Source organism: Sphingobacterium paucimobilis HER1398 (assembly GCF_000416985.1).
GTDB classification, from domain to species: domain Bacteria; phylum Bacteroidota; class Bacteroidia; order Sphingobacteriales; family Sphingobacteriaceae; genus Sphingobacterium; species Sphingobacterium paucimobilis.
Genome location: NZ_ATDL01000008.1, coordinates 1 through 48,710, shown reverse-complemented (window position 1 = coordinate 48,710; position 48,710 = coordinate 1). Strand labels below are relative to the sequence as shown.

Below are 48,710 nucleotides of genomic sequence, written 5' to 3'. Positions count from 1 at the left end.
GTTACGAATGGCAGCGGCTGTTCTACCGTTGTTACGAAAGATGTTACTGTAAACGCATTACCGGTGGTTTCAGCGATCACCGGATCAAACTCAGTCTGTATCGGCAGTACAGTTGCTTTGAGCTCAACGCCAACAGGCGGGGTTTGGAGCAGCAGCAATACATCTGTTGCTACTGTCTCTACAAGCGGTGTTGTTACCGGAGTTTCTGCAGGTACGGTTACGATCAGCTATAGCGTTACGAATGGCAGCGGCTGTTCTACCGTTGTTACGAAAGATGTTACGGTTATTCCACTTCCTTCAACTCCTAATACTACAAATACATCAACCTATGTTGGTGCGCCAGGTATTGCTTATGACGCAACAGCTAATCCTGGACACACCTTGGTTTGGTATTCTGATGAAGAGGGTACAAGCATCATTCCTAAGCCATCTGTTTCTACAGCTGCGCAAGGCACATTTATAGCCTATGTTGCACAACAAAATGATGTTACGGGATGTATTAGTGAGATTGTTTCTGTCCTTGTCACGGTAAAACCAGTTCGGGTCGAGGTGACAAAAACAGTTGATCAAGACAATATTAATGCTCCGAAAGTATTGAAATATGAAATTAAGGTTAAGAACACCGGGGAATTTAATTTGTCTAATGTACAAGTACTAGACGAGTTAGAACAGTCAGGCGTAAATAACAACATTCCTCTTGTTATTGGTTCGGCTGTACAGACAGGTGGAATACCGAATAATAATATTCTAGAAATTGGTGAAACATGGACATATAAGTTCGAATATACGGTAAGTCAATCTCAAATAGATAATGGTAACACTTTGATAAATCATGTGTCAGTTATTTCAACAGAGATGCCAGAACCGACTGTTGATATCGCAACAACAACTATAACAAGAAATGCTGGAATAAGTATCACTAAGAAACATAATCTGGGAACTAGCAATGACTGTTTTGGCTTGAAGGTTAATGACAAGATCACTTATACCTTCACAGTTAAGAATACAGGTAATGTTTCATTGAATAGTCTGAACGTAACTAGTACACTGTCGCCTAGACTGGGTAATATTACGTCAACGGGACAGGGAGCGTTGTTGCCAGGAGCTACACGTGAGTTTACAGCAGAGTATATCATCGACCAAGTTGATATCAATAGAGGTTTTATAAGCGGTTCTGCCAAAGTCGTTGCTAACACTCCAGCTGGACAGATTACAGGAGCTGTGGGAGGTAAAGTTGAAATTCCTTCCGATGAAGTGAAAGTTGCTATCTGTCAAACTGGTAAGGTGTCTATTGAGAAGACGGTAGACAAACAAGAAGTATCTAGAGTCGGAGAAGAGCTGACTTATACCATAAAAGTAACGAATACAGGTAATATTGATCTAGAAGATGTTACCGTTGAAGATGCTATGTTGGGACTTAATGAGGTTATCGACTTGATGGTTGGAGAGGTGAAGACGTACACTTTGAAGTATGTCGTGACTTATAATGATCTTCTGAAGAAATCATTGGACAACATCGCATCGGCTACGTTGAAAACTAACGAAAAAGTCACTGATGAAACCTCCACTAGCGTTAAATTTGATCCTGAGATAAGCATTGTGAAGAGCGCAGATAAGAGTGAGATTACTTTCTTGGGTGAATTGATCGAATACACCATTGAAGTAACCAATACGGGTACTGTCGATTTGGTTAGTGTCGTTGTTACCGATCCGATGTTCCCAAGTTTTACCGGTTCCGTAGGTAATCTAGCGATTGGCGAAACTCGGAAGATTGATCTTACCTATGAGTCTGTCTTGGCAGATATTATCCGAGGAGAGATCACCAACACAGCACGTGTAGAGGGTACAGTAGGTGGCGTGACGAGATTGCGATCATTCAATCCTACAACAGGTGTGATAGAAAAGCTCTCTAACGAGGTCTTGGTCAAAGTGGTGTTTAATAATGTGCTTGAAGTAACTAAGGATGCTGATAAAACGGAAGTCAACAAGGAAGGTGAAGTGATCACTTATACCATTAAGGTCGCTAACAAAGGAAACTATGACCTTACCGATGTGGTGGTGAAAGATCCATTGACTGGTATGATGGAGACAATTGGCAATATGGCTATCGGAGCAGAAAAGACGTTCAAAACGACTTATAAAGTAAGACGCTCTGATTTCGATAACGGTAGTATAGTGAATGAGGTAATTGCGACAGGTAAAGACTTGGCCGGTGGACATTTAGAGGGACGTGCAGAAAGAATAGTGGGAATAGCGAGAATGCCTTTCTTCATCCCTAACGTATTTACACCAAATGATGACGGTACGAATGATACGTTTGAAATTGAAGGAATCGAAGCCTTCGACCGGACGGAAGTAATCATCTTGAACCGTTGGGGTAACGAGGTCTACAGAAATAATAATTATCGAAATGAGTGGACCGGCCAAGGACTTAACGAAGGGACGTACTTCTATATCGTGAAGACCATAAAGGGCACGAAAGAAGATTTGTATAAAGGTCATGTACTAATCAAAACACGCTAAAGCATAAGGTCATGAACAAGAATAATATCAAGAAAAGACTAGTATTGTTACTGATGGGCGTAACCTGTTTTGTAACAGCACAAGCACAGCAGAATATACAATTTACGCAGTATATATTCAACTCATTGAGTGTAAATCCGGCCTATGCGGGGTATAAAGAAGAGTGGTTTGCACAGGTCGGACTCAGAAGTCAATGGACGGGCTGGGATGGCGCTCCAAAAACCGGTAGTATTTCTATTGATGGGGTCTTAGATCCTGTCAATAGAAGACACGGTGTCGGTCTACAGATTACGGCGGATGGACTCGGGGCGCAGTCTGCAACCTCTATATATGCCAACTATGCATTACGTTTACAACTTGATCCTGAGGATACCAAACGACTCAGTCTAGGGGTTGCTGCTGGAGTCACCCAATATGGGTTGGATGGTGCCAAGCTCGATCCAGTCACTAAAAAGGATCAGGTACTTCCAGACGGAAAGCTTTCGACTTGGGTGCCAGATGTGAGACTGGGTGCTTATTACACAACTCCCAAAATATATGCAGGAGTAGCGGTACATGATCTTTTCTCTAATGCTGTGGATAATGATCAATTTGTATTCAATCAGAATTCCCTGGAAAGTCTTTATAAAAATGTCAGTCTCTATGTAATTGCAGGAGGATTGATTTCTTTAGAGGAAGGGCTGCATTTAAGACCAAGCCTTTTGGTAAAGGATGATTTCAAAGGTCCAACGGCCCTTGATGTCAATGCTATGTTTATTTTCAATAATAAATTCTGGATAGGGGGAGGATACCGCACACGTGCTAAGATCTTTGACAGGAAGTACTATGATAATTCGCCCGCGAAGCTTAGTTCACTCAACTCTGTACAAGGGGTTGCACAATTCTATGTAACACCCAAATTCAGAATAGGCTATTCCTACGATATTATGTTGAACAGAATGCAGGGATTGCAGAGTGGCACACATGAAGTGACATTGGGTATCACATTCGATCGCCCGCTGAGACAGATATTAAGTCCAAGGTTCTTTTAAAACTTACTAGAATGAAATGTCGACGATTGAAAAGAATCTAGACATTCCATGTTGCCTTTAAAAGATAAATTAAATAGATATGAAATATAACCGTATATTCTTAAGCCACTATTTCGTATTGGGATTAATGTTCCTTACGACTACGGTTTGCGCACAAGAACAGTTAAGTCTACAAGCAAAAGCAGATTTACTTTTTGAGAAATATGAGTACTATAATGCAGCCCTGTTATATAGTAAACTAAGTGATTCCAAAAAAGTTAAGACAAGAAATCTTGAGCGCCTCGCAGAGAGTTATGCACAGATTAACAACTATGACCTCGCCGAAAACTGGTATGCACGTGTTGCACAGCGATCAGATTATAATAAGAAATCTCTCCTGCAGTACGCTAATGTTCTCAAGCAAAACGGGAAGTATGCAGAGGCAAAAACGATGTACCAAAGATATATAGCAGAGCAAGGGGACGATGACTTTGTAAGTATTGCCCTACAAGGAGCAGACTCTGCTGCACGATGGATAGCTAATCCGCACAAAGTGGATATTCTTCCCTTTAGTGATGTTAATACCCCGCTTTCTGAATTTGGGATGATAGCGACAGCGAATAAACTTTATTATGCAGGCGAGACAACCGATATCACTGTTGGTAAGTCCGGAATGACTGGACAGTCGTTTCTTCGACTGTTTTCAAGAGATAAGAATGGGACGGGGAAAGGTACTATGGTTACAGATGGGGGGATCAATCAAGCGAAATATCACGTAGGACCAGTCGCGAGCAACAAAACCGGCGATAAACTATATGTAACCCGTACTAACCCAGACAAAGAGGTACAGAAGTATCGTAAAGAGGGGCAGAAATGGTCACGCTCTACCTTGGAGTTAATGGTGTATGAAAAGCAGGGTAACGAATGGAAAGAAACGGCTTTCCCCTTCAATAATGTAAAAGAATACTCGCTCGGACATGCCGCATGGAGTGAGGAACAAAATAGACTGTATTTTGCTTCCGATATGCCTGGTGGTTTAGGAGGTGTCGATATTTGGTTTTGTGACCTGCAGAAAGACGGTACTTGGGGAAATCCTGTAAATGCCGGAGCAGAAATCAATACCAAATATGATGAAATGTTTCCCATGATATTTGGGGACAAGTTTTATTTTTCCAGTAATGGCAGACCCGGTATGGGGGGCTTGGATATATTTGAAGCCAATGTAAAGCAGGGGAAAATTGCACAAGTGAAAAACATGGGATTCCCGATCAATAGCGCGTCAGATGACTTTGCTTATTTTGTGCAGGAAGATGATACGATGCTACAGAAAGGATTTCTTTCTTCCAATAGAAGTGGAGCTGGAGGTGACGATATTTATTTTTATGCGGCCAAGAAACCTGTATTTAAGATCGTTATTCAAGGGAAAACATTCAATAAAAAGTCTCGTGAACTACTGGCGGAAACAAATGTTACTTTGTTCGGTGATAAGAGAAATATGTTAGCAAAAAGCCAAAGTGATGGGAAGGCTGAATTTGCATTTGATGTAGACAAGAATACAGCATATCAGATTCTGGGAGAACGATCGGGATATTATGCCGATTCTGTAATGGTGTTCACGAAGGTGCCGACAAGAGATACCGTATACCAAGTAGCCTTATATTTGGAACCGATAATGGAAGTCGGTCACAAATTCGTTCTCGAAAACATATATTATGATTTTGATAAGTATAACATTCGAAAAGATGCGGCCGTCATCTTAGACCAGCTGGTTAGAACGATGCGTGATAACCCAACGTTGCGTATCGAACTGTCTAGCCATACAGATAGCAGAGGCACACATCGATATAATGATGTATTGTCCCAGCGAAGAGCAGAAAGCGCAGTGGACTATATCGTCTCTAGAGGTATAGAACGGGATCGACTTGTAGCAAAAGGTTACGGCGAACGCAGGTTAGTCAATCGCTGTGCAGATGGTGTCAAATGTTCTGCTGCAGAACATCAGGCAAATAGAAGAACGGAAGTCGAAGTCTTGTCTTATTAGAGACTGATAATAGCCCAATGTCTACCCATTTTTGGGTATATTCAGCAAAAGTAGCTGCTTTTGTAGTTGTATCGCTACAAATTGATAGCTACTTTTGCTGATGTCATTTTCCTTTGATTTCTTTGTCTTGTAAATCTATTACCAGACTAAAAGTGAAACTGTTATATTCTCTTTGGATTCATGCTTTTCTGCTCGTGGTTTTCTGTACAGAAGCACAAGGAGAGGTAAATCCTTATGAAGAATTACGAACCTTAAAAAGTGAGTTCGTAGCATTTAAAGCGTTCTCCATTTTACGTACTGATTTACAACTGCAAGAAGCGGATTCAGTCCTTAAGAATATCGAGTTTATACATAAACTTGCCAAAGAAAAAAAAGACGAGAACCTCATCTGCGTCTATTACGAAATGTTAGGACATTACTTCTCCCTTCGGTATGATAGAGTGAATAATCTCGCGACGATGAATCATGAGAAAGCCATCCAGTTTGCACAGGAGAACTCATTGAACGAGCAACTTTTTCGACAAAATTTTAGCTTTGGGAATTATTACTATACTTATTTTAAGTATGCAGATGCTTATCGTTACTTTAGACTGTCACTATCTGTCTTAGAAAAACTTGACGAAAACAAAGTAGCCAATATTTGGCAGTATTTTATTACATTGTCACGTTATTTCTATGATATCAAAGAGTATGATACAGCGTCGCATTTACTTGAAAAGACACTTGCATACAATAATAAGCTAGCTCCAAGAGAATTATTTGATGTTATTAATACCTTAGGATTGATTGCGCTCCACACCGGAAAGACTGACGAATCACTTGGGTATTTTAAAAAGGTACTCGAAAAATCAAATGCTGTAATGGACTCCGCATGGATGGGGATAGCTTACGGAAATATGGGCAATGTATACGCACAGCGGCATGACCTGAGTAAAGCATTGGAATATTTTAAACTTGATTATACTTATAACAGTCAGCCTTCTGGTGACTTGATATCAGGGTTGATCGCTTTGAAGAGAATGGCGGAAATACAGTTCCAGCAAGGTGATTTTGAACAGTCATTGGCAAATATTGATATCTATCTCACTAAGATGGAGAAGAAGCCTGTACGATATGAAAGCCTAGTCGAAGCCTACGATTTAAAAGCCAGATTATTGGATACCTTGTCTATAGAGGATGGACAGTTAGTAACTCTGAAAGAAGCGACTAAGTATAATAGACTGTTGTCTGCATTGCACAGTAGTTCTTCTATCGAAATGGCAAAACTCGAAGATGAAAAGGCTAATTATAATCAATTCTATCAAGAATCTAGACAGTATAAAAGGTTAAGTATCTTACTCGTTATTACGCTGGGAGTTGCTGTTTCAGTGTTCTTCCTTCTTTTGTATAAAAAGAGTAAGCGTAGAATAGAAAGGTTAGAAGTTGTGAAAACGGAAGAGGAAGAAGAAGAATACTGCCCGTTGGTGATACTGAGTGATAAACGCTTTCATAGTGAGGATACAAATAGAAAGGTACAGATAAGTCTGGAACTTAGACAATTGTTGTCCGGTAATCTGATGAATAATCGCAATTGGGAAAAATTTAAGGTTGCTTATCTAAATAGTTTCCCCTGTTTCTTCAGTGATATGATGGACAAATATCCAGAGTTGACAGATTCGGATTTACGCCTATTGGCTTTGATTAACCTCAATTTGTCTAATAAAGAGGTCGCTGACAAGCTATCCGTATCTTTGGATGGAGTTAAAAAGGCAAAGCAGCGTCTTAAGAAGAAACTAAATGAACATATTGTCTATAACTAGACAATAGCTTTGTCTGTCCGCTATATTTGTCTAATTTCGTGTTGAAGTGACTATTTATTCAATATGACGGAAATTAACTTACACGGCACACTATCAGGACATCAAAATCCTATCTATACATTAGAGGTTGACGCAGAAAAACATATCTTGTATTCTGCTGGGAATGACAAGGGAATAGTGGAGTGGGACTTGACTCAGCTCAAGTTTAACCGAATACTTTGTGCGGTTCCTGCTTCTGTATACTGTCTTAAAGTTATACCAGGGACGGACTGGATCGCTGCTGGAATGCGTAATGGAGAGATTTTTATTATTCAACGTACAGATCCCAAATTAATAGCTAAGTTAAATGTAGAAAATGGAGCTGTTTTCAGCATTCAACTGTTAGCAGCAAAAAATGAAATTATTGCCATTGGTGAAGAAGGCAAGGCTTATGTTTGGAGTCTGGATACATTCAGTTTGCTCTATACTTTTAACGTATCCAAGGAAACGGTTCGAACGATGGCAATCTCCGCAGACGAAAAAGAAATAGCTTTTGGGGATAAGAATGGTATGGTGTATGTCCATGATGCCAATGATTTTAATCGGATGACAGCGTTGAAAATCCATGATATGGCAATCTCAAGTATGTTTCTGGCTGCAGATTATTTGTATACGGGAGGGCGAGATGCTCGTATGTACAAATTGTCTTTTCCTGCATTACAAAAAGAAGCCGAGGTAACCCCACATTTCTTTACCGTGTACGGGATATCGGCTCTGTCGCAAAACTTGGTCACTGTTAGCAGAGATAAAACCATTAAAATATGGGATAGGGATTTTCGTCTGTTAAAAAATATCTCTAGAGACAAAGGAATCGATTCGCATCAACTCTCTATCAACAGTCTTGCTTATGACAATGAAATCAAACTGCTTTGTACGGCAGGGGATGATAAGCTGATAAAAGTTTGGTCCATCGTCTAAAAGCTTTTTCAATCCTAATCTTGTTAGGATTGAAAAAGCATATCGATAATCTCTGTAAGATATTTTTTATCGATAAGGTCAAAGGCGTTCAACAGATCACTATCCACATCTAATACAGCGACGACCTCATCATTTTTTAGTATGGGAAGAACGATTTCAGATTTAGATAATGAGCTGCAAGCGATATGTCCGGGAAAATCTTCCACATCAGGGACAATCAGTGTTTGCTTTTGTGCCCAAGCGGCTCCGCATACACCTTTGTTAAATGCTATTCGTGTACAAGCGACAGGGCCTTGAAATGGCCCCAATACGAGTTGTTCTTCTTTAACTATGTAAAAACCCACCCAAAAAAAATTGAACTGCTCCTTTAAAGCCGCAGCTACGTTGGCTAGGTTAGCAATCTCATCCGATTCCCCTGTTAGTAGTCCCTTGATCTGAGGGATCAGGCTCCTGTATTTTTCTTCTTTATTCCCGTTGTTTATCGTAAGATCTTCTGCCATTTTTTTTATTGAAACTGAATACGTATGTTGACTCCAAAATAAGTATACGATGTCGCATAATTTTGCGAAGTATAAGGTTTTACTGCATTTGAATTATAGAATAGACGAATGTTATAGAACTGATTAACGGTATAATCCAAAGAAGGATTTATCGTTAGACTCTTATTACCACCCGATATCTCTGCTTGATTGATATCAGAACGATACACTGTTGTTTTTCTATCATTCAATGCAAAGTCCACTCTGAAGTTCATGTCATTTACCCATTTGCGATCTTCAAATATACCGAATGGGAGACGGACATTGTTTTTACGGTATCCCATCCCCACTATAAACGACTGATCGGTCATCATAGCCAATTGACTGTTTTGTAGACTCATGTTCATATCGCGCATCTTACGGTATTCGGAATTCACCGATAAGGCGTTGGCAAAGCGCATATCTACACCAATGAGCGGTACAAACCTATCAATAACGGATATTTGTCCATACTGATTCTTCGGTAAGAAATTTTGATTCACATCGCGACCAAATGGCATGCCATCTGCTTCCTCATATCGTGCAGTGGAAGTATAGCCTCCAATAATATATTGAGACTGGTAAGCATGGTTGATATTGATCGAGCTAATCAAATCTTGAATGCCCAATACATTTGCTAAAGCATTGTAGGAAATTCGCCAGTTCGGAAGAGGGAATGTCGGTTTTATTCCCTGTTTTGCTGCATTTGCGTCTTTGCCAAGGTACGTTGCCAAAAAAGCATTGACTACGACATCTTGTTGTGTCTTGTCGTAACCGTCTGCATAGAAGTCCGGTGATTGCCCAACAGAGTTGATATTCTTTTCACCGAGACGCTGTGATATAGCTTGTCGGTGTTCCTCAAATTTTTGAAATAAGGCATCGCTGTTTTTGAAAGAAGTACGTATAGCAATTTGAGAAATAGTATAGTTACCCGTAACGTAAGGAGATACACTTTCCAACTGACCAGTAGCAGCGTTAAACTGGATTGCCGCTGTTTGGTTGTAGTTATCGATGCGTGACATGGTCAAATCTACCCGTAGACCTTTTATAGGCTCTAAATTTGCTACAATAGAGATGTTCTCCGCGAAGGTCTTCGTATACATATTGGTCTGTAATGTGTCGGATGACAACCAGCCGTTGCGAGCAGCTTTATCCAGGATGTCTCCTTGTCCACCAAAGAGGAATCCCCAACCTGGCGCATTCGTATTAAAATCATACCCCAACATACTCGTCGAAGGAAGATAGCCTGGAAGATAGGTTCCTTCAGTTTTTGTATAGGCACCGTTTACATTCCGGATGGAAGTTAACAATTGAACCAAAAATGGCACGGTACCCGTACTGTTTCTTCCAGAGTTCTGGCGGATAAATCTAAATTTACTATAGAGTGCATTTAGGTTCAGCGTCGGGTTAATCTGTATTGTTCTATTGTTTTGAATACTATTACCAAGGTTGATGTTCTCATTTTGTAAACTCAATAGAGGTTCGCTCTGCCAGTTAAATTGTGTACCATATCGAGCAGTGGCATTCACCCATTCCAAATAAGGAATCTTATTAATAGGAAGTGTATACGTTAGATTCATCATGTGATTATAATCTGTTGTTCTTCCCATTTTCCAGAAGTTAGACCATAATGTATCACGTTTTGCACCGTCGATCCGTCCATTTGGCTCATCAATGATGGAATAATTGGTCGCATTGAAGTCCAGGCGTAATGCTTTAGTCAAATCCCAACTGATACCATATATTCGGTTCATGTTAAAGTTCTTGTTGTAATATGTCGGCAGTACGTTATTAGAAGAATTGTCCCGCAGCGTATTTTCATTATAAATACGATTGACCTCCAATCTAAAGTTTAGCAAGGATGGCATGAGGTTAAAATTCATGTCACGGATCAAGGTCAGATTTTTGGACTTGATGTTTTTGAAAGGCTCAAGGAATGTTGTTGTGGGGCTACTAAAGGTGTAGTCTAATGCACCACGATAGTTACGTTGTAAAGCTGAAGCCGTGTTGAAATCCCTATGGTAATATTCGCTAAAGGCATAAGAAACTCCAAAGTTTTCAATATCCCATGGACGGACACGTCTTTCGTTGTCGGTCCGGATCTTACGCACGTTTGTAAAACTGAAACCTTTACGGGTAGTATAGTCTTGTACCAAGCGCAACAAGGAATCTCTTTGGTAATTGGAAAGTGTCGCTAAGGCACTGTTCAATTCGATATCTGGACTCAAGGGATTGAATTCTGGAGTCGCAGTTTGGTTCGAATAGTTGAAATAAAATGGAATGATCACACCATGTCTAGGATGGAAGAATTTTCCCAGCTCGGCATTGGTCGTAACATCAAAAAAGAAATTGTCAGAGCGGTTGCGCTCTCCAACGCGTTGCGATATGGAGCCGAACCCAATGGTCGATTTGGTCCCCGTTACAGCTACATTGGCAAAATCGGCTAGCTTCAAATTAAGACGTGCAGTAGCCGCCCATCCGCCTTTGTCATCAAAGTCGGTTAGACGAAGCTCGTTAAACCAGAATTCTCCGGCAAGGTCTCTACCATCATCCATAGGAGTACTCGTAGACGAACCACGTAAAGGGTTGCGTACACCGATCATATAGAAGCGTACTTTGGATATATCGGGAGTACCGATGATCAAGATTCTGTTCTTGCCGTCAGAATGCTCATAAGGTACATCTAGTGGCCATGGCTGTCCGTTGAGTTTGGCATTATCACGGGCCAATTTAGCATCTTGGAACAACTTGATTTGAATGTTCATCCTGTTTTCTTCTGGCCAGATGATGTCGGGAGAGCTCGTGCCAGGATGAGTGATACGCAAAGGCATATCATACTCATAATAGTTGTATTTATCGTCTGTACCAACTCGGATAAAGGCTCTGAAGTCACCATCATTGAGGTTTTCACCCTCTGCATGGATAAACATCTCAAGACGACCGTAAGGTCTAAAGTCATGAGAAGCGGTTTTGAAAGTAGCCCGACCATAACCATCTCGTAGCTGTTTAACATCGAGGCTCATAGATTGCTCGTTGAGCTGTATGTCTAGGTTATTGTTTGAGATATCAATCTGTCTGTTTATACCAGGTGGGACGACATACGGAATCGGTTCACGTTTTCCGTTTTCTTCGATACTGACATTGGCCACGTTGAATATCGAATTGTCTGACGCAACGACCCCCATACTATGGTCTGCAATAACTTTATTGGCAACATTTTCGGCATTATACTTCCTCCAGTCACCACGTACGAATTGCATACGTCCAAAACGCACTACAGAAGTATCCGTGAAATTGGTCATAAACAGGCGTACAAAGCGAATTGATTTGAAGTCTTGGATATTCCCCTCTCTGCTTTCAAACTCATTTAGAGGGATACGTAATTTATACCATTTTACTTCCAGGTCTTTGCTAAGTACGCGTACTGTTGAAGTCTGCTCGTCGACGATAAAGTTTTTTCCGACTACCATGTCCTGCGGACGTATCGAAAGTTTATATTGGTAGTATTCGTCGGTTTCGTTCATTGTGTTGTCCCGATTGATATCCTCACCGTCAGGCAACAGGGTGCTGGCAGAAGTCTCGACTCCAAAATCGGCCATGGACTGGTTATTGGTACGGGTATTCCCCTGAGTACCGTTGTAATGTTGATAGCGTTCTAAGATACCGACACTTTGGTCAAAATGATTACCTCTAAAATAGATATAGTCATCGGAAGATGGATCTTCCTGTAATTTGCTGAATGCCTGTGGATCAAGTACACCTCGCATCTGATTCAAAAAATTGGCATGAAAAGAGCGTTCTTCGTCATTTGTCAATCCGTCTAAGCCCACATCTTGGTGTAATCGGCTCGCATCAGAGTTTTCAAATGCTTGTACTACGGGTTGGTTACGGACCACATTGCCCCACACGGTCTGATCTACCAGTGTTTTGTCACCAGTAGGTGATAATCCGTTTTCTAAAGACTTTCTTCCGTCTTTAAGGATATCTTCCGAAATATTACCTAAGTTGATATAGATATCTCCACCAGCTTTGTTCGGGTTGGTGAGCGTGGGATCCATCATCCACATTTCCAAAAACTCGATGTTCTGTGCTTCAAAATCCGTCTGATCGATTTTGCGGAACATCCCCCCCCAACGTGTCTTTGGATTTAAGAGACTGCCATCTGAACCGATATTTGTAGTCGTGTAGTTGAACTGGCCACGGACCATAGGATAGTAAGCCAAATCGAGCGTAGGCAGGAATGCGTCTGTACCGGTCTTTATTTCTTTGTAAGGGAATACCTCTTTTTCTGTCACTTTCCGCGTCCGATGGTCTAATAAGAAGCGTTCGTTTATACGTGGATTTAAGCTTGAAGACTGATAAAATATAGGGTCGATATTATAAAAAGCAAGTTGTGCTCTGTTATACCCATAAGCCAAATCATTGTTCAGGTTTGATTCCGGAAACATGCGTGGAGTCCCCGAAATCTGCCAACCGAGTTGTCCTTTGATATCGATATAAGAGAAATTGTTTTCAAAGTTATCGATGTAGGTTGTTCCCGTATTGCCATTAGCCGTATTTAATCCCTTGGGATGTCCAGGTTTCAGATGGGCAAATTCGCCATAAAAACTGATATGTGATTCTTCTTTTGTGCTTAAGAAAGGCAATTTGTCAACCATTCGGGTCAACCAGCGTGAAGGAGCATTATACGTGACATCAGCGCCAAACATGGTATTGGAAATAGGTTCCTCCCCAATAAAGACTTTCTCAGAGATTGGTTTTTCGGTGAGGTTCATGATGGTGGCTCCCACCATTAAATTTTTATTGACCGTATAATCGAGGCGTCCCCCCATCAGCGTCTTTTGTTGTAAGCCGAATAAGGTTTCATCTTCTACCGATACCGTTATAGGTTGTCCTGATAAAACTAAAGCTTGATTTAGAATACGTAACGTGCCTATCTGATAATCGACCATATAATCTGTTCCCTCTGCAAGAATTGCCCCTCCAGACATTACGCGAAGCTGTCCCGGTTGGAGATTCATAACACTCAGTTGATACTCCGTACCTGAACCTGATTGATATCTTCCTTTTAGTCTGTATCTGTTTTTGTTCGGAAACTTCTGTTCGGCATCAGCTTTGGTGTGCGTGTATAGCTCGGGGTAGGTATACTTTTCGATAAGATCAGTTTCACCAGCCGTAAAACGCGAAGCCAGATCTTTACCAAAAGGTTCGACAACAGGAAAAATAAGTTTGCCTCGTACGGGTTCAATGGTGATATCTGGTAAGAAGTCAAACAATCCATCCGAACCTGCTGCTAGATTTTGTGTGACACGGTCTAAGTCGGTCAACTGTAACCAAGTTTTTTCTGCAGTTTGACTTCCTTCGTACATGGAGGGGCGTTCTGCTCCTGTCTCCGTCTCTGTACGGTATATCTGTAAGAATAGATTGTTTTCTGATATGTTTGATGCTTGTAGGGAATAGATGTTTTTCATCATTAAATCCCATGTCGGAAGATTTGTTTTTAAAATCTCATTTTTCAACAGTTTGGTGTACAGCATTTTTGGAGCAGACGGTGCTACCGGTATATCGGTGCTAAATTCGCCGACTTGATATTCTTTACCATTAGCGAGATAGCGGTAAGCTACTGCTAATACCTGATCCTGTCCTAAAGGATAGACCAAGGAAATGTATCCGAGACGCCTATTGATGGTATAATCTCTTCCCTCTGTCAATTTACGGGCATAGGTGAGCTTGGCGTAGTTATCATTCGCTCCACTGCCGGAGAAGAAGCTCTGTACAACATTGCCTGTCGACTCGCGTCCCGGTTCGCCCAGCTGGGTTAATAAGTCGTTGGACATATCGGGGCTTGGCGATCCTGGAATTCCAGTGGATGGCAGCTTAGATGGGGAGACACGGTTAATGATATTATTATAAGGGTTATATTCTCCCAAGTCCATTAGAGCCATGACGTCACGGGAGTCCTCATACGAGTTAGAACGGTTATTGACCCATACCTCTATTTGAGTAATATTCACTGGAGTAGTGATGATAGGAGCCATAGCCAGAGATTGGGCATAAGTGTCTCTAAAGTATTGCCCTAGGAAATAGTGTTGGTTTGCCTCATAGTTACTGAGTTCCAATACCATCTCGCTTTCGCGACTGCCGTTGGATAGCGTAATTTCTTTCTTGCTCGAACGCTGTTGAGAGAGTAAACCTGTAACTGCTAACTTGCCGAATTGTAATTGTGTCTTGACCCCAAACAAGGATTCTGCACCTTGAATCAGCGTAGAATTCAAAGACATGTTGACGTTACCAATTTCTAGACGGCGTATGATATCGTCGTCACCTGCAACATAATCGAAACGAATTTGGTTTTCAAAACCGAATTGTGCTCGAGAGTTGAAATTTGCATTGACCTTTACGCGTTCACCGATATTACCGACAAGATTCAGATTCATGTTTTGGTCGAAATCCATACCCCACTGTTTACGCTGTCTTTCGTTAAACATGGGGTTGTCGTTCGTGTTGTACTGGGCCATGATCCCAATATCTACACTACCTCTTGGATTGATGTCGATGGTATTTCCGCCAAATATTTTTTCAAAGGTCGGACTGTTGATCTCGATAACCGGAAATAATCTGCGTCTGCGCTCTTCGGCCATTTCCTTGCCAGCGAGTTCTTCCCAATAGTTTTTCTTCAGTCTCTTGAACTCATAGTCCTTAAACTCGTCAATACTGAGATACAGGGGCGGGCGATACATTTTTGTTCCCAGTTTCTCCCGAATGATATACTGTTTTGTCTTTGGATCAAAAACGACTTCCCGTTCAATGTTCTCCGGGATATCCAATGCGATAGGTCGATACGACTTGGGAAGCTTTATAAAAGGATTATCTTGAAGCTGATATTTTAATTTTGTGGAATCATCCACTGAAATATTAGTAACTGGTGTTACGACTTGGGCATAGCCAATATTTATCAGTACACAAACAAGTATCAATAACGCAAATAATGACCTATGCTTTTTCAAAGGAGTTTGGCTAAAATAAAATTAATAATTGCTATTATTCAAGCAAATATCAATGTTTTAATTAATAATAACAAAATCTCCCAAAGATATTGCTGCAAGTAAAATGTTAAAACATCATTAATGTAGCTTGTTTACTACTTGTTATAATTTTTTAAGAGCTGATTTGATAAGTTCTTCGACGGTTTGTGCTTCGCCCGTCTGTACAAGTGAAGCAAGTGTTTTCTCGACTTGATTTTTTTGGAAACCAAGCATTACTAGAGCTGATAGGGCTTCATCTGGAACAGATAGAGTTGTCGGAGGAAGAGGAAGTAAAGCATGATCTCCTTGTTTTTTGAGTTTATCTTGCAATTCGAGGATAACACGTTGAGCAGTCTTTGGACCTATCCCTTTTATTTTTTGAATAACCGCTACCTGTCCATTGATAATAGCGGATTGTATCTCTTCTGGCGTAATGGAGGAAAGCATCATACGACCTGTATTAGGGCCTATTCCGGATACTGAAATCAAATGATTGAACAGATGACGCTCCCCTTCAGTAGCAAAGCCGAATAGGGTATGGGCATCTTCACGGACCTGAAAGGAAATAAAGAGTTTGCAATTCTCTTGATCTTTGATCAATGAATAGGTTGTTAATGAAATATGGACATAGTATCCAATGCCCCCCACCTCAAGTATAACATGGGTGGGGGCTTTGAATACGAGTTTACCACTGAAATAATCGTACATGGTTATTTTTAAAGTTATGAAGTTATAGAGGTGATGTAAGTTATCTTCTATAAAGAGTATAACCTTACCACGACCGGAACTTCAATTTATTTTGAGCTTTCATGTGCCTGTGCATCGACAACCGCAATAGTCACCATGTTCACAATCTCGCGAACGGAACTGTCCAGTTGCAATACATGTACTGGCTTGTTCATACCCAGTAGGATCGGTCCCACAGCTTCGGCATTTCCAACCTCTTGTAATAGTTTGTAAGCAATATTGCCCGATGCTAAGCTTGGGAATATAAGTGTATTAGCACTTTCGCCTTTTAGCGTACTGAAAGGGAAATTGCTATCCAACATCTCTTTGTTCAGTGCAAAGTTGGCCTGTAATTCGCCATCGACAATGATCTCAGGGTGATTTTTGTGCAACAATTTAACCGCTTCACGAACTTTCGTCGGTGTCGAACCGTCGCTGGAACCAAAGTTGGAATAAGAAAGCATCGCTATTCTCGGTTTGACATTGAAACGACGTACCGCTTTTTCAATTAATACAGTGATGTCTGCAAGTTCTTCGGCAGAAGGATCTGTATTTACCGTAGTGTCACCCAAGAATAGAGGTCCTTTAGAGGTCAACATCATATACATCCCCACAATACGGCTTCCTTCTTTGGCTCCTATTACGTGTAATGCCGGTTTAATGGTAGACGCATAGTTGCGCGTCAAGCCGGAAATAAGGGTGTCCGCTTCTCCAAACTCTACCATGCTGGCCGCAAAATAGTTGCGATTGGACATTAATTTAATCGCATCCATCTTTGAAACGCCTCTACGTTGTCTCTTTCTGTAAAGATGTTCCGCGTATTTTTCGAACCGTTCCGTTTTTTCTTCGGCCTTGGGGTCGATGATCACCACATTATCAAGGTCAAAAGCGTATTCTTCTATCATATCGGTAATACGCTCTTTGTTCCCTAATAAGATAGGAATAGCTATACCTTCTTCTTTTACAATCTGTGCCGCCCGTAAGGTTTTAACATTGTCGGCTTCAGCAAATACCACTCTTTTTGGTTTGTTTTTTGCAATAGAAGTCACTTTACGCATGATGCCGTCATCTTTTCCAAGACGCTTGTGTAAAGCATCCTTATAGGCCTCCCAATCGGTGATTGTTTGACGGGCCACACCTGATGCTATGGCCGCTTTGGCTACAGCAATAGATACTTCTGTAATCAAACGAGGATCTGTAGGCTTAGGGATCACATAGTCAGGGCCAAAACGTAGGTTGTTCGTGTTATATGCTTGATTAACTTCTTCAGGTACATTTTGTTTTGCGAGATCAGCGATAGCACGTACAGCTGCAATTTTCATTTCTTCGTTTATAGCGGTAGCTCGTACATCCAGTGCACCTCTGAAGATGTAAGGGAATCCTAATACATTGTTGACCTGATTCGGGTAATCCGAACGGCCCGTACCCATGATGATATCGGAGCGAGTCGCGACAGCGAGATCATATGCGATTTCTGGATTTGGGTTGGCCATGGCCAGTACAATTGGGTTATCAGCCATAGATTTTAACATCTCTGCTGTAAGAACATCAGCTGCAGACAGCCCGATGAATACATCAGCGCCTTGCACTGCATCTGCCAGTGTATGTATGTCTCGATCTGTAGCCCATTCCGCTTTGGAACCATCCAATTGCTCTCGGTCGCTACGGATTACGCCTTTACTGTCCAGCATGACGATGTTTTCCTTTTTTGCACCTACAGCAACATACATGCTTGTACACGAGATAGCTGCAGCTCCAGCGCCGTTTACGACAATCTTAACCGAGGCAATATCTTTGCCTTGAAGTTCACAAGCGTTGATCAGCGCAGCCCCGGAAATAATAGCGGTACCATGTTGGTCATCGTGCATGACTGGAATATTCATTTCGGCTTTTAGACGGCGTTCGATTTCAAAACATTCCGGAGCCTTTATATCCTCCAGATTGATTCCCCCGAAAGTAGGCTCTAAAGCCTTAACGATATTGACAAACTCATCGACATTCTTGGTGTCGAGTTCGATGTCAAAAACATCAATATCAGCAAATATTTTAAAAAGAAGACCTTTTCCTTCCATAACAGGCTTACCTGCTTGCGCACCGATATCGCCTAGGCCTAATACGGCAGTACCGTTACTGATTACAGCAACCAGGTTGCCTTTTGCAGTGTATTTATAAGCATCTTCAGGATTCTCAGCGATAGCTAGGCAGGGCTCTGCTACGCCAGGTGAATATGCTAATGATAAATCGCGTTGTGAATTGTAAGGTTTTGTAGGGACGATTGCAATTTTACCGGGGCGGCCAAGGGCGTGATAGTCCAAAGCCTCTTTTTTTCTATTGATATTACTCATTTTAGTATGCGTGTCAAATTTAAGCTCTCAAAGGTATTATTCTGTTTTTACAATATACAATAATAAAGGTATTATTTCAGGATGTCTAGGACGGTAAACATACTTTGACGCATTTTTGACGCACTGCCTGTATAGTTATATACGATGATGGTGAAGGTGTAGTCTTTGCCATCTTTTGCCTTGTGGTATCCTGTATATCCCAATGTGCCGCCTATAGTGCCGCTCTTCATCGTCATCCCGTTATAGATAGGCAAGCTTTTTAGGAAAGCGTCGTACCATGGCCGTTTGATCGCATACTGCATAATTTTATTCATAGCGTTGGTCGTTACATTGTTCTGAGGAGACAGACCCGAACCATCAATAGTGCTCAATTCGCTGTTGGCGAGTTGTAACTTTTGTTGCCAAAACTTCTGCAGGTAGTTGGCGCCGTCAGAGGTGGATGTTTTACCACCGCTCAGATAAGCGATGCTTCTCAAAATGGCTTCACCGTAGAGATTGATGCTTTTTTGATTAAACCAATATACGATATCCGTTAAGTTGGGGGATACGTGTATATCGAGTTCGGCCGTTTTGCTGGGGAAGATCGAGTCCTGTTCTACCAGTCTCTGTCCTGTAGTAGGCGGTAGACTTAGAATAATGCCAGAAGCATTGATCGCTTTGGATAGATCATAGGCTAATGCGAATGCGGGATCAGGGAGAGAAAGCTCGATCGTTTTCTTTAGATCTTGGGCATAAGTTCCGCGAAGATATATCTTATCAGAATAAGGTGCCGAATAGGCGTAGACGTTGTCTCCTGTACCCGACCTGCCAATTTTAACCGTATTGACTAATTGTAGGTAGGAGAGGTCCGAGGTCGTCGATGTTATTGCCGCTGCACTATTAAGGCTTCCGGTCTGAAAGTTGATGCCAGCCTTATTCTCCTGCCAGTTCAAGGCCGATATACCAGCGCCATAGTAATTGCCCATATCATTCCAAGTCCAGCCTCCAGGTACATCATGTCCGCTATAAAGACGATCATCTCCGATGACACGCCCATCTATTGCAGTAATGCCTGCAGCCTGGATAGCATGTACCCATTTGTTCAATAGAACCTGCCCCTTCGTTTGTTCATAACGATCGCTGCCAAGTGTGGGGTCACCCGAGCCTTGGACCACAATGTCGCCATGTAATACTCCTGTACTGTCTATGATTCCCGTATAATAAAGCTTGGTCTTGTAGCTGTAGTTTGCGCCCAGTAGATCAAGCCCAGTGATCGATGTGATGACTTTAAGAGTTGAAGCAGTAGGAAGACCTATCTGACTGTTTTTTTCGAAAATAATATCGCCCGTACTCTTGTCCAGGACATGTAGGCTCGCCATTCCATTTTTTATGCTGGGTTGTGCTAGAAAAGATTGAAATCCCTTGTCTAGGTTTTGTTGTATGGATTGAGCCAGGGATGTCGAGATAGCGAGTAGCGAAAAACAGAATAACGCAACATATTGTTTGGTGTTCATTATCATAATAATAGCATTTTGACAAACCTAAATAAAATGTGCTGTATATGCAATATGCTGTGACAGCGCAGCTATTCGCTTCCAGCTCTTGTTGATTACGAAATCAAGTTGCCTAGCCGAACAAGTTGTCGTGATTGCTATTCATTTATCCGCTTTTAGTCCAGTGTCTTTGGGGCTTTTTACAGTTCATCTTGTGCAAGGTCCTCCCAATGATTAGGGGTGTGTTGTGTTGAGGCAAAGACCTTGCAAAAACGCATTGCGTCACAATAATAATAAAAAGAAATGCTGGTCTGTAGTTTCGTAAAGGGATAGAAATCGTTAACTTGCAGAAGATATTTAGTTATAAAAATATGTCACATTTAGAAAGATTAACCAAGGTTCGTGGTTTAATGAAGGAACAGGGAATTGATGCTTATATTATTCCTTCTTCGGACCCTCATATTAGCGAGTACCTACCCGAACGTTATAAGTGTATTGAGTGGACTTCCGGTTTCAGTGGATCAGCTGGCACACTGGTGATAACGCATGATTTTGCGGGATTGTGGACGGATGCTCGTTATTTTGTACAAGCAGCCGAACAGCTCGCTGGAACGGGTTTTGAGTTGGTCAAACTCAAGGTGCAGGCTGCCTCTGAGTACGTGGAGTGGTTGGACCAACGCTTAGGAGAAGGTGCAAAAGTCGCCTTCGATGGTAATCTTGCGTCCTTGCTTGTCGCACAAACAGTCAAGAATAGTTTGGAACCTAGAGGTATTGTGGTGGATGGACATGTGGACTTGCTGGGGGCGATATGGGAAGGTAGACCTGCTTTGCCACAAGTGAAAGCTTATTTGCTGGAAGATAGTACAACAGGCCAAAGTACAAGCTCCAAGATAGCCGAAGTTAGGAAGGCGTTGGAAAAATATCGTGTGGAAGGACATTTTATATCATCATTAGATGATTTAGCTTGGTTGCTGAATGTTAGGGGGCAAGATGTGCCGTGTAATCCGGTTGTATTGGGCTTTGTGTATGTTACGCAGAAGGAAGCCATCCTTTTTGTTGAATCTTCAAAACTGGACAAAGAATCGATTGTAGAATTAGAGCATCAAGGAGTACATGTACTTGACTATGCGGATGCCTTTGATTTTGTGAAAGAGATATCAATCAGCAGTATTCTTATCGATCCAAAGCGGACTTGTTTTGCGATATATGACAGTATTCCAGCAGGAGTAAAGATTGTCGAGCGTATTAACCCGTCAACGAGTTTGAAGACCATTAAAAATAAGACCGAAATAGCTCATGTGCGCAATACCATGATCAATGATGGGGTAGCTATGACTAGGTTTTTTAAGTGGTTGGAAGAAACGTTGGGGAAAGAAGAGTTATCGGAAATTTCAATTGCGGAGAAATTACAGGGCTTCAGAGCCGAACAACCGGGGTTCGTTGATATCAGTTTTAATACCATTGCCGGTTATTTAGATCATGGAGCATTACCGCATTATCATGCTACAGAAAAAAGCAATTATACATTAAAGCCTTCCGGGTTATTGTTGGTGGATTCGGGCGGACAGTATAAAACAGGAACTACCGATATTACGCGTGTAGTATCCCTGGGAAATATCACCCAAGAGGAAAAAGAAGACTACACCATCGTATTGAAGGGTACTATTGAAGGAAGTCAGGCTATATATCCACAAAATACACGTGGCTATCAGATTGATGCGATCACAAGGCGTCCGATATGGGAGACACTACGTAATTATGGGCATGGTACAGGCCATGGGGTAGGCTTCTTTTTGAATGTGCACGAAGGACCTCAGGTCATCAATCCGACAAATGTCGATATACCACTGGAAGAAGGAATGATTACCTCTATCGAACCTGGACTATATCGGGAAGGTAAGCACGGTATCCGTATTGAGAACCTTGTGTTGTCGACAAATTTTAAGAGCTCTCAATTTGGAGATTTTATGAATTTCGAGACCTTGACCATTTGTTATATTGCGACGGATCTGGTAGAGAAGAACCTATTGCAGCAAAGCCATATCGATTGGCTTAATAGTTACAACCAATGGGTATATGAAAAAGTATCTCCGCTATTGACAGCGGATGAAGCCAGATGGCTAAAAGAGAAAACCAAGGCAATTTAGTGTCTCATAAAAAGGTCATCCATCAAACGGATGGCCTTTTTATAAATAATCTAATATTTAAACATAGAATAGATGGATTCACGAAGAAGGTTTTTGCAGAAAATAAGTTTAGGTTCACTTGCTCTTGGTTTGATCCCCAAGTGGTCAAAGGGAATGCCGTTGCAGAAAGTGAACAAGCCTGTTGTTCTGTCGACATGGGACTTCGGTTTAAAAGCCAATGTTGCTGCTTGGGAGGTTCTGGTTTCCGGAGGGCGAGCATTGGATGCCGTCGAGCAGGGAGTACGGCTGACAGAAGCTGATCCTACCGAGCGTAGTGTGGGGTATGGAGGACGTCCCGATAGGGATGGGAAGGTGACACTGGATGCCTGTATCATGGATGAATATGCAGGAATAGGTTCTGTAGCAGCGCTGGAACATATTAAACACCCCATATCTGTCGCTAGGGCAGTGATGGAGAAAACTCCTCATGTTATGTTGGTCGGGGATGGAGCCTTACAGTTTGCGAAAGAGCAAGGCTTTCCAGAAGAAAATTTGCTGATAACCGAATCGGAGAAGGAATGGAAGGAATGGCTGAAAACGGCTAAATATGAACCCGTAGTCAATATTGAGAATCATGACACTATAGGTATGATTGCTTTGGATAGTAACGGTAACCTTTCTGGTGCGTGTACGACAAGTGGTATGGCTTTCAAGATGCATGGTCGTGTAGGAGATTCTCCTATCATAGGATCTGGCCTTTACGTTGATAATGAAATCGGTGCAGCTACGGCTACCGGACATGGTGAAGAGGTGATCCGGACTGTCGGAAGCCATTTAGTGGTCGAACTGATGCGTCAAGGACATGCTCCTCAAGCAGCTTGTGAAGAAGCTGTAAAGCGGATTGTTAAGTTTACCCATAATAGAAAGAAGACGCTGGATAATATACAGGTCGGTTTTATCGCCCTGAATAAAAGGGGAGAATATGGCGCCTATTGTATCCACGGCGGATTTAATTATGCTAAGTATGATTTTAAAGGCAATGAACTCATTGTCTCCAACTCTTATCTAAAAACGGATGGCTAAAATAGAAATTGCAAGTTTCAATCGTAGAGCGGCATTGATTGCAGAAGAAAACGGGGCAGACCGTATCGAATTTTGTGCAGGTATGGAGGTCGGTGGCACTACTCCAGATACAGACGATGTTATTGCGCTTCGGAAAGAACTTGATATTGATCTGAATGTTATGATACGTCCACGAGGTGGCGATTTTGTCTACAGTGCGGAGGAGTTTGAGCAAATGAAAAGAGCGCTGATTCGCCTGAAGGAGCAGCACGTTGATGGTTTTGTTTTTGGTATATTGAATAGGGACAACACGATAAATATGGATCAGAATAAAGAACTGATTGCATTGGCCTCTCCGTTACCTTGTACATTTCATCGTGCTTTTGATGATGTTACAGATATCGATGCTGCTCTGGAGGATGTTATTTCTTGTGGTTTTACTACGATCCTGACCTCCGGATGCGAACCTGATGTGATGATGGGATTGACCAATCTCAAGCATCTGGTGCATAGGGCTGAAGGACGTATTGTCATCATGCCAGGAGGAGGTCTCCGATCGACCAATGTAGACCGGGTTTTACGTGAAACGGCTGCTGTTTATTTCCATTCTTCAGCAATCACGGATGGCGGAAATACAGCCGTCGCTCAAGAAGTGAAAGAGCTTAAAGAGAAGGTGTCTTAATACCTTCTCTTTTAATTTTTATTGTTAATCCATATCCGATTAAACCAAAACGCATCCATTCCTTCATTGGTGAGTTCAATAGTATAGGTCCCTTTTTGTGCGAAGGAAATTTGGCCTATCCGCCGATCGGTAAACTCGGGGTTGTAATTGTTCTCATTCGGTTCGGAAACCATCATCGAGTTTGGTTCCAATTGTCCTTCAATTGCCGTTTTATCAACAGTAATACGGATTTTTTTACTTGTTTTGAATGGATTGTAAGCTGATATATCAACATTGTATAAGCCTGGTTCAGCAATGTATACAGCCCATCTGATCTTCTCTGTCCCGTCAAGTTTGATGCGGTTGGGTTGTTTGCCGTCATATTTTTCAACTATTAATCCATTCTCTAGCGGATTGGTTGCTGTCAGGGCGAATCCTCCAAAAGTCGATTCCGAAACAATATCACTATCTATAGTCAGCGGTTCGTTGTATTTTAATATGATATTGGAAACATGATGATCTTGCTCTTCCCCTTTTAGGTCGATATGCAATAAGGGTCCATCAGATGTAAAAAGAAGTTTTCTTTTTGTCGTGCCGCGAACCAAGTAAACCTCTTCAGGAGCTCCCTTGATACCCGATATACGTAGCGTATGATCCAAGGGCCAATTGAAGACCTGGGCATATACAAAAGTAGAGTTACCCTGTTGCTTGGTTGTAAGGTATCCCCAGTCGTGCTGCCCTGCCCGGAGCGGGATGCCTGTGGCACCGTATATACTATTGCCGTGTGCTTCCAGCCAATCTCCAATCTCGTGGAGGCGTTGTATACTTTCGTAAGGTACTGTGCCATCTGCTCTAGGACCTATATTGAGTGTGAGGCCTCCATTTAGACTGACATTGGATATCAAGGAATGAAATAATTGAGAGGTTGATTTCCATTCATTCTCCTGTCCATTATAGCCCCATGAGTGGGCAATTGTCGCGGGCGTCTCCCAAGGGTGATCTATATAGGTGCTGCCAAATTGATTGTCACCAAATGTTTCAAAATCGACATTGCTTTCGTCCGTGGGTAGTCCCAGTCTCGAATTGATAAGACAATTGGGCTGTAAGCGGCGGATGAGCTCGACAACTTGTAGCAACTGTTCTTTTTTAATGATAGATTTTTGATATGGAATCCACATGTCAAACCACATCAGTGCGATATCGCCATAGTCGGTCAAGAGTTCTGTAAGTTGAGGGATAACCTTTTCTTGCCAATACTGGTCAAATTGAGTGTCGCTGACATGACCTTGCAGTTCTTGGTTATGATCCCAGGCATAGGGATGTTCCCAGTCGATCCAATGCGAATAGTAAAACCCCAGTTTCATACCGTGTTTACGGCAGGCATCTGCCAATTCTTTTATCACGTCCCTGTTAAAGCCCGCCAGATGAGGAAGAGAATAATCTCCTGTTTTTGTGTCCCATATAGCTACACCATCATGGTGCTTGCTGGTCATGATAATATATTTCATGCCAGCCTCCTTTGCCAGAATAACCCATTCTTCGGGTTTTATTTTGTTCCAATCAAAGCGTTTGGCCAATTCGCCATATTCTTCCTTCGAGATACGGTTGCGGTATCTTATCCATTCTGCGTAGTTGTTGAGGTAGCGTAGTTTTTCTCCTTTCCAAAGTCCTTCAGCAGCGCTGTATAATCCCCAATGGATAAACATCCCGTACCTTGCCTCTTGAAACCATTGGGCTTTTGCAGAAGAAGACTGAGCGGATACTTGTAGGTAGGCTACTGTGGACAGACAAATCAGTATGAAGGACTTCAATAAATTGGAACGGATCATAATGCTGTGGTTTTGTGCTCTTACAAGATACTAAAAATGAATTTTTATCAAGAAATATAGGTTGATATAGAATATAAAATCCCCGTTGCAGTGAGCAACGGGGATAGGGTGTTAGTGGAATTAGTTTTGTTTGGCCCACCAAAGCGGGGTAAGAACTTTGTCGCTACCATTTAATAGTGTTACCGCTTCCTGATACCCTGTTGGGTCGGAGTCCCTCAACGAAGAGGGAAATGGTAACCGTTGAGGAAAGAACTTAATGTTGCTGGTCAGATAGTTGCCTGAATTAAGATCTGGTAGATTCGGCAATGCATTTTCAATAGCTGGGTTTTCGAAGAAAGGCAAGCCCAACCGTCTCTGATCATTCCAGGATTCTAAAGGCAACCACGGTAAGTTGGCAATAAATTTCTGAGTAATAATCTTGGTCAAGATATCATTGCGTACAGATCCATTTTTATAAAGCGAGTTGACTGGGTATTTGATACTGACCGTTCCTGTGGTTTCAGTATATCCATCAATGAACTTCATTGTGTGTTCATTACCAGGTTCGGTCGTATGAGAGAAACTTACAGAGGTACCAACTCTATTATAATCTGTTGAACTTAGATAATCAGAGGCAAATTGACTTACTCCCCAATAATCAAAGTTTGCTTTGATGCCATCTTCATAAGCAGTTTGTGTAGAAGTTCCTGTGGTCCATCCTTTTAAGGAGGCTTCCGCTAAAAGGAAGTAGGTTTCCCAGTTTGCAAAGAAAATTCGACTGTCCGCACTTTTTCTGAATTGGTTGGCTAGTGCAGGTACTTTACCCACTAGTGTACTGCGTAGCCTATTGTTGGTGCCCTTGGCTCCCCAGTCGCCTAAAGCAAAAGCGTTCCAAGTAAATTTAGTATGTACAGGGATCTTGCTGCTTCCCGTTACTAACGTATCTACCGTTTTTTTTGAGTCATCTCCGTTTAAAAAGAAATTCGGGTTATTGATATCTCCTGGGATAAAGAAGGCTTTCAACGCTCGAGGATCAATTTTATTGGGCAACCCATCTAACCAATATCCGGCAGAAGGATCGTTGGTTTTGTCGCTGAAATGATTCGCATATCTCTTTCCGATATAATCTTCGGCTTTAATGGAAGATTTTAGAGAATCTGCAACCTGTCTGTCTGTTTTTATTCCGCCTAGTCCTAAATAGAGATTATTCAAGGTAGATGAAAGAGCTTGATAGTTCCAGGAACGACTAGTGACGCCAGCCAATGGATCCCAGCCTTCTCTTTCGGCGACGGTGAAATTATCCTCTGAATTGATAATGTATTGATTTGTAGCTACTGCTTCTTCAAACTCCGTTTTTGCCTTTTGAGCGTCTACTTCGGATAGTCGCATAGCTAGTCGCATACGCATAGAGTTCGCATATTTTATCCATTTCTCATGATTGAATTTATAAGCCCGATCAAATTTAGCGATGTCTTCTGGGATTTTAACGCTAGGGTCAATTTTAGAGATCGCGTCTTTTAATTCTTCAAACAGATAGTAGTAAACATCTTTTACTGAACGGTATTTTGGATTTTCCCCAAGAGCGTATTCAATTGGCATGGGACCAAAATTGTCAGCCACCTCGCTGATCAAGTATGCTCTCCATATACGAGAGATATGTATTAAATTGCTTGTGTATTCGTTGGCCGATCCAGCATTGATTTGATTGGTTGCAATTTCGATGCCTTTTGTAGCATTTTTAATCCACTCCGCAGAATACCTGTAATAGTCTTTAGACCAATCGTCATTAGCTGTTCCTGTTGCAAGACCGTTGGTCATATGTTGCCTTCCAGCAGTTTTCCAGTCCAATACAAATACCCGTTCTCCTATGTGTGGGTCTTGTTGAGCTCCTGTAAGTGAATTGTTGAAGAAAAACTCAATTTTCACCTGGTTTTCATTGCCTTTAAGTGGGTTGACATTCATGTCATCAAACTTAGAACATGAACTCACAACTCCTCCTATGAGTAATGCAAGACTTATTTTTGATATGATAGTTTTCATTGTTTTCTTTTTTGATTAAAATCCTAAGGTTAAATTGAGGAAGAATGACCGAGAGGTTGGTGTCGAAAAATTCTCGAACCCAGTTGCGTTTGAATTGATCGCAAAGACTGATTCAGGATCTATACCATTGGCATAGCTCTTAATCATCCAAACATTGTTGGCCGTAACGCTTACTTTAGCCCGTTGTACGATACTATTGCCTAAAATAGTTTTTGGAAAGTTATAGCTCAGTGTTACATTTCTCAAACGAACGTTGGTAGCATCGTATATGTTTTGCTCTGTAATACCATAGTTGCCAGTGGTAGAGGTTACCTGTGTCCAATACAATTGTTGGGTGGTTTGTTGTGTATTCTTTACATAAGTCCCGTTGGAGTTAACTACTCCTTCAACAACGAAAGGTGCACGTTCACCACCTGGTGCTGTAATAGCTGCGTTACCATTGGCTTGAAGGTTTAGGTTTGTGCCGGAAAAAAATTCGCCGCCAAACCTTCCATCAATAAGGAAGCTAAGACCAAAGTTCTTATAAGCAAAGCTGTTATTCCAACCTACCAGTGCTTTGGGAGCTTGGTTACCTAGTTTGTGCAGGCCGTCAGCTGCTTGAGGAACGCCGTTCCCGTTTAAAATTAATTGGCCATTAAATTCACTGTCCGAATCCTGAACTCTTAGAAATTTAGTGCCGTAAATATCGCCATAGAGATCGCCTTCAAGAGCTCTTATGGAAACATTGTCGTATGATCCCAGTGGGTACATGTCTACACCATCTATAAGACGAATAATCTTGTTTTTGTTTGTCGAAAAGTTCACACTTGAATTCCACGTCAATTTATCTGTGTTCGTTAATATTCTGCCATCTAGTACGACTTCGAATCCAGAGTTTTGAATATTACCAGCATTGATTTTTTCGTATTCGTAACCACTGTATGGGTTCATCGGTAAATCAATCAGTTGATTTGTAGCATTTGTTTTGTACCAGGCGAAATCTAAACCTAATCTGCTGTCAAATAGTCGGGTGTCAAAACCAAACTCAACAGTTTTGATCAGTTCATTAAGTACATCTGGATTATATTTGGTGGTACCGATTCCAGCAGTTGTATTGCCGTTAGGATCTTTTCCAACGTTATATACATTATATAACTGGAAGGCAGGGAGGTCATTTCCAACTTCGGCGTATGATCCGCGAAGTTTAGCAAAAGATAGCCAATTAGGCAGTGTTCCACCTGTTTTGGTAATCATATCAGAGACGACCCATGATGCACTAACCGATGGATAGAAGAAAGATCTATTGTCTAAACCTAGGGCTGACGACCAATCATTCCTTCCTGTAATATTTAGGAAGAAGTAATTATCATAATTGATTTCAGCAGTGGCGTATAATGAGTTTATTTGTTTGCGTAGTAAGCTTTGTTCAATTGTGGGGAAAGATTTGCTATTGTTGATGTAGAATAAATTAGGCACCTGAAGCTCCCCAGTATTGGCATCAATACCGGTAGATTTAGTTTTCATGATTTGTCCAAAAACAGATGCTGAACCACCCCATTTTCCAAATAGATTATCTTTGTGTGCGTTTAGTGCCAAGGTGAAGTTGTTTTCAAAAAAGGTGTTTTTCCCCAGAACATAACTTCCTCCCGTAATTAGCGGGCTCCCTCCATACGTTTTGGTGTCATAGTTGGTGGTGTATTGGTCACGACCAAATCTAGCTTCAGTATCTAACCAATCATTGAATTTGTATTTAATGTTCCCATTCATGACAAAGCGGTCACGAATATCATTATTCAAACGATATTTTTCCAACCAATAAGGGTTCATGGTTTTGTTTTCCGATGTCCCATACCAAGCCATGTCACCAACTGAATTTAACGGATTCTTGAAATCTAATATATTCATTGAACGTGGCATGGTGAATAGGGTACTGTATACGTTGGAATTGTTGTCCCCCGAAATCGGTCTGTTCTTTGCATTGACGTTCATGTATTGTACTTTGACATCCGTTGTCCAGCGCTTGTCAGGTCCGAATGAAGAGGTGACTTTAGTCATTAAGTTTAACCGTTCTAAAGACGATCCTGGAATTTTACTTTGATCATTTAGATAGGTTGCTGATGAATAGATGCTAGTCTCGCCAAGTTGTTGTTGGAATGCTAAGTTTTGTGTGTGATTAACACCAGTATTGAAGTAGGAACCGATATTATCATATGCCTTCCCTGAAATGTTGTCTCCCCAACTATTGGTCATTGTAGGGTTGTAAACGCCATCTTTTCCTTGTCCAAAATTATTCTGAAGCTCTGGAGTCATGAATATGGTTTCTAAACCAAGTGTGGATGAGTACGTGATACCAGCGCCAGCTTGTGCTTTCCCGGATTTTGTGGTGATGACTATAGCTCCATTGCCCGCTCTAGACCCATAGAGTGCGGAAGCTGCTCCGCCCTTAAGTACAGACATGCTTTCGATGTCATCAGGGTTTATGTCTCCTAATCCACCTCCCATGTCTGTGGCTGGGTTCCATATGTCATTGTTTTTCTCACCATTACCTTTGATTCCTCCAAGGAAGTTGTTCATTGGTACGCCATCTACAATTATTAGAGGTTGGTTATCTCCTGTAAGGGAGTTGTTGCCTCGGAGTGTGATTTTGGTAGAAGAAGCTGGTCCTGCTGATCCTTTTATGATTTGAAGGCCGGAAACTTTTCCAACTAAAGCATTGGCGATGTTCGTTTCTTTTGCATCTACTAACTGGTCGCCTTTGACCTCTTGGAAGGAGTAGCCCAAGGTTTTCTTCTCTCTCTTAATACCCATTGCTGTGACAACAACTTCATCTAGCGCACCTTCTTGATTGATTAAGGTTACATTAATCGTTTTAGCTGTAGAGGTGATAATTTCTTGTGCGGTGTAGCCAATCATGGAGAAGCGTAAGGTCTGGCCCACTTCTGCTTGAATAGAATAAGCTCCATTAGCATCGGTTTGTGTCGCTTTATTACTGCCCTTGACGGATACGCTCGCGCCTTTTATTGGGCCGGATGCATCTGATACTATTCCCGTAACAGATTGCTGTGCAAATACCACCGATATGCATAGAAGCATAAGGATAGATAGGCTGCAACATTTAAGATAAAACTTGCTCATAAAATTTAGTTTTAGTTCGTTTCTGTTTGTTTTTTGTGTAGTACTTTCCAATTGGAGGAGGATACAGCTATAGAAGCGGTTCCTATTATTTGTGCATTGTGTAGGGTCGATATTTCTATATTCGTGTCTTTGGATAAGCGCTGTATGCTGAATTCGAGCATAGAGGCCTGTATTTGTGGCAGTAATATCTGTCCAATTTCAGATCCTTTTCCACTGATAATCACTTTTTCTGGATTAATGATATGGATTAATGTAGCGATGCCTTTTCCGAGCATATAGCCGATTTTGGCAAAGGACTCAATAGCTACCTGATCGCCATTTAGTGCGGCACTTATCAGTTGATCTATGCTGAGTCTTCCTTCCTGGCCATAGTTTGCCGTGAGCTGAGAAATTTGTCCATTTTCAATTTGTTCTTTGGCATATCCCAAGGCAGCAAGGAGCGAAGCTTCTACTTCAAGACAGCCCCGTTTGCCACATGAACATAATTTGTTCTGACTGGACAAGGGGATATGACTAAATTCCCCGGCGTATCCGCTGTGTCCTTTAAATAGTTTCCCTTCTAATATCATACCCAAACCAACGCCCCAATTTAGATTTATGACGAGGGCATTGTTGCATTTTTTTGCTTTTCCGAATTGGTGTTCAGCAATAGCAATCGCCGTCGAATCATTTTCTATATAAGTGGGGATCTGTATATGCGCCTCAATAGCAATTTTGATATTGTATAGCGGGTCTGTAGCGGAGTAGGAGGAGTTGATACCTTTCTCCGAATCCACAAAACCAGGCATGCTGATGCCTACTGCTAAAATGTTTTTCTTGTTTTGATCTCCTAGAAAAGAATCAACTGATGTGAGAATCCTTTCTAAAGCATCTTCGCTATCGTGCAGGTTAATGGGCTCTTGCTTGAGTTCTTTAATCATTTGATTGGAAAGATCCATTAACGATATACGAGTGTTGTACTGGTCGATAGCAATAGCTAAGATCGTAGGAAGAGCCTTTATGTTTAAGGAATAATGTATTGCTCTACGGCCTCCCGTCGATGGTGCAAATCCTTCCGAATTGATCAAATCATCCTCGAGAAGCTCCTGTACGCTTCGGGTAATGTTAGGAACACTTTTTCCGATAGCATGGCTCAACTCGGCAATAGATTGAGGAGTTTGATAATACAAAGCGGTTAATATTGCCTGATTGAGCGTTTTCAATTTATAAAAGCTTTTTCAATGTAAATAACTGGATTTAATCTATTGATAAAGATATGTTAAAATTATTTTAACATCAAAACACTTTTTAATTATTTTAATAAGTTTCTGGTTGTTGATGTGGATTTTGTTCTACTGAGTGGAAATAGCTTTGAAATTAGACGTAAGATTTTTTAAATGTTTTATTTTAGAAGGAGCTTATTTTTGTGTTTGTAACAAAAATGTGTTCTTGGGAAGTGAAACAGAAGAGCAGACTTGTGTGTCTGTTTTTGCGGATTTGTGATGAAAAATAGTAACTTCGTGCAGTACGCTATAATTATGAAGCAACGATATTATTCTTTAGATGTGTTCAGAGGAGCTACGGTAGCACTGATGATCATGGTAAATAACCCGGGGACATGGTCCTCCATGTTTGCACCACTTAAGCATGCGCCATGGCACGGGTGTACCCCGACGGATTTGGTATTCCCATTTTTTCTATTTGCGGTTGGTAATGCGATGTCATTTGTTATTCCGCGAATGCAGGATGCGGGAAGCGCTGTGTTCTGGAAGAAGGTGATCAAGCGCACGATCTTGATTTTTTTGATCGGATTGGGGCTGAATTGGTTTCCTTTTGTGCAGTGGGGAGATGCAGGGCTGCAGTTTAGGGAGTGGGTGAGTAGTGTTGACCCCAATAAGGGCGTCCGTATATTTGGTGTATTGCAGCGTATCGCTGTGGCCTACTTCTTCGCTTCGGTGTTGGCGTATTATTTCAAGCCGCGCACATTGATTTATATCAGTGCTTTTATTTTGCTGGGCTACTGGGGGCTTTGTGCTTTTTTAGGTACAGGCGATCCTTATTCCTTAGAAGGATGGTTTGGTACAGTATATGATAAACAGATCCTAGGCGTGGCACATATGTATAAAGGCGAAGGCGTGCCATTTGACCCGGAAGGGTTATTGAGTACCATACCTGTTATTGTACAGGTGGTCTTTGGTTATCTGGCAGGTACGTTTATCAAGAATCAAGGACAGGTCGATTGGCTCTGGACCAAGGTTCCGCAAAGTAAGGAACCTCATTTTAAGTTGCTTTCAGGACTGTTTGTAACAGGTTTTATTTTGGTTGTCTTAGGATGGACATGGTCATTGGGCTTCCCTATCAACAAGAAGATATGGAGTAGCTCCTACGTATTATATACAACAGGTTTAGGTATCATGACTATTGGGGGGATGATCTGGTATATCGAAGTGCAGGGAGTAAAGAATAAGTTTACTCAGTTCTTTGATGTTTTTGGAAAGAATCCGTTGTTTATTTTCGTATTGAGTGGTCTGCTGCCTAAAGCAACAGCTTTGATCCGTATTCCGAATGGGGTGGGGCAGAATGGCGAAGCCTTGTTCACAACACCTTTTGCATGGTTCTATAAAAATGTATGTGCGCAGATTCCAGGACCTACCGAATTGGGATCATTTGTCTACTCGCTTTGTTTTTTAGTGATTATGTGGATGATTTGCTATTGGCTTGATCAGAAAAAAATATATGTGAAAGTTTAGTTTTTAATTTTTACCTTTGCAGGCAATTAATAAATTTTATAACGCTTTAATATTATTCAAGAGATGTATTTAAGTAAAGAGTACAAAGCTGGTATCTTCGCAGAATTTGCTGGAGCAGCAGCAAACACAGGTTCTGCAGAAGGACAAATAGCTTTATTCACAAAGAGAATTGCTCACTTAACGGAGCACTTGAAAAAAAACAGAAAAGATTTTAACACACAGCGTTCCCTGCAAATGTTAGTAGGTAAGCGTCGTGCTTTATTAGCTTATTTGTACAAAAAAGATATCAACCGTTACCGTGCGATCATTAAAGGTCTAGGTTTACGTGATATTATCAAGTAAGCTTATACAGTGAAAAGCTTAAGAGCCACTCCTTACTAGGGGTGGCTTTTTTGTTTTCGCTTCATTATCAGCTGTGAAAGTTTTTGTTTGGTTGGATTATTACTCTAAATTTTATTTACCTTTGTGGTGATTTTTAAAGGTCAAAAAACAAGGTGCATCATATTAATAAAGAGGAAAATGCACCGATAAAGAAAACAAAATGAGTTATAATGAAAAGAAAGTAACGATTGAGATGGGCGGTGGCCTACCTCCAATCGAGTTGTCTACAGGAAAGTTAGCAAAGCAAGCTGACGGTTCTATTGTTTTAAAGCAAGGTGATACCATGTTGTTGGCCACTGTTGTTTCCAACAGAGAAGCTAAAGCAGGAGTCGACTTTTTGCCTTTATCTGTAGATTACCAAGAGAAATATGCCGCTACTGGTCGTATTCCAGGTGGTTTCTTGCGTCGTGAAGCGAGATTGTCAGATTACGAAGTCTTAATCTCTCGTTTAGTAGACAGAGCTTTACGTCCATTGTTTCCAGAAACATATCACGCAGATACCCAAGTGATGATTTCACTGATTTCTGCAGATAAAGATATTATGCCAGATGCATTAGCAGGATTGGCAGCATCAGCTGCAATTGCAGTTTCTGATATTCCCTTTAATGGCCCGATTTCGGAAGTTCGTGTAGCTAAGATTGATGGACAGCTAGTTATCAACCCGCGTCTTTCAGAATTGGAAAAAGCTACATTAGAATTTATCGTAGCTGGTTCTGCACAGGACATCGGTATGGTGGAAGGTGAAGCGAGTGAGATTTCGGAAGCAGAGATGGTGGAAGCTATCGCTTTTGCACACGAGGCAATCAAAAAACAGGTAGCCGCTCAGTTAGAGTTAGCTAATTTGGTCGGGTCTACTGTAAAACGTGAATTCAACCACGAACCTTCTAATCCGGAATTGCGTGCAGCAATTTTTGCAGCAACATATGATAAGGTGTACGAAGTAGCAAAATCGGGTTCTACAAAACATGAACGTTCTGAAAAGTTCGCAATTATTGGTGAAGAGTTTTTTGAAACATTAGGTGAAGATCTTGATGAAGAGACAACCTTTTTAATGAAAAAATACTATCACGACGTACAGTATGATGCGGTTCGTAATTTAGTGTTGGATGAAGGAATTCGTTTGGACGGTCGTGATGTACGTACTGTACGTCCGATCTGGTCTGAAGTGGATTACTTGCCTGCAGCGCACGGTTCAGCTGTATTTACTCGTGGAGAGACACAAGCATTGACATCGGTTACTTTAGGAGCTAAAGACGATGAGCAGATGATCGATGGTGCTTTTATCAACGGATACAATAAATTTATTTTGCACTATAATTTCCCTGGATTTTCAACAGGAGAAGTAAGACCAAATAGAGGTGCAGGACGTCGTGAGATCGGTCACGGTAACTTAGCGATGCGTTCATTGAAGCAGGTTTTGCCGGCTGATTCGGAAAACCCATATACTATTCGCGTTGTTTCTGATATCCTAGAATCAAATGGTTCTTCGTCAATGGCTACAGTATGTGCCGGAACATTAGCATTATTAGATGCTGGGGTTAAATTAAAAGCCCCTGTTTCAGGAATCGCTATGGGATTGATCACGGACGAAAAATCAGGTAAGTATGCCATTCTTTCGGATATCTTAGGTGATGAAGATCATTTAGGAGATATGGACTTTAAAGTAACAGGTACTGAAAAAGGTATCGTTGCTTGTCAGATGGATTTAAAAATCAACGGGCTGAAATGGGAAGTCTTGACTCAGGCCTTAGATCAAGCAAAAGAAGCGCGTCTTCACATCTTAGGTGAGATGAAGAAAACAATCGATGCACCTCGTGAAGACTATAAACCGCATGCGCCACGTATTATATCATTGACTATTGATAAAGAATTTATCGGAGCGGTGATCGGACCAGGTGGTAAAATTATCCAAGAAATGCAAAGAGAGACTGGATCTACCATTTCAATTGAAGAAGTAGATAACAAAGGGGTAGTTCAGATCTTTGCTGATAATAAAGAATCAATCGATGCTGCTGTTGCGCGTATCAGAGCAATTGCCGCTAAGCCAGAGATTGGTGAGATCTATGAAGGTAAGGTCAAATCTATCATGCCTTTTGGTGCATTTGTAGAAATTATGCCAGGTAAAGATGGATTGTTGCATATCTCTGAGATTGATTGGACACGTTTAGAAACCATGGATGGTGTGCTTAAAGAAGGCGATATGGTCACCGTAAAACTTTTAGATGTGGACAAACAAGGTAAAATGAAACTTTCACGTAAAGTGTTACTGCCTCGTCCTCCGAGAGAAGACAAGCCAAAACAAGAACAAAAGCCTACAGGAGATACTCCGAAAGCCTAAGTGTCTTGTCCAATACAGAGCCCAGCTAGCATATAGCTGGGCTTTTTTATTGCTTTTTGTTGGCTAAGGTGATGGGACAGCTTGTAGATACATAGGTGTCAACTATAATATTAAGGCTGTAGTAACCTGGTATTTAACTGGCCTTTACCTAGCTAATGGCTAGGGTAAGGCTATGTAAAGGCTAGGTAAACTATAGGTTATTGCTATATAAATATATAAGCTGGTATGAGATTGGTTCCGCCGATATGCGATGTTGCATATGGGCTTATGGATATTTAGGGATGAGTAATGATGGGAATAAAACAATAAGCCTCGAAGGGTTACTTCGAGGCTTATTGAACTAGTAGAATTAAGTTTTGTTATTTTCCCGGTCCGAAAACATTTCCGACCATCGTCATGGCGCAACGGAATCCCGTCATTGCGTTGGATTCATTCTGCTGCATATAACGTCTAGTGGCAGGATTTAGCCAGTATGCTCTGTCATTCCAGGAGCCACCTTTGAACACACGTGACTTATCGTTAACCAGTGTGGTCTTTCCATAGAGAGCTTGTTGCTCTTCGTCTTTAAAGCCTCTGACATCATAGTCATAAGTCGTATTGTTTGGGTCGCCTGCTTTTGCTGCTTGAAGCTCTTCCCAGGTTTGTTTTCTAGGGGCTTTAGCTGGAACTTTGATCGGTCTGCCATATTTGTCTTTGGCGAGCGTTCGTGTTTCCGCATTTTCATATTGGTTATCCATAAAGATGTGACCACGGAAAGGGTTGAAGTCTTCAAAATCTTCAAAAGAAAGCTGACGATATACATCGCTTACCCATTCATTGACATTACCTGCCATATTGTATAAGCCAAAATCATTCGGTTTGTAGCTTCGTACCGGTACAGTAATGTCTCCACCGTCATTGAGGTCACCCGCTACTCCCATATTATTACCTCCAGTAATCTTGAAGTTGGCCATCATTCTGCCTTGGTTCTTGCGGCTGCCATCACGAACACCCAAGCCATTCCATGGATAGGCTTTGCTGGTCTCTATATTGCCGTCATAAGTATTTCCAATTAACCCCAGTGCTGCATACTCCCACTCCGCCTCTGTCGGAAGTCTGTACGGTTGTTTCAATATACCGTCTTCCATTCGTACGGTACGTCTGGCGTCCTTCTGTGCACCTATTTTATTGTCTTTGGGCATGTTCTTCCCATCGATTCCTTCTCCCTGTATCTGGCCATTCAGGTAGATTTCTGTATTGAAGGCCTGACCGGCTTGTTGTTGTTGTTCATTTAAAGTCTTATAATCCATCAATATACCGCGCTGGCGTAGAATGTGCTCATTGACACGGTCTGTACGCCATTGACAGTAAGCATTTGCTTGTTCCCACGAAACCCCCACTACGGGATAGTCTTGGAAGGAAGGGTGGCGCAGGTAAAAGTTTACATAAGGCTCGTTATAGGATAATGGATTGCGCCATACTAAAGAGTCGGGTAAAGCATCGTAGTAAAGCTTTCCGTCTTGTGGATAGTTTTGTGCAATCCAATGTAGATACTCTAACCAGTCAGCATTGGAAACTTCTGTTTCGTCAATGTAGAAGGAAGCAACGGTAACTCGTCTTCTCAGGTTGTCGTGCGAGAATGCCAGGTCTTCATTCAAGCTTCCTCCCATTACGAAAGTCCCGCCTTCGATTCCGATGAGACCAGGGCCAGGACTCTCTTTAATTTTGCGGTTGATTTGAAGACCACCATTATAAGGGTCATTGTATCGCACTCCCGTCTTAGCGGATACATCGCCACGTCGGCTTTTGCTTTTACAAGAGGTCATCAACAGCGAAGAAGCGACAACTAATGCAGTAGATGTAATGACAAATCTCAAATAGTTCATATCTATATAATTTGACTTTCAATTGTCGTACGGAATACCCAGTCTATAACCTACGTTTGTACAGCCTAAGGATGTTTCCGATGAATAATCAATTGTCCATTTAATTAACTCCCAAAAATATAAATAATTTAAGAGATATGGTAAGCATTAATGTATAAAAAACTTGCGATAATTCAGATAACCGCTTTAAAAGTAGTAATTCTATTAAACCTTAATTTTTCACAGGTATTGTTATATTGGGCTTTCTCCGAAATATGTAGTAATTTAGGCTTTTTTAAGGGATAATGGGCGAAAGAGTACGCTTAGATTTGGTCTTGCCGGGGCAAAAACAAAAAAGCGATACACCCATCAATAGAATATAGTTTTATGAAGATTAAAGTAGGATTTGGATTCGATGTTCATCAGATAAAAGAGGGACATCCATTTATTATAGGTGGTGTGCTATTGGATCATCATGCAGGAGCGTTTGGTCACTCGGATGCAGACGTGTTGGTTCACGCTATTTGTGATGCCATTTTGGGGGCTGCAAACTTGGAAGATATCGGCTATCATTTTCCAAATACCGAAGAGCGGTGGAGAGGCATAAGCAGTTTGGTCCTGCTTGAAGAATGTGTCCGTCTGGTTAAAGAAAAAGGATGGTCTTTGGGCAATATTGATGCTATGTTGTGTCTGGAAGCTCCGAAAATCAAGCCTTATATCTCAGCTATGAAAGAAAAAATTGCGGAAGCGGCTGGCCTAGAAGTCGATGATATCTCTATAAAAGCGACGACAAACGAGACTATGGGATTCATCGGTAGGCAGGAGGGGGTAGTAGCCTATGCCGTATGTCTGATACAGAAGGTGTAGCGCCGTTTAACGACTTAAATATTCTAGAAACCTTAGCAATCATTAAATTTAGTGATTTTTAACAGCGGATTATGCTGTAATAATTAATACTTTTGTAGTGTTTGGGGTGAAGTGTGTGAATCCAATTACCTTTATACATAGGTTTATAGAATGTTAGTTTTAATTTCAAAAATTACCTCGCGGCATATAGGGTCAGTAGTTGGCTTGTCTGTTTTATTTTTCATTTTTTTTTCGTCGTGCAAGAGTACGAAAAGTAAAAATAAAGCCTATGATAAAACTAGCGGTACAGTAGAGGAGAAGGAATATAATTTTCGTCAGAATTTTACAGCGAAATATAACGTCCTTTATAACTCAAATCTCATGCTGGATAATGAAAGAGAGAGTATCTTTCATGGCGCAAAGAAAAACTATCAAGTGCGTCAATCTGTATTTGATGAACCGCAGGGAGATGGTGATGCGCACAAGTTAATGGATTCGTTAATCCAAAAGGCGTACAAGGTCGTCAATAATAAACAGGAAAGTAAATATGTTAATGAAGCATATCTCCTTATAGGGAAAGCTAATTATTATAAAGGCGCTTACCATACTTCTATTGAGTTTTTTAACCATTTACTCCGTTCTGCAAGCGAAGAACAAAAGCAATATCTGCCATTGGCATACGCTTGGAAGTCTAGAGCGTTATTGCAGATCGGAAAATTTGAAGAGGCAAAACTTGCGGTAGACTCCTCTTTTGTCACTTTGGATGAAGAAAAGAAAACACGCACTTTTGTGAATGCCGCTGCGGCAAACTATCATGTTCGTGTAGGGGAGGAACTCACCGCGATACCCTACTTGGAGTATGCCCTAGAATCCAATTCTAATATACTGGATAAAAGAAGGTGGACCTTTTTATTGGGTCAGCTCTATATGGATAATGGCGAGAAGGAAAAAGCTTATGTTTATTTTAATAAGATATCGAAGAGTAATGTACCCTTTGATATGGCTTTTGAAGCCAGTCTACAGGCGGCATTTCTAGAAGGGGATAAAGGGCAAGGGCTTGTTGATAGGGTAAAACCTCTGAAGCGTATGCTTAAAGAGGGTAAGAACGACGGTTACCAAGACCAGATTTTGTATCAGATAGGCGATATTTACTATGAATCAGGAGAGCAAAAGGAAGCGCTTGATTATTTTAAAAGATCGCTGCTTCAACCCAAACGGAATGAATATCAGTCTACAGAAACTTACTTACGCTTAGCCGAGCATTATTTTGATCATCAAAACTATTTTGAAGCTCAGAATTATTTCGACTCAGTCGCCATGGTGTTGCCTGCGGACTATACAGATGTCAACAAAGTCCGTCGAAAGTTGGGATACATGGACGAAATTACTCAGCTATATCAGGAGATTTCTTGGCAAGATACGCTGCTTCAATTGGCAGCCTTGAATGATACTGCGCGAGAGGCAACCTTGCAAGCTTATGCACAAGAGCAATTGTTGTTCAAGAAAAAGGAAATAGAAGAGCAGGAAAAGCTAGCCAAAAAGACCAAGAAAAAATCAGCTGCAAGTGCTGCAACTAATACGGCGTATGCAATGTATGGGCAGAATCAATCCATGGATGTCTCGAATGCTACAGACCGAACATTTTATTTTAGTAATCCAGACGAACTACTGGTTGGGCAGAATGCTTTCAAACGGAGGTGGGGAAATAGACCGCTTAAAGATAACTGGCGCTATGAAGGAGATAACTCTGCCAGGCTGCCTACTAAAGAAACAAGTGTGATTGCTGATACAGCTGAAGTGGTAGAAAAGAGGGAATTAGATGAAGAGCGGTTTGTTGCGGATGCAAAACAACGGTATAAAAAGGAGATTCCAGCAAATCAGGAAGCTTTTGAAGCCAGTCATAAAATCGTACACGATCGTCTCATTGTCATAGGTAATATCTATAGAGATTATACGCAAGATAATAAGGATGCAATAAAGGTATACGAGGAGTTCTTGCGCCGCTATCCAAATACAGAGGCTGCTGCGGAGATATATTATTCGCTATACCGAATGTATGATGGTATAGATAAAGGAAAGTCACAGGAATATTTTAATAGACTCGTGACTTTGTTTCCAAACAGCCTACACGCCAAAGTAGCTCAGGATCCTTCCTATATGGATAAAATTAAAAGGGATAAGAATATTTTAGATCGTGTGTTTGAAAAACTATTCACACTGTATGCAAATGGTGACCATGCCGCAGTGATTCGAGAAGCAGATATCGACCTCAAGGAACGATTTGAAAACACAGCTTTAGTTGCACAAGTGGAATACTTGAGAGCGCTTGCTATTGGTCGTATAGGTCGTGTTGAGGATTTTACCATAGCTTTGGAACAGATAACCGAACGTTATCCTATGGATAGTTTGGTCGTACCATTGGCAAAGGAAAATCTGGCCTTTATAGGAGAAAACCCCCAATACTTTGTACATCGAGTCAATGCATTGCAAGATATAGACAAATCTCGCATTGCTTTCGTGGATGAACCTGATATGACGGCATGGCCTAGTCTTGGAATTTATGGGGACTACAGAACTGGTACGGCAATTGTTAAAGAAATACCGAAGGTGAAAGAGGAACCTAAACCGAAGAAGGGAGCTGTCGTAGCGAAGGTCGAGGAGAAAGTGAAAGAGGAACCTAAACCGAAGAAGGAAGCTGTCGTAGCTAAGGTCGAGGAGAAAGTGAAAGAAGAACCGAAGAAGGAAGTTGTTGTAGCTAAGGTCGAGGAGAAGGTGAAAGAGGAGCCTAAGAAGGAAGTTGTCGTGGCTAAGGTCGAGGAGAAAGTGAAAGAAGAACCGGAGAAGGAAGTTGTCGTAGCTAAGGTCGAAGAGAAAGTGAAGGAGGAAGCAAAGCAAGAAGTTTCTCTAATGGATGTAAAGGGAGTAGATAAGCTTACAGCCAACGGAAAGGTAAACACGGACGTGAGTATAGTTGGTAAAGATTTAAAATTATTAGAGTCGAAAATTGATTTTGGACCAAATGATTACAGGGACAAGAAGTTGTTCCCAGATACAGCAGAGTATTATTTTACAATCAACGTATTAGATCCGAAAGTGAATCTGGCTCCAAGTCGTTATGGGATAGGACAGTTTAATCGTACACGGTATCATAATGTTTCGCTTAATCACCAAGTGGCGGCAATTAATGGCGAGAACCAATTAATCTTTATTGGTCCATTTAAGACTTTTGAAGAAGTAAAACTTTATGAGTCAAGGTTATTGCCTTTAATGCCAGAAATAATGAAAATACCAGGAGAAATTTATAATACCTTTGTCATCACAAAACAATCTATTCCGGCTTTGACGGATGGCGTGGAGATTAAGAAGTATCATCAAAATTATATAGAACAATAGCGGATATTTTTATACGATGAAGAGAGAATCGAAGAACATTAAACTGACACCAGAAGAGATAAGTAAGTATACGCGTACATTTTGGCTGATTTTATGGGGTGCAATAGCTTTTGTCTGTTTGTTTTTGATTGGCGTGCGTGTAGGTCTATTTGGTCAGCTACCATCGTTCGAAGATCTGGAGAATCCCCGTAGTAATCTGGCTTCGGAAATTCTTACTGAAGACAATCGCGTGTTAGGAACCTACTACTTACAAAATAGATCAAATGTAAAATATAGTGAGCTGTCTCCGCATTTGGTTCACGCCCTTGTCTCTACAGAGGATAAGCGGTTCTACGATCACTCGGGAATTGATTATTTTAGGACACTGACAACTATTTTCCATACGGTAGTATTGCGCGATAAACAGGGGGGAAGTACTATTACCCAGCAATTGGCGCTCAATTTGTTTTCCGAGAGGCGTGAACGCAGTACCATTAAGCGGGTGATGCAGAAATTTCAGGAATGGATTACAGCTGTACGCTTAGAACGAAATTATACCAAGGAAGAGATCATCATGATGTACTTTAACACGGTGGATTTTGGTTATAAAAATACTTTCGGTATCAAATCCGGTGCCCGTACCTTTTTTAATACGACTCCTGATAAATTGACTGCAGAGCAGGCAGCTCTCTTAGTTGGTATGTTGAAAGGTCCGACTATGTATTCGCCTATACGAGCTGAAGAAAGAGCCAAGACACGCCGTAATCAGGTGCTGATCAATATGCATGCGGAAAACTTTCTAACCGATGCGGAACTTGCTGATGCTAAAAATAAGCCTTTAGGGCTGAATGTCAATATATCAAGCTATGGAGAGGGAGTGGCTCCTTATTTCAGATCGGTATTAAAGGATGAAATTAAAAAGGAACTAAAGCGGCTTGCTATTACCAAAGCAGATGGTACACCTTATGATCTGGATAGAGACGGACTACGTATCTATACACCGCTCAACTATAAAATGCAAGAGTACGCGGAAGAAGCACAAAAGGAGTGGATGCAAAAGCTACAGCGCGAATTTGATAAACAATGGCGTAGTAGAAATGCGTTTTCGGGAGATAAAGCTAAGCTGTTAGAAACAGGTATGAGACGCTCTGACCGCTACCGGGAGATGAAAGAGAATGGTGCCTCGGCAGAAGAGATAAAAAAAGCATTTAACACCAAAGTGTCCATGAGTATATTTACTTGGAAGGGATCTGTTGATACGGTAATGACGCCTATGGACTCGATCAAGTACAATAAGCTAATGCTACGGAATTCAATCATGGCAATGGATCCTACGACGGGACATATTAAAGCATGGGTCGGCGGTATTAATTTTGAACATTATAAGTATGATCAGGTGAAAATGGGGATTAGACAAGTCGGGTCAACAGCCAAGCCCTTTACTTACGCTGTAGCTATTGATAATGGCTATTCGCCATGTTATACGGTGCCGAATCATCAGCAGACTTATGGGAATTGGACCCCTCGAGGTTCCGTACAGGGAGGTGATCCTATTACGTTGAAGAATGCGATCAAGTACTCGCAGAACTTTGCGACTGCGTTTGTGATTAATGAAGTCGGAGCAGCTAGTGTAGCTGACTTGACCCGTAAAATGGGAATTACTTCAGATGTTCCTAATTATCCTTCGATTGCATTAGGGGCTTATGAAGCTTCTGTCTATGATATGGTCGGGGCTTATTCTGCGTTTGTTAATCATGGTACTTGGATTGAGCCCACTATGATTTTACGTATAGAGGATAAGAACGGTACGCCTATCTATGAACGTACACCTAAGGTCTTGAAAGTGTTGAACAGTGAGTCGGCCTATATTATGGTTGACATGTTGAGAGGAGTAGTGGATGGAGGTACGGGCTCTCGTGTTCGTCGAGCAGATTATGGCGGATTGACCATCCCTATGGGTGGAAAGACGGGAACAACCAATGATAACTCGGATGCCTGGTTTATTGGATTTACACCACAATTGGTAGCCGGTGTATGGACAGGAGCAGAGGATAGAGGTGTCAGCTTCAGTAGCATGCAATATGGACAAGGAGCGGCTGCGGCACTTCCTGTATTTGGCCTATTCATGAAGAAGGTGTATAATGATAAATCATTGAATTATTCCAAAATGGATTTTCCAAAGCCGCCAGAAGGAATGACCAGGGTTATGGATTGCTCCGAGTATTCGAGGTATGAGGGCTATTCTTCCGAACCCGAATTGCAAGATGATCGGTTAGGTTTTTAAATTGGATGTAATCGCAAAGGTTACAGTAATACAAAATACTCACCGCAGGATTAGGTCTTTCGGTGAGTTTTTGATTTAATAGAGGTAGATGAGTTCATTTGATTACAAGGCAGAATTAAAAAGGATACCGCATAAACCAGGGGTCTATCAATATTTTGATAAGGATGATGTGTTGATTTATGTTGGGAAAGCCAAAGATTTAAAAAATCGTGTTAGCTCCTATTTTGTCAGCGAAAGGCAGTTGAACTCCAAAACGAAGGTTTTGGTGCGTAAGATACAGCGTATTGCTTTTACAATCGTTGACACTGAAATCGATGCCTGGCTGCTTGAAAATAACCTGATCAAAAAGCACAAACCAAGGTATAATGTCATGCTCAAGGATGACAAGACTTACCCCTGGATCGTGATCAAAAACGAGGCTTATCCTAGAGTGTTTTGGACACGTAAATACCTCAAAGATGGGTCTAAGTATTATGGCCCCTACGCATCTGTAGGAATGATGCATATCGTTCTTGATACCATAAGGGAGCTATTTCCGCTAAGAACATGTTCCTTAAATCTCTCCCCTGAAAATGTAGCCAAAGGAAAATATAAGGTCTGTCTTGAGTATCAGATTGGAAATTGTAAAGGACCATGCGAGGGACTGCAACAGCAAGACGAATATGATCAGAATCTGGAAAGTATTAAGGATATTCTCAATGGTAAGATTGGGGCGGTGACATCGAGGCTGAAAGAGCAGTTGGCCGATGCCGTTGGCGCTCTTAACTTTGAAGAAGCTCATCTTTTGAAAACAAAGTTGGATAAACTGGATAATTATCAAAGTAAATCTACTGTTGTTAGTTCGTCTATTACCAATATTGATGTTTTTAGTATTGCTTCCGATGAGAGTTATGCTTTTGTCAATTTCCTAAAAGTGATGAATGGTGTCGTTATACAGACACAGACCTTAGAAATGAAGAAGAGATTGGATGAAAGTGATGAGGAACTCTTGGCCATTGCTATTCCAGAGATTAGAAACCGGTATAAAAGTCTTTCTCGGGAAATCATTGTGCCTTTTGAACTTCAGATTGAAGGTCTGCCCGGAGAAGTTAGCTTTGTGGTACCCAAGTTGGGGGATAAACGTAAGCTGCTGGATCTGTCACTGAAAAATGTGGCTTATTTCAAAAAGGAGCGTCTGTTACAATACGAAAAGTTAAATCCAGAGGTCAAAACAGAGCGGCTGCTGAATCAAATGCAGAAAGATTTGAGGATGAATGTGCTGCCTAGGCATATCGAATGTTTTGATAACTCAAATATTCAGGGAAGTTTCCCCGTATCGGCGATCGTAGTATTCAAAGATGGAAAACCTTCTAAAAAGGACTATCGACATTTTAACGTGAAGACTGTTGAGGGACCAAATGATTTTGCGACCATGGAAGAGGCGGTTTTTAGGCGTTATCGTCGATTGTTGGATGAAGGGGAAGAATTGCCTCAGCTCATTATCATAGATGGGGGAAAAGGGCAGCTAGGGGCTGCGTTGAAAAGTTTACGGCTATTGGGGATTGAAAGGAAAGTTACTGTTATCGGTATAGCCAAGCGATTGGAGGAACTCTATTATCCTGGAGATCAGTATCCGCTTTACTTGGATAAGAAGTCAGAAACACTAAAAGTTATACAACATCTTCGAGATGAAGCCCATCGTTTTGGAATTACATTTCATAGAAATCAACGGAGCCGTAAGACTTTTGTGTCCGAATTGGAAAATATACCAGGAATAGGTAAGACTACAGTAGAGAAACTGCTTAAGCGTTTTAAGTCGGTAAAGAGGATCCGAGAAGAATCGGATGAGAACTTGAGCGAGGTGCTGAACGTAAAACAACTCAAAGCTCTAAGGGCCTATTTTGAAATGCCTACAGCGATTGATCCCGGTTAGGGTCGTATATCGATTGTGTCTGGAATATTATTGGTAAAGAGGTGCCGCAGATATCTGTGGCACCTCTTTATTATTTAATCTTCGTAACCGAAACGCTTTAAATGATTTTTCTTCGTTCGCCAATCTGGGATAACCTTTACAAATAATTCTAAAAATACCTTGCCATCAATGAATTCTTCGATATCCTGTCGTGCATAGGTGCCTACTTTTTTAATCATAGCACCTGCCTTGCCAATCAGGATATTTTTCTGAGAGTCGCGTTCAACAATGATTTCAGCTGCGATTCGTGTGATTTTGGGTTCTTCTTTGTAGGAAGTAACTACGACCTCCGTACTGTAGGGAATTTCCTTGTCATACAGTTTGAAGATTTTCTCTCGGATTATTTCCGAAACGAAAAAGCGCATAGATTTGTCGGTAAGCTCATCCTTCTCGTAATAAGGAGGATGTACAGGCAGTCTTTCCTTAATGTAACTTAGAATCGGAGGAACGTTATACCCCAATAAAGCTGACATCGCAAAAATAGCCTCGGGATTTAATTTTTCTTTCCAAAACTCTATTTTTTCTCTCACTTCTTCTTCGGAAGATTTGTCAATTTTGTTGATTAAAACAGCTACCGGAGATGCCGTTTTTCGTAATTTATCGAGGACATCGTTTTCATCATATTTTTCGTGGATATCCGTAACAAACAGAATAATATCAGCATCGATCAATGATCCTTCCACAAAACTCATCATGGATTCTTGCAGTGTATACTTTGGAACGATAACACCAGGAGTATCAGAAAATATAATTTGATGATCTTCATCATTGACGATTCCCATAATACGGTGGCGGGTAGTTTGTGCTTTAGGCGTGATGATAGACATCTTCTCGCCGACTAAAGCATTCATTAGCGTAGACTTACCTGCGTTTGGCTTACCAATAATACTTACGAATCCTGCTTTGTGTGACATTATTTTGCTTTTTATTTGTTTTGCAAAGAAACAAATAATATCTTTGTACTCCAATTAAGGAAGTAAATAATCTTTGATTTTGCTAGCAGAGGCAAAGATTTGAGAAAAATATATTGCGGGGTGGAGCAGTGGTAGCTCGTCGGGCTCATAACCCGAAGGTCATCAGTTCGAGTCTGGTCCCCGCTACTAAAAAGATTTAAAGCGCGAGGCTTTAAAAAAATGAAAATATTGCGAGATAGAGCTGTGAAGCTCATCGACTCTTATCCGTCAATTGGCGGACATTGGTTCGAGTCTCAAAATTGCAATAAGATATATTGCGGGATGGAGCAGTGGTAGCTCGTCGGGCTCATAACCCGAAGGTCATCAGTTCGAGTCTGGTTCCCGCTACTAAATAAGCCAAGTGCGAGCTTGGCTTTAAAAAACATATTGCGGGGTGGAGCAGTGGTAGCTCGTCGGGCTCATAACCCGAAGGTCATCAGTTCGAGTCTGGTCCCCGCTACTCAGTAGAAAGCTTAATCGTAAGATTAGGCTTTTTTAGTTTTATTACCAATTTAAAGAAATCATGTATACTGTTTACGTATTGCATTCACTTGTTTATGACAAGATCTATATCGGTTATACCGGTAATTTAGCTAATCGTTTATTGAGTCACAATGAGCTGTCGACAAAAGGCTGGACGGTTCGGTACAGGCCCTGGGATTTGCTCTATCAGGAGGAATATACCAGTAAAGAAGAAGCGCTGAGGAGGGAGCGGGAGTTAAAGAGTGCTCAGGGACGTGTTTTTATCCGCGGTCTGCTGGTTTGAAGGGCTCTTATCCGCCAGT

At 41.3% G+C, this 48,710-nt stretch carries 27 protein-coding genes and 3 tRNA genes; 19 read left to right on the top strand and 11 right to left on the bottom strand.

Annotation, left to right across the window (positions count from 1 at the left end):
* From M472_RS29730 to M472_RS29710, 5 genes are all read left to right on the top strand, one after another.
* Window positions 1–2,523 (top strand): T9SS C-terminal target domain-containing protein (locus tag M472_RS29730; RefSeq protein WP_021069517.1); only part of this gene is annotated, 2,523 nt, incomplete at its 5' end.
* Window positions 2,524–2,534: 11 nt separating this feature from the next.
* Entirely contained in the window at window positions 2,535–3,554 is a 1,020-nt protein-coding gene (locus M472_RS29725) for a PorP/SprF family type IX secretion system membrane protein (protein ID WP_022829295.1), read from the top strand.
* Window positions 3,555–3,633: 79 nt separating this feature from the next.
* Window positions 3,634–5,574 (top strand): OmpA family protein, encoded by a 1,941-nt coding sequence (locus M472_RS29720; protein WP_021069515.1) that lies wholly within the window; start codon window positions 3,634–3,636, stop codon window positions 5,572–5,574.
* A 152-nt stretch (window positions 5,575–5,726) separates the two neighbouring features.
* On the top strand, window positions 5,727–7,373 hold the full coding sequence (locus M472_RS29715; RefSeq protein ID WP_021069514.1) for a tetratricopeptide repeat protein: 1,647 nt from the start codon (window positions 5,727–5,729) through the stop codon (window positions 7,371–7,373).
* 63 nt (window positions 7,374–7,436) lie between these two features.
* On the top strand, window positions 7,437–8,330 hold the full coding sequence (locus M472_RS29710) for a WD40 repeat domain-containing protein (RefSeq protein WP_021069513.1): 894 nt from the start codon (window positions 7,437–7,439) through the stop codon (window positions 8,328–8,330).
* A gap of 23 nt (window positions 8,331–8,353) precedes the next feature.
* On the opposite strand, the gene M472_RS29705 is transcribed toward M472_RS29710, so the two are convergent.
* The 5 genes from M472_RS29705 to dacB all read right to left on the bottom strand — a co-directional run bounded on the left by M472_RS29705 (window position 8,354) and on the right by dacB (window position 20,443).
* Window positions 8,354–8,830, bottom strand: a complete 477-nt coding sequence (locus M472_RS29705) for a GAF domain-containing protein (protein ID WP_021069512.1) — start codon at window positions 8,828–8,830, stop codon at window positions 8,354–8,356.
* A 5-nt stretch (window positions 8,831–8,835) separates the two neighbouring features.
* A complete protein-coding gene (gene sov / locus M472_RS29700) occupies window positions 8,836–15,855 on the bottom strand; it encodes a T9SS outer membrane translocon Sov/SprA (RefSeq protein WP_022829294.1) in 7,020 nt (2,339 codons plus the stop codon).
* A 141-nt stretch (window positions 15,856–15,996) separates the two neighbouring features.
* Entirely contained in the window at window positions 15,997–16,581 is a 585-nt protein-coding gene (ruvA, locus tag M472_RS29695) for a Holliday junction branch migration protein RuvA (RefSeq protein WP_021069510.1), read from the bottom strand.
* 86 nt (window positions 16,582–16,667) lie between these two features.
* Window positions 16,668–18,944, bottom strand: coding sequence for an NADP-dependent malic enzyme (locus M472_RS29690; protein WP_021069509.1), 2,277 nt, complete (start codon window positions 18,942–18,944; stop codon window positions 16,668–16,670).
* A 71-nt stretch (window positions 18,945–19,015) separates the two neighbouring features.
* On the bottom strand, window positions 19,016–20,443 hold the full coding sequence (gene dacB / locus M472_RS29685) for a D-alanyl-D-alanine carboxypeptidase/D-alanyl-D-alanine endopeptidase (RefSeq protein WP_235049490.1): 1,428 nt from the start codon (window positions 20,441–20,443) through the stop codon (window positions 19,016–19,018).
* Window positions 20,444–20,787: 344 nt separating this feature from the next.
* Between dacB and M472_RS29680 the strand changes: the two genes are divergently transcribed.
* From M472_RS29680 to M472_RS29670, 3 genes are all read left to right on the top strand, one after another.
* The gene (locus tag M472_RS29680; protein ID WP_022829293.1) at window positions 20,788–22,563 is read left to right on the top strand and encodes an aminopeptidase P family protein; all 1,776 of its coding nucleotides are present in this window, start codon (window positions 20,788–20,790) and stop codon (window positions 22,561–22,563) included.
* Between the two features lie 72 nt (window positions 22,564–22,635).
* The gene (locus tag M472_RS29675; protein ID WP_021069506.1) at window positions 22,636–23,625 is read left to right on the top strand and encodes an isoaspartyl peptidase/L-asparaginase family protein; all 990 of its coding nucleotides are present in this window, start codon (window positions 22,636–22,638) and stop codon (window positions 23,623–23,625) included.
* The gene (locus M472_RS29670; protein WP_021069505.1) at window positions 23,618–24,286 is read left to right on the top strand and encodes a copper homeostasis protein CutC; all 669 of its coding nucleotides are present in this window, start codon (window positions 23,618–23,620) and stop codon (window positions 24,284–24,286) included. Before M472_RS29675 ends, M472_RS29670 begins: the two co-directional genes overlap by 8 nt.
* An 11-nt stretch (window positions 24,287–24,297) precedes the next feature.
* Here the strand turns inward: M472_RS29670 and M472_RS29665 are convergent, their stop codons facing one another.
* The 4 genes from M472_RS29665 to M472_RS29650 all read right to left on the bottom strand — a co-directional run bounded on the left by M472_RS29665 (window position 24,298) and on the right by M472_RS29650 (window position 32,429).
* The gene (locus M472_RS29665; protein ID WP_021069504.1) at window positions 24,298–26,094 is read right to left on the bottom strand and encodes an alpha-L-fucosidase; all 1,797 of its coding nucleotides are present in this window, start codon (window positions 26,092–26,094) and stop codon (window positions 24,298–24,300) included.
* A gap of 120 nt (window positions 26,095–26,214) precedes the next feature.
* The gene (locus tag M472_RS29660) at window positions 26,215–28,113 is read right to left on the bottom strand and encodes a SusD/RagB family nutrient-binding outer membrane lipoprotein (protein ID WP_022829292.1); all 1,899 of its coding nucleotides are present in this window, start codon (window positions 28,111–28,113) and stop codon (window positions 26,215–26,217) included.
* A 15-nt stretch (window positions 28,114–28,128) separates the two neighbouring features.
* Window positions 28,129–31,227, bottom strand: a complete 3,099-nt coding sequence (locus tag M472_RS29655) for a SusC/RagA family TonB-linked outer membrane protein (protein WP_031301491.1) — start codon at window positions 31,225–31,227, stop codon at window positions 28,129–28,131.
* Between the two features lie 11 nt (window positions 31,228–31,238).
* Window positions 31,239–32,429 (bottom strand): ROK family transcriptional regulator, encoded by a 1,191-nt coding sequence (locus M472_RS29650; RefSeq protein ID WP_021069500.1) that lies wholly within the window; start codon window positions 32,427–32,429, stop codon window positions 31,239–31,241.
* Between the two features lie 315 nt (window positions 32,430–32,744).
* Here M472_RS29650 and M472_RS29645 point away from each other — a divergent pair, with 315 nt between their 5' ends.
* From M472_RS29645 to pnp, 3 genes are all read left to right on the top strand, one after another.
* Window positions 32,745–33,956 carry an acyltransferase family protein gene (locus tag M472_RS29645; RefSeq protein WP_031301490.1) on the top strand — a complete coding sequence of 404 codons (1,212 nt, stop codon included), beginning with the start codon at window positions 32,745–32,747 and terminating at the stop codon, window positions 33,954–33,956.
* A 63-nt stretch (window positions 33,957–34,019) separates the two neighbouring features.
* On the top strand, window positions 34,020–34,298 hold the full coding sequence (gene rpsO / locus M472_RS29640; RefSeq protein WP_021069497.1) for a 30S ribosomal protein S15: 279 nt from the start codon (window positions 34,020–34,022) through the stop codon (window positions 34,296–34,298).
* A 199-nt stretch (window positions 34,299–34,497) separates the two neighbouring features.
* The gene (gene pnp, locus M472_RS29635) at window positions 34,498–36,675 is read left to right on the top strand and encodes a polyribonucleotide nucleotidyltransferase (RefSeq protein ID WP_021069496.1); all 2,178 of its coding nucleotides are present in this window, start codon (window positions 34,498–34,500) and stop codon (window positions 36,673–36,675) included.
* A 359-nt stretch (window positions 36,676–37,034) separates the two neighbouring features.
* Here the strand turns inward: pnp and M472_RS29630 are convergent, their stop codons facing one another.
* On the bottom strand, window positions 37,035–38,540 hold the full coding sequence (locus M472_RS29630; RefSeq protein WP_021069495.1) for an SUMF1/EgtB/PvdO family nonheme iron enzyme: 1,506 nt from the start codon (window positions 38,538–38,540) through the stop codon (window positions 37,035–37,037).
* Window positions 38,541–38,906: 366 nt separating this feature from the next.
* Here M472_RS29630 and ispF point away from each other — a divergent pair, with 366 nt between their 5' ends.
* The 4 genes from ispF (at window position 38,907) to uvrC (ending at window position 46,933) form a co-directional block, all read left to right on the top strand.
* Window positions 38,907–39,386 carry a 2-C-methyl-D-erythritol 2,4-cyclodiphosphate synthase gene (gene ispF / locus M472_RS29625; RefSeq protein WP_021069494.1) on the top strand — a complete coding sequence of 160 codons (480 nt, stop codon included), beginning with the start codon at window positions 38,907–38,909 and terminating at the stop codon, window positions 39,384–39,386.
* 150 nt (window positions 39,387–39,536) lie between these two features.
* On the top strand, window positions 39,537–42,758 hold the full coding sequence (porW, locus tag M472_RS29620; protein WP_021069493.1) for a type IX secretion system periplasmic lipoprotein PorW/SprE: 3,222 nt from the start codon (window positions 39,537–39,539) through the stop codon (window positions 42,756–42,758).
* 16 nt (window positions 42,759–42,774) lie between these two features.
* A complete protein-coding gene (locus M472_RS29615; RefSeq protein ID WP_021069492.1) occupies window positions 42,775–45,021 on the top strand; it encodes a penicillin-binding protein 1A in 2,247 nt (748 codons plus the stop codon).
* Between the two features lie 88 nt (window positions 45,022–45,109).
* Complete coding sequence (gene uvrC / locus M472_RS29610) at window positions 45,110–46,933, top strand: excinuclease ABC subunit UvrC (protein WP_021069491.1); 1,824 nt, start codon at window positions 45,110–45,112, stop codon at window positions 46,931–46,933.
* A gap of 74 nt (window positions 46,934–47,007) precedes the next feature.
* Here uvrC and era read toward each other — a convergent pair whose 3' ends face one another.
* Window positions 47,008–47,886 (bottom strand): GTPase Era, encoded by an 879-nt coding sequence (gene era, locus M472_RS29605; RefSeq protein ID WP_021069490.1) that lies wholly within the window; start codon window positions 47,884–47,886, stop codon window positions 47,008–47,010.
* A gap of 114 nt (window positions 47,887–48,000) precedes the next feature.
* Between era and M472_RS29600 the strand changes: the two genes are divergently transcribed.
* The 4 genes from M472_RS29600 (at window position 48,001) to M472_RS29585 (ending at window position 48,691) form a co-directional block, all read left to right on the top strand.
* Window positions 48,001–48,072, top strand: a tRNA-Met gene (locus M472_RS29600).
* A gap of 129 nt (window positions 48,073–48,201) precedes the next feature.
* A tRNA-Met gene (locus tag M472_RS29595) sits at window positions 48,202–48,273 on the top strand.
* Between the two features lie 40 nt (window positions 48,274–48,313).
* A tRNA-Met gene (locus M472_RS29590) sits at window positions 48,314–48,385 on the top strand.
* 63 nt (window positions 48,386–48,448) lie between these two features.
* Window positions 48,449–48,691 (top strand): GIY-YIG nuclease family protein, encoded by a 243-nt coding sequence (locus M472_RS29585; RefSeq protein WP_021068658.1) that lies wholly within the window; start codon window positions 48,449–48,451, stop codon window positions 48,689–48,691.
* Window positions 48,692–48,710: the final 19 nt, after the last annotated feature.

Coding starts and splice junctions, on each gene's coding strand:
- M472_RS29725 (WP_022829295.1), top strand. CDS start 2,535: ATGAACAAGAATAATATCAAGAAAAGACTAGTATTGTTACTGATGGGC.
- M472_RS29720 (WP_021069515.1), top strand. CDS start 3,634: ATGAAATATAACCGTATATTCTTAAGCCACTATTTCGTATTGGGATTA.
- M472_RS29710 (WP_021069513.1), top strand. CDS start 7,437: ATGACGGAAATTAACTTACACGGCACACTATCAGGACATCAAAATCCT.
- M472_RS29705 (WP_021069512.1), bottom strand. CDS start 8,830: ATGGCAGAAGATCTTACGATAAACAACGGGAATAAAGAAGAAAAATAC.
- ruvA (WP_021069510.1), bottom strand. CDS start 16,581: ATGTACGATTATTTCAGTGGTAAACTCGTATTCAAAGCCCCCACCCAT.
- M472_RS29690 (WP_021069509.1), bottom strand. CDS start 18,944: ATGAGTAATATCAATAGAAAAAAAGAGGCTTTGGACTATCACGCCCTT.
- dacB (WP_235049490.1), bottom strand. CDS start 20,443: ATGATAATGAACACCAAACAATATGTTGCGTTATTCTGTTTTTCGCTA.
- M472_RS29680 (WP_022829293.1), top strand. CDS start 20,788: ATGTCACATTTAGAAAGATTAACCAAGGTTCGTGGTTTAATGAAGGAA.
- M472_RS29675 (WP_021069506.1), top strand. CDS start 22,636: ATGGATTCACGAAGAAGGTTTTTGCAGAAAATAAGTTTAGGTTCACTT.
- M472_RS29670 (WP_021069505.1), top strand. CDS start 23,618: ATGGCTAAAATAGAAATTGCAAGTTTCAATCGTAGAGCGGCATTGATT.
- M472_RS29665 (WP_021069504.1), bottom strand. CDS start 26,094: ATGATCCGTTCCAATTTATTGAAGTCCTTCATACTGATTTGTCTGTCC.
- M472_RS29660 (WP_022829292.1), bottom strand. CDS start 28,113: ATGAAAACTATCATATCAAAAATAAGTCTTGCATTACTCATAGGAGGA.
- M472_RS29655 (WP_031301491.1), bottom strand. CDS start 31,227: ATGAGCAAGTTTTATCTTAAATGTTGCAGCCTATCTATCCTTATGCTT.
- M472_RS29645 (WP_031301490.1), top strand. CDS start 32,745: ATGAAGCAACGATATTATTCTTTAGATGTGTTCAGAGGAGCTACGGTA.
- rpsO (WP_021069497.1), top strand. CDS start 34,020: ATGTATTTAAGTAAAGAGTACAAAGCTGGTATCTTCGCAGAATTTGCT.
- pnp (WP_021069496.1), top strand. CDS start 34,498: ATGAGTTATAATGAAAAGAAAGTAACGATTGAGATGGGCGGTGGCCTA.
- M472_RS29630 (WP_021069495.1), bottom strand. CDS start 38,540: ATGAACTATTTGAGATTTGTCATTACATCTACTGCATTAGTTGTCGCT.
- ispF (WP_021069494.1), top strand. CDS start 38,907: ATGAAGATTAAAGTAGGATTTGGATTCGATGTTCATCAGATAAAAGAG.
- porW (WP_021069493.1), top strand. CDS start 39,537: ATGTTAGTTTTAATTTCAAAAATTACCTCGCGGCATATAGGGTCAGTA.
- M472_RS29615 (WP_021069492.1), top strand. CDS start 42,775: ATGAAGAGAGAATCGAAGAACATTAAACTGACACCAGAAGAGATAAGT.
- uvrC (WP_021069491.1), top strand. CDS start 45,110: ATGAGTTCATTTGATTACAAGGCAGAATTAAAAAGGATACCGCATAAA.
- era (WP_021069490.1), bottom strand. CDS start 47,886: ATGTCACACAAAGCAGGATTCGTAAGTATTATTGGTAAGCCAAACGCA.
- M472_RS29585 (WP_021068658.1), top strand. CDS start 48,449: ATGTATACTGTTTACGTATTGCATTCACTTGTTTATGACAAGATCTAT.